Genomic DNA, 57,671 nt, shown 5'->3' on the forward strand with positions numbered 1-57,671 from the left:
TAGGGCGGCCGGCCCGACGGAGAGTGGTCGTCCTGGGGGGGGGGGTGGGGGGGGCGCCGCGTCTACCATCCGCCGCTCGTTCCTCGCGGCTCCCGCCAGGCCCACCACGACGCGGCGCCCCACCCACCACTCCCGGCGTCGTCTCGCCCTGGTCCTCGCTCGACCCGCGCGATCAGGCGGCGGACGGGCGGCGGGACGGTCAGTCGGCGTCGACCCAGGCGCTCGGGTTCTCCACGACGCCGCGCAGCACCTCGCGCGCGCCGCCCGTGAGGGCCGCGTGGTCGCCCACGGGCGCGGCCGCGACGTGCAGGTCTGCCGACGGCGCGGCCAGGACGCGCGTCTGCAGCTCCGCCTCGACGGGCGCGCGCAGGTGCGGCAGGAGCGCCGGGTAGATCCCGCCGAGCAGCACGGTGTCGATGTCGACGAGGTTCACGTAGTCCGCGAGCGCGCTGCCCAGCGCCGTGCCGGCCCGCGCGACGGACTCGCGGGCGCCGGGCGCGCCCGCGTCGAGCGCGGCGACGAGCTCGTCGGTGGTGGCGCCCGGGTCGAGCCCCGCGCCGCGCAGGAGTGCGTCCTTGCCCGCGTACTGCTCGAGACAGCCCGTCGCGCCGCACCGGCAGCGCGGGCCGCGCGGGTCGACGACGACGTGCCCGATCTCTCCCGCCCAGCCGTGCCGGCCGTGGAACAGCCTGCGGTCGACGACGATCGCGGAGCCGATCCCGACGTCGCCCGAGACGTAGAGGTACGTGGTCGGGACCGGCTGGGGCGTGCCGTCCTGATCGCGGGGACCCGCGCCGTCGGGCACGACGCCGCGGCTCGACTGGGCGAGCGCGGCGAGCTTCGCCTCGTTGCCGATCTCGACGGGCAGGTCCGGGTCGAGGTCGAGGAGCGGCGCCGGGTCGAGGCGGGACCAGCCGAGGTTCGGGGCGACCTCGAGGCGGCCGGCACGGGAGTCGACGAGTCCGGGCAGTGCGAGGCGCGCCCCGGCGACCGTCATGCCGTCGGCGCGCACGCTCTCCACGAGGTCGCGCGCGATACGGCCCAGGCGGGCCAGCACCTCGGTCGGGTCGCTGTCGTGGAGGTCGTCGGGGTCCACGTGCTCGGCGACGACGGCGCCCGTGAGGTCCAGCACCCGCCCGCCCAGGTAGTCGACGTTGACCTCGAGGCCGAGCCCGACGATCGTGCGTGGCGCGGGGGCGAGGGGCACGGCGGGCCGCCCGGCGCGCTGCGGGGTCGCGGGCGGGAGCTCCGCGACGATGCGCGAGGCGACCAGGCGGTCGACGAGCGTCGAGACGGTCGCGCGGGTGAGCCCGCTGGCCGCGGCGATGTCCGCGCGAGAGCATGGCACGGGCGCCTCGAAGACGGCGCGGGCGACGAGGGCGAGGTTGTGCTCGCGCAGCGTGGCCTGCCGGGCTGCTGGGGGACCCGGGCGGGTCGCGGCGCTGCGGTTCACGGTCTTGACCTTACCGACTCCGGCGCATAAGTTCAGCCATACGACAAAAATGCGTCGTCGGCGTGCCGAGCATGCCGGCGGCTCTCTCGACGAGGAGACCATCGTGGCCGACCAGCGCGCCCATCAGGACAACGACATCAACTTCTCCTTCGGTCTGTGGACCGTGGGCTGGACCGCGCAGGACCAGTTCGGGAGCGCGAGCCGCCCCGAGCTCGACCCCGCCGACTCGGTCCGCAAGCTGGCCGAGCTCGGCGCGTGGGGCTTCACGTTCCACGACGACGACGTCGTGCCGTTCGGGTCCGACGACGCCGAGCGCACGCGGCGCCTCGACTCCGTGCGGAAGGCGGCCGACGAGACCGGCCTCGTCATCGAGATGGTGACGACCAACCTCTTCAGCCACCCCGTCTTCAAGGACGGCGGCGTCACGTCGAACGACCGCGGCGTGCGTCGCTACGCGCTGCGCAAGGTGCTGCGCAACGTCGACCTGACCGCCGAGCTCGGCGCGAAGACGTTCGTCATGTGGGGCGGCCGCGAGGGCACCGAGTACGACGGCGCCAAGGACCTGCACTCGGCCCACGAGCGCTACGCCGAGGGCATCGACACCGTCGCCGGCTACATCAAGGACCAGGGCTACGACCTCAAGATCGCGCTCGAGCCCAAGCCCAACGAGCCCCGCGGCGACATCTTCCTGCCGACGATCGGCCACGCGCTCGCGCTCATCGCGAGGCTCGAGCACGGCGACATCGTCGGGCTCAACCCCGAGACGGGCCACGAGCAGATGGCGGGCCTCAACTACACGCACGGGATCGCGCAGGCCCTGTGGGCGGGCAAGCTCTTCCACATCGACCTCAACGGCCAGCGGTCGATCAAGTTCGACCAGGACCTCGTGTTCGGCCACGGCGACCTGCTGTCCGCGTTCTTCACGGTCGACCTGCTCGAGAACGGCTTCCCGAACGGCGGCCCGACGTACACCGGTCCGCGCCACTTCGACTACAAGCCGTCACGCACCGAGAACGAGGTCGGCGTGTGGGACTCCGCGCGCGCCAACATGGACACCTACCGCCTGCTCGCGCGCAAGGCCGCGGCGTACCGCGCCGACAGCCGCGTCCAGGAGGCGTTCGCGCACTCCGGCGTCTTCGAGCTGGGCGAGCCCACCCTCGCCGAGGGCGAGACCGTGGCGGACATCCTCGCGGACCGCAGCGCGTACGAGGACTTCGACGTCGACGCCGCGGCGAACCGCGACTTCGGCTTCGTGCGCCTCAACCAGCTCGCGCTCGAGCACCTCATCGGCTGACGTGGCGAGCAGCTCTCAGACGTCCGGCACCGGCGGCGGGCGCACGCTGGTCGCCGGCGTCGACACGTCGACGCAGTCCTGCAAGGTCGTCGTCCGCGACGCCGAGACCGGGGCGCTCCGGCGCTTCGGCGCGGCGAAGCACCCCGACGGCACCGAGGTCGACCCCGCCGCGTGGTGGGACGCCCTCGGTGCCGCGGTGGCGGCCGCAGGCGGTCTGGACGACGTCGCGGCGCTCGCCGTCGGTGGCCAGCAGCACGGCATGGTCGTGCTCGACGCGGAGGGCCGGGTGATCCGCCCGGCGCTGCTGTGGAACGACACGCGGTCCGCACCCGCGGCGCGGGACCTGATCCGCGAGCTCGGGGAGGCGCGTCTCGCCGAGGGGGTCCCGGACGCGCGCGTCCGGGTCGAGTCGGCCGAGGAGGCCGGGGCCCAGGCCTGGGCGGACGCGATCGGGTCCGTCCCGGTCGCGTCGCTCACCGTCACGAAGCTCCGCTGGCTGCGCGACGCGGAGCCGGAGAACGCGGCCCGCGTGGCGGCCGTCGCGCTGCCGCACGACTGGCTCACGTGGCGCATCGCCGGGTACGGGCCTGCGGGCGACCCGACGGCGCCGCTCGGCCCGGACCTGGACGCGCTCGTGACCGACGCGTCCGACGCGTCGGGGACGGGCTACTGGGATGCGACCCGGGCCGGCTCGTCCGCGGGCGAGACCGGTCCGGGCGACGGCCGGGAGGGCTACCGCCTCGACCTGCTCGAGCTCGCGCTCGGCCGGACCGACGTCGTGCTGCCGCGCGTGCTCGCGCCGTCCGCGGCCGCGGGGGTCGCGCACCCGTCCGTGGCCGGGGCAGGAGTCGAGGGTGGTGCGCTGCTCGGCCCGGGCGCCGGCGACAACGCCGGTGCCGCACTGGGCCTCGGCATGACGGCGGGCGATGTCGCGGTGTCGATCGGGACGTCGGGCGTCGTGTCCGCCGTCGCGGACGACCGCACCGCCGACGGCTCGGGGCTCGTCAACGGGTTCTCGGACGCGACGGGGCGGTACCTCCTGCTCGCCGTGACGCTCAACGCGAGCCGGGTGCTCGACGCGGCGCGCGAGGTGCTCGGGGTCGACCACACGGAGCTGTCCCGGCTCGCGCTCGAGGCGCCGCCCGGCGTGGACGGGCTCGTCCTCGTGCCCTACCTCGAGGGCGAGCGCATGCCGAACCGGCCGGACGCGTCGGGCACGCTGCACGGGATCCGGCTCGGCACCGCGACGCGGCAGCACCTCGCGCGCGCGTTCGTCGAGGGCATGCTGTGCGGCCTCGCCGACGGGCTCGACGCGCTGCGCGCGCTCGGGGTCCCGGTCGAGCGGGTCCAGCTCATCGGGGGTGGCGCGCAGTCGGAGGCCGTGCGGCGCATCGCCCCGCAGGTGCTCGGCCTGCCCGTCGCGGTCCCGGAGCCGGGCGAGTACGTGGCCGACGGCGCGGCGCGCCAGGCCGCGTGGGTGCTCGCCGCGCACCGGGCCGCCCAGGGTGCTGCCGAGGGTTCCGCCGGACCGGGCGACGTCGACCCGCCGACCTGGGCGGCGTCGTCGGGCACGGTGTTCGAGGCGGACCCGGAGCCCGCGATCCGTGAGCGCTACGCGGAGGTCCGCGACCTCACCTGACCCGGCCGGCCGTGGGCATGAGACGGGCTCGGTCCTGACCCCAGGACCGGGCCCTTCTCGTGCCCGCAGCGGGGACGACGGGTCAGGCGCCGCCCGCGAAGCCGGTCTGGCGCCATGTCTCGTAGACCGCGATCGACGCCGCGTTCGTGAGGTTGAGCGAGCGCCGACCCGGCTGCATCGGGATCTTCAGCTGGTCGGTCATCCGCGGGTGCGTGAGCACGTCGTCGGGCAGGCCGGTGGGCTCCGGGCCGAACAGCAGCACGTCGTCGGACCGATAGGTCACGTCGGTGTACGAGGTCGTCGCTCGCGTCGTGAACGCGAAGACCCGCCCCGGGAGGGTGGCGAGGGCGGCGTCGAGGTCCGCGTGCACCTCGACGGCGGCGAGGTCGTGGTAGTCGAGCCCCGCGCGGCGCAGCTTCGGCTCGTCGAGGTCGAACCCGAGCGGCTCGACGAGGTGGAGCCGCGCGCCCGTGACCGCCGCGAGCCGGATCGCGTTGCCCGTGTTCCCGGGGATGCGCGGCTCGAAGAACACGACGTGCGGGAGGGTCGACGGCGGTCGCGCCGCCGGGTCGGCGACGTGCGGTCGCCAGTCGCTGCCGGGGTCGGGGGAGGGGCTCACGGGCTCGATTCTCCCTTACCACCCGGGCCGTGCGTCAGTAGGGTCGACGCATGTCAGGCAGCACGCCGGAAGCCCGTGAGCACTGGGTCACCACGACGCACGACTGGACGCTCGGGGTCGACGAGGAGCACCTCGCGCAGGTGCGAGCAGACCCGAGACACGCCGTCGGTGGCGTCGAGCACCTCGTGCTCGAGGTCCTCGCGTACGCGGACGAGGAGGCCGAGAGCCAGGGGCGGGTGGGCCACGTCGTCGTCACGCGGCACGACGACGGCTCGGTGTCCGTCGCGGACGACGGCAGGGGGACCGACACGAGGTTCGACGACGCCGGGCGCCCGGTCCGCAAGCCCGTCATGGCGACGAAGGACGTGCGGTTCTTCGACGCGACCGAGCCGCCGGTCCTGCCCGACGGCCTCGCCCGGCACGGCATGTCGACCGTCGCGGCCCTCAGCACCTGGCTGGAGCACACCAACCGTCGCCGCGACGGGTCGTGGACGCAGCGGTACGAGCACGGTGTGCCGGCGACGGAGCTGGTCGAGCTCCCGCCGTCCTCGGGGACCGGCACGACCGTCCGCTTCCGCGCCGACCCGGACCTCGTGGGGCGGTCCGAGGTCGACGGCGGCGCGCTGCACGGGTTCGAGAGGCTCGACGTGGAGCTGCGCGACGAGCGCTGACCGCGCGGGCGGGCGGTCACGCGGGGAGCGCGGCCGCCTTGCGCTCGAGCAGGTCGCGCTCGCGCACGTTGGGGCACAGACGGACCGCGAGCGCGTACTCGGCCCGGGCCTCGTCGACACGACCGAGTCGTCCGAGCAGCTCGGCGCGCACGCTCGGCACCAGGTGGAACCGGGGCAGCCGGTCCGTCGCGACGAGCTCGTCGACGATCCGCAGCCCTGCCGCCGGGCCGTGCGCCATCGCGACGGCCGCGGCCCGGTTGAGCTCGACGACGGGCGACGGGGCGACCCGACCGAGCGCCTCGTAGAGGAGCACGACGCGGTCCCAGTCGGTCTCCTCGACGGACGGCGCGACGGCGTGGCACTCCGCGATCGCGGCCTGCAGCCCGTACGGACCGCGGCCGTGGCCCGTCGGCCCCACCGCGTCGGCGCGCGCGAGCGCGGCCCGACCGCGCCGGATCGCGGACCGGTCCCACCGCCGCCGGTCCTGGTCGGCGAGGAGGACGGGGTCGCCGTCGGGTGTGGTCCGGGCGGGGAAGCGTGCCGCGGTGAGCTCGAGCAGGGCGAGGAGGGCGTGGACCTCGTGCTCGTCGGGCACCAGCCCGGCGAGCACCCGCGCGAGCCGGACCGCCTCGTGCGCGAGGTCCGGTCGGAGCCACTCGTCGCCCGACGTCGCGGTGGACCCCTCGGTGAAGATCACGTACAGCACGCCCAGGACGGAGCCGAGGCGTTCGCGACGCTCGACGGCAGGGGGCACCCCGAACGGCACGGCGGCCGCCGCGAGGGTCTTCTTCGCGCGCGTGATCCGGGCCTGGACGGTCGCCGTCGGCACGAGGAACGCGCGCGCGACCTCCTCGCTCGACAGCCCGCCGACGACCCGCAGGGTGAGCGCGACGCGGGCCTCGGGCGACAGCACGGGGTGGCACGCGACGAACATCAGGGCCAGCACGTCGTCGTGCACCCGGTCGGGGTCCCACAGGACGCCGTCCTCGTCGCCGGGGCCGGCGTCGCCCGACGGCGGCCCGCCCGACGTCGCGCCGCCCTCGCCCAGGTGGTGGGCGAGGGCGGCGTACCGCTCGTCGAGGGCCGAGCGGCGGCGGAAGGTGTCGATCGCGCGACGCCGGCCGACCGTGAGCAGCCAGCCCGACGGGTTGCGCGGCACACCCTCGCGCGGCCAGGAGACGAGCGCCTCGGCGAGCGCCTCCTGCGCGAGGTCCTCGGCGAGGGCGAAGTCGCCCGTGTACCGCGCGAGGGCGCCCACGATCCGCGCCGACTCGATGCGCCACACGGCCTCGACGGCACGGCGGCCGTCGGACGAGGTCACAGCTGACCGGTCGCCTCGCGCCACGCGCGCTCCTTGCGGATCCACTCGTTGTCCTGCGGGAACTCGTCGATCGTCGGGACCCGGCGGATCTCGACCTTCGTCCCGGGGCCCGAGTAGGGCAGCCGCTTGGCCCACTCGACGGCCTCCTCCTTCGAGGCGACGTCGAGGACGTAGTAGCCGCCGAACAGCTCCTTGGTCTCCCCGTACGGGCCGTCCGTCACGACGGGCACGTCGGACGAGAGGTCGACGACGACGCCCTGCGCCGGGTCGTCGAGCCCCTCGGCCGCGAGCAGCACGCCCGCGCGGATGAGCTCGTCGTTGAACCGGCCCATGGTCTCGAGCATCTCGTCGAACGAGACGCTCTCGAACGCGGCCTGGCCCTCGTCGGTGCTGCGCATGATGAGCATGTACTTCATCGGTGACTCCCGGTGTCGGTGGGCCGGACCTTCCGACCCTCTCACCCACAGGTCGAACGGGACAGTGCGAGATCGACACGACGATCGACACGACGATCGATACGACGATCGATACGACGATCGATGCGGAGACCGAGCTCGTGGGCCGCACGGTCCGGCGGGCGAGGCCGCGCCGGCTCGGGCAGGCTGGTCGAGGGTCGGCGGGCCGTGAGGGGTCGCCGAGGCCCGGGAGCGCTGGGGGACACATGGACCGCGACGCGGTGATGACGTGGGTGGACGAGTACGAGCAGGCGTGGCGGGCGAGCGACGCCCGGGCCGTCGAGCGGCTGTTCACCGAGGACGCGACCTACCTGAGGTCGCCGTACGACGACGAGCCGCTCCACGGGCACGACGCGATCCGCGGCTTCTGGACCGTCGACGAGGGCGCGACGTTCACCGTCGCCGCGGAGCCGGTCGCCGTCGAGGGGGACTCCGCCGTCGTGCGGCTCGAGGTGCGGTACACGGGGTCGGAGGAGCAGGAGTACCGCGACCTGTGGCTCCTGCGCTTCGCCGCGGACGGGCGCGTCGCGCACTTCGAGGAGTGGGCGTACTGGCCCGGGAAGCCCTACAGCGCCGCGGCGGAGTAGACGCGCGACGGCGCCGGGTGGGCAGGCGCGGCCGTCCGCTCGTCGGGCGTGGACGCCGTCCGGCGCAGCTCGTCGAGCACGGTCCGTGCCGGCGGGGTGAGGGCCACGGCGTCGCGCAGCACGGCGTGGATCGACCGGACCGGCGTGGGCCGGACGACGGCGACGGCGGCCAGCCCGTCGGGCAGGTGCGCCGCGCCCAGAGCGGGCAGGACGGTGACGCCGATACCGGCCGCGACGAACGCGAGCGCCGTCGGGTAGTCGTGCGCCTCGACGTGGAACGTCGGGCTGAACCCTGCGGCCGTGCACGCCTCGAGCAGGTTGCGCCGGCACCAGCCCCGCGCGAAGTCGTTGTCCACCCAGCGCTCGTCGGCGAGCTCGGCGAGCTCGATCTCGCTGCTGCCGGCGCGGTCGTGGTCCTGCGGGAGCACGACGACGTACGGGTCGTCGAGCAGGTGGTACGCCCGGAACCCGGGGCCGGGGTCGAAGCCCCGCGGCGCGACGACGAGCTGGACGTCCGCGCGGGAGTCCGGGTCGTCAGGGATCGTCTCGCTCAGCGCGAGGTCGATGCGGACCCCGGGGAACTCGGTGGTGAGACGCCGGACCACGTGCGGCAGCCACGCGGAGCCGACGGACGCGAAGTAGGCGACCGAGAGCGACCCGGTGCGGCCGGCGCGCAGGTCGGACACCACGGCCTCGACCTCGCCGAGGCGCGCGAGCACGCCGTCGGCCTGGGCGGCGAGCGTCAGCCCGGCGGCCGTCGGCCGGACGCCGCGTCCCGCGCGCTCCAGCAGGACCAGGCCGGTCTCGCGCTGGAGCGCGGCGACGTGCTGGCTCACGGCGGAGGGCGTGTAGCCGAGGTTCGTGGCGGCGGCCTGGACGGAGCCGCTCGCGACGACGGAGCGGAAGATGCGGAGCCGGTGCACGTCGAGCATGGTCCGACCGTACAGCGAGACTGAAACGAACGGAAGTAATCCGTGCTGGTGCTTCATGATGTCGTCGCCGACGATCGTCGTATGGCGGTCACTGAGGAGATCTCGTCGGGTGTCGCGCGACGCACGGGCGGACTCGTCCTGCTCGCGGCCGCCGTGACGGTGGTGCTGTGGGCGTCGGCGTTCGTCGCCGTCCGCGCCGCGGGTCACGACTACTCGCCCGGCGCTCTCGCGCTCGGCCGCCAGCTCGCGGGGTCGGTCGGTCTCACGGCGATCGTGCTCGTCCGGGCCGTCCGCGTGGCGGGCCGCGCACCGGCCGAGGGGACCGGCGGCGTCGCGCGGGTCGTGACCGCGCTTCCCGCCCTGCCGCGCGGACGCACGCTCGCGGGCGTCGTCGCCTGGGGTGTCGCCTGGTTCGCGCTCTACAACGTCGCGCTCAACGGGGCCGAGCAGCATCTCGACGCCGGGACGACGGCGCTCCTCGTCAACGTCGCTCCCGTGCTCGTCGCGGTGCTCGCCGGGCTGCTCCTCGGGGAGGGGTTCCCGCGCCGGCTGCTCGCCGGGATGTCCGTCGCGTTCGCCGGCGTCGCCGTCATCGCCGTGACCACGTCGACGGGCGACGCCGACGTGCTCGGGGTCGCGCTCGGCCTCGCCGCCGCGGCGCTCTACGCCGGTTCCGCTACGGCGCAGAAGCGGCTCCTGGCCCGCGTCGACGCCCTCACCATGACCTGGCTGGGGTGCCTCGCGGGCACCGTCGCGTGCCTGCCGTTCGCCCCCGCGCTGGTGCGCGAGGCGTCGGTCGCGGCAGGGTCGTCCACGCTCGCGGTCGTCTACCTCGGGCTCTTCCCGACGGCGGTCGCCTTCACCACGTGGGGCTACGCCCTCTCGCGGACGAGCGCGGGCCGGCTCGCGGCGTCGACGTACCTCGTGCCGCCGCTCGTCGTGGTCCTGTCGTGGGCGCTGCTCGCCGAGGTCCCCGCGGGACTGACGCTCGCGGGCGGCGTGCTGAGCCTCGCGGGCGTCGCGCTGGCGACGCTGCCGCGGCGCAGGGCGCGGGGCGTGGGCGGTGTGCGGCGCTAACCCGCGAAGGGCAGCACCGGCAGCCCCCGCACACCCGCGTCGACGCGGAACACCGACCCCGCCTCGCGCTCGCGCGGGTCGTCGGCGTCGAGGTCCTGCCGCGACGTCGTGACGAACAGCGCGTCGAGGTCGTCGCCGCCGAACGTGCACGCGCTCACCTGGCTCGCGGGGAACCGGACCTCCGCGTCGAGCACCCCGGCGGGGGAGTAGCGCCGCACCGCCGACCCGCCCCAGAGCGCGACCCACACGCCGCCGTCGGCGTCGACGGTCAGCCCGTCGGGCGTCCCGTCCTCGGGATCGACCGCGACGAACGGCCGACGTCGAACCAGCCCGCGGGGGTCCTCGTCCGCCGGGACGACGTCGAGCACGTCGACGCGCTGCGTCGCCGAGTCCACGTAGTAGGCGAGCGAGCCGTCGGGGGAGAAGCCGAGCCCGTTCGACGTGCGGATCCCGTCGAGCACGACGCGCGAGCTGCCGTCGGGCTCCACCCGGTACAGCGCACCCGGCCGCTCGCCCCGCGCCATGCCGCCGGCGTAGAACGCCCCGTCGGGCGCCGCGGCACCCTCGTTGAGCCGGACCGTCGGGTCGTCCCACAGCGTCGCGAGCGGGCGCACGGGGGCGTCGTCGGCGTCGGCGACCGCGACGGATCGTTCGAGCCCGACGACGAACCCTCCGCCCGCTCGCGGCCGCACCACGGCCGCGTGGTCGCCGACGTGCAGGCGGTCGACGCCGCCGTCGGGCCGCAGCGTCAGGAGGTCACCCGCGAGCATGTCCACGTACCGCAGCCCGCCCCAGCCGGGCCACCACACCGGACCCTCCGCGTGGTAGGCGACAGGACCGGTGACGTTCTGGGCTCTCAGCTCGGGCATGTGCTCGATCTTGCCCGAGGCGCTCAGGCGCCGCTCGTCTCCCAGTGGTCGAGCGTCGCCTCGCAAGCCCGACCCTCCGACGAGGCGTAGCCTGGGAGCATGTTCACGCGCGACTGGTGGTGGCTGCCTCCGCAGCCGTGACCTGTCCTGCCCACGTCCCGAGCTGCGCTCCGCAGCCGGGACGTCGTCGTGTGCGGCGCCCCCGCGTCCGACCGGCTGGTGCCGGACCAGCGGACCTGCGTCGCGCGGCTCCCCTGCACGCAAGGAGAGCTCCGATGACCGACACCCTCACCCCCACCGACGTCACGATCCCCGAGAGCGCACCCGCGCCGTCGTCCACCGCGTCCGTCGCGGCGGCGCGCGCCCGCAGCGCGGAGATCGAGGCGCAGATCGCCACCGATCCCTCGCGCTTCCGCGTCCTCACCGGAGAGCGCCCGACGGGCGCGCTGCACCTGGGCCACTACGTCGCGACCGTCGCGAACCGCGTCCGTCTCCAGCGCGCCGGCGTCGAGGTGTTCCTCGTCGTCGCGGACTACCAGGTCATCACCGACCGCGACGACGCCGGTGACCTGCGCGGCACGGTGCGCGAGATCGTACTCGACTACCTGGCTGCGGGGATCGACCCGGAGCGCACGACGATCTTCACGCACTCGTCCGTGCCCGCGCTGAACCAGCTCCTCCTGCCGTTCCTCAGCCTCGTCACGACGGCCGAGATCGAGCGCAACCCCACGGTCAAGGCGGAGGCGCTCGCGGCGGCCGCTCGGCAGGGCCGGCCCATGAGCGGGCTGCTCTTCACCTACCCTGTGCACCAGGCCGCGGACATCCTCTTCTGCCACGGCAACCTCGTCCCGGGCGGGCAGGACCAGCTCCCGCACGTCGAGATCACGCGCACGGTCGCGCGGCGCTTCAACCAGCGCTACGCCGCGACGAGCCCGTACTTCCCCGAGCCCGACGTGCTGCTCGCGCCCGCGCCGACGATCCTAGGCACCGACGGGCGCAAGATGAGCAAGTCCGCGGGCAACGCGCTCGAGCTGCGCGACGACGAGGACACGACCGCGCGCTTCGTGCGCCGCGCGAGGACGGACTCGGAGCGCCACATCACCTACGAGCCGGACCGTCGACCGGAGGTCGCGAACCTGCTCACGCTCGGCGCGTTCGCCGCCGGGACGACGCCCGAGGCGCTCGCGGACGAGATCGGCGCCGGGGGAGCGGGCCGCCTCAAGGAGGTGGTGACCGACGCGCTCGTCGAGCACCTCCGTCCGCTCCGTGCCCGACGTCGCGCGCTCGCCGCGGGCGACGGACCCGACCCCCTCGACGTGCTCGCCCGGGGGAACGCGCGGGCGAACGAGATCGCCGACCGCACGCTCGCCGACGTCCGCGAGCTGATGGGCATGCGGTACTGAGCGGGCCTCGTCGAGGGTGCGGCCCGCGCCGTCACTGCCGTCAGCTGCCGTCGGCTGCCGTCAGCGACCGCTCGTCGCGACGCTGACCGCGACGGCTGCGCTGGAGGCGGCGATCGCCGCCGCGGTGCGCGTGACCGCGGTGGCGACGGCCTCGGGACCCCACTGGCCCTGCTCGATCTCCTTGGCCCGCGTCGCCGTCCGCGTCGTCCAGGGCAGCGGCGGTCGCAGGGACGGGAGGGCGCCGCTGGCGGAGAGCAGCCCGATCACCGCGGCCGTGCGCGGGTCGGGGGCCTCGCCGTCCTCGAGCACGGCGCGGATCCGCTCGCGCAACCGTGCCTCGTGCTCCTGGTCGGCTGCCGGCCACCGCGTCGTGCGGAACAGGCCGAGCACGCGCGACTCCTGCCGCTCGACCAGCCCGCGTCGTGCGAGCCGGTCGATCACCTCGCGCCACAGGTCGGCGCCGAGCGCGACGAGCAGCGGCTGAACGCGCTGCGTCTTCTCCGCGACGGTGTCGTAGGCCTGCTGCAGCAAGGGGTCGGGCAGCGGCCCTGACCCCGCGGGGGTGACGCGCGGGCCGTTGAGCACCCCGGTGTCGTCGGTCTCCACGCGGCCGAGCAGCGCGAGCTCGGTGAGCACGGCGCCCCCGAGGGTGTAGTACAGGGTCCCGGCGCCCTGGATGGACGCGCCGTCGTCATCCAGCAGGAGGAGCATGAGGTCGTCGACCACGAGCAGGTCGTCATGGCGACCGGGGCCGTCCGCCGGGGCGTCCGCGGGGCCGGGTCCAGGGGTCAGGTCGCTCATCGTGGGTCCTCTCCGAGGTGATGGGTGGGGGTGGGTCCGGCGGTCATCGTCGAGGCTCCCAGCGGAACAGTCTCGCCGCGACCGCGACGGCCACGACGACCCACGCGAGGGTCGGGGCGAGCAGGAGGAGCGAGTCCGTGACGGCGACGCCGCCCTCCCACGCGGTCACGACGAGCTCGGTGGCCGCGCCCCCGGGCAGCAGCCGCTTGAGCAGCGGCAGGCTGTCGGTCCCGGTGATCCCGACCCAGCTGGCGACCACCACGACGCCCAGGCTCAGCGGCAGGCTGGTGACCTGGGCGTGCTCGGGGGAGGTGGTGACCCCGGCCGTCGCGATCCCGAACGCCAGCATCATGACGAACGTGGCGAGCACCGCGACGACGACGAGCACCGGGTCGGCCGGGCCGCCGCCCACCGCGGCGAACACGCCGAGGATCACGCCCACCTGCACGAGGGCGATCGCGGAGACGGGCAGCACGAGCCCGGTGAGGATGCTCGCGTCGCGCGCGGCGGTCGAGCGCAGCCGCTTGAGGAACAGGTCCTGACGACGGGCGGCCAGCGTGGTCACGGTCGTCGCGTAGAGGCTGAAGGCGGCGATCGTGAACACGAGCACGGCCGCGACGTAGCCGACGCTGCCGATCCGGGCGAAGACGTCGCGGAAGCCGATGAAGAACACGGCGGCGGCGACGGGCATGACGAGGCTGGTGACGAGCACGGCACGGTTCCGGAAGAGCTGGACCAGCTCGCTGTGCGCGATGGGGAGCATGACGGGTTCCTGTCCGGTGGGTCGGGTCTGCGGGAGGGGCGACGGGATCGGGGGCGGCTCTTCGCGCCCTGCCGGGTCTACGGGGCCGGTGCCGGGACGGGCGCGTCGTCGGCGCCGATGGCGCGGAAGACGTCGTCCAGGCGGGTCGGGGCCGCGGACAGCCCGTGGAGGTCGACGGCGTGCTCGGCGGCCCAGTCGAGGAGCTGCTTGAGGTCGCGCTGGAGCTCGAACGTCTCGATCGCCCAGGACCGGTCGTCGTGCGGGACGGCCTGGACGGGAGGCACGGGTGCACCCGGCGGGAGCGAGAAGCGGATCGAGGCCGGCAAGGTACGCGTCAGCTCGTCCACCGTGCCCTCGTGGCGGAGCGTGCCGCGGTGCATCAGGCCGATGCGGTCGGCGCGCTGCTGCGCCTCCTCCAGGTAGTGGGTGGTGAGGACGACGGTCGTGCCGTCGCCGCGCAGGTCCTCCACGGTCTCCCACAGCGCGTCGCGGGACGCGATGTCGAGACCGGTCGTCGGCTCGTCGAGGAAGACGAGCTCGGGCCTGCCGTACACCGCCGTCGCGAAGTCGAGCCGCCGCTTCTCGCCCCCCGAGAGCTGGCCGACCCGCGTGCTCTCCTTGTGCCGGAGGTCGACGAGACCGAGCACCCGGTCCCCGGAGTCCGTGCGCCCCGAGAGGCGGCCGAGGAGCCGGACCGTCTCGGCGACGGTGAGGTCGGGGGAGAAGCCGCTCTCCTGGAGCATGATCCCGGTCCGGGCGCGCACGGCGGCGCGGTCCTGCGGGCTCCCGCCGAAGACGCGCACGGTGCCGGAGGCAGCCGCACGGTGGCCCTCGACGACCTCCAGCGCCGACGTCTTGCCGGCGCCGTTGGTGCCGAGGAGGGCGTACAGCTCACCGCGTCCCACCTGGAACGAGAGGTTCTTCACGGCGTGGAAGTCGCCGTACGTGACGCCGAGGTCGTCGACGTCGATCACGGGGTTCGAGGTCATGCCCCCATCACAGCCCGGACCGTCGGGCGCTCCCAGTGCCGTGGCGTCAGGAACCGGGCATGACGTCCGCGGGTGCTCCCGTGTGACGTGGCGTCACTGGTCGGGCGTCGCCCGGCACCGGATACTGGCTCCGGAACCGTCTCCCACCCAGCGAGCTGCCCATGGACGCACGCCCCTCCGCGCCGGAGGTCCCGACGGCGTCCGGCGAGCGCGCGACGGCGTACCGGTCGCGCTACAGGTCTCCGTGGGGCTCCCCGGCGTCCCGCACGTCGGTGGCGTCGCGACGGCGGTTCCGGCGGATCAACCTCCTCACCATCCTGCCCCTGCTCGCGCTCGTCGGCGCGTACCTCGTCGCGGTGCAGGCCCAGGACGCGGTGCAGGCGGTCGTGCTGGGTCTCGGGACCGCCGCGGCCCTGCTGGCCTTCGAACGGTGGACGGCGGGCGACCTCGCGCGCGTCCAGGTGCCCTGCCTCGTCGTCGCTGCTGCCGTCTGGCCGTACGGCGTCCTCGTGGTGGACGGCGGCCCGGAGGCCTCGTACTACGGCCTGGCGCTCGTGGGGAGCCTGGCGGTCCCCGAGCTGCCCCGCCACCGCGCGGCGGCGGCCGTCGGCCTCGCCGGGTACGTCGCCGCGGTGGGCGTCTGGGGCCTGGTCGCCGTCGGCCCGGTCGACGCCGCCGCGGTCGTCGCGTACGTCCTCGTCCCCACGGGCATCACGGCCGTCCTGATCGGCCTGCGGTACCCCCACAAGGGCTTCTACGACGTCATGACCGAGCTCGAGGAGGCACGGGAGCGCGAGGCGGAGCTCGCGGTGGTGCGGGAGCGCATGCGGTTCGCGAGCGACCTGCACGACATCCAGGGCCACACGCTGCACGTGGTGAAGCTGAAGATCGCGCTCGCGCAGAGGCTGCTCCGGACCGACACGGATGCCGCCGAGCGGGAGCTGCGCGAGACGTACGCCCTGGTCGGCGACACGATCGCGCAGGCGAAGGAGCTCGCGTACGGGCAGCGTCGGCCGAACCTCTCGGCCGAGCTGGAGAACGCCCGCCGGCTCCTCGAGGCCGCGGGCATCCGCGTGCGCGTCGACCGCCCGGCCGACCTCGGCGTGCACTCCGGCGACCTCCTCGCGCAGGTGCTGCGGGAGACCACGACCAACGTCCTGCGCCACTCGCGCGCCACGCTCGTGCACGTCTCGCTCGCCGACGACGGCATCGCCGTCGTGAACGACGGCGTCACCGCGCCCGGGCGCCCGACCCTGCACGGCCTCGCCGTCCTCGCGCAACGGGTGTCCGAGGCCGGGGGGGTCCTCACGGCGGAGGTGGCCGACGGTCGCTTCCGCACCGCGGCCACGTTCCCCGGCCCGCGGCGGGTCGCCGGACCGACGAGCGAGGGAGACGCGTCGTGACCACCGTCGTGCTGGCCGACGACGAGGCCCTCCTCCGCAGCGCCCTGGCCGCTCTGCTCCCGCTCGAGGGGGACGTCACCGTCGTGGCGGAGGCGGCCGACGGGGCGCAGGCGGTCGAGGCCACGCTCGCGCACCGCCCCGACGTGCTCGTCATCGACCTCGAGATGCCGGGCGTCGACGGGCTCGAGGCCGTCGACCGGATCCGGCGGGTCGTGCCCGACCAGGTGGTGCTCATGCTCACGCGGCACGCCCGGCCGGGCGTCCTGCGCCACGCACTGCGGCTCGGCGTGCAGGGCTTCGTCAGCAAGTCCGCCGAGCCGAGCCACATCACCACCGTCATCGCGGCGCTGCACGAGGGTCGGCGGTGGATCGACCAGGACGTGTCCGCGGCCGCGCTCATGGACGACGTGCCGCTGACGGACCGCGAGCTCGACGTGCTCCGCGTGACGCGGGACGGCTTCTCCGTCGCCGAGATCGCGGCCCGCCTGCACCTCGCGCAGGGCACGGTCCGCAACTACCTCTCGAGCGCCATGCAGAAGACCCAGACGCGCACGCGGCACGAGGCGGCGCGCTACGCGAGGGAGCACGACTGGCTCTGAGGCGCCGTGGTCGTCAGGTGCCCAGACCGGCCATGTCGACCTTGCGGTGGAAACGCATGCCCGAGAGGCCACCGAGGATCGCGCCGACCAGGCTCACGACCGCGGCCGCGACGAGCGCGATGACACCCCCGGTCGTGAGGTCGCTCGCGCTCACCGGGATCTGCGGGAAGGCGTTGAGCTGCGACAGCACGTTGTACTGGCTGCCCGCCACGAGGCCGAGCAGCGCGAGCACGATCGCGATGACCACGGCCCACAGCCAGACGGCGAGGCCCTGCTTCGCGCCGTCGAACCGTGCCATGCGGCCTGCGACGTAGCCACCGCAGTAGTAGGCGACGAACAAGATCACGAGCAGGACGATGCCGCCGACGATGCCGATCGTCTCCGCGTTCTCCGTCGCCTGCTCGGCCGCGTCCTGGACGTCTGTCGTGGTGTTGAGCCCGAAGACGGTGCCGGCGGCCGCGGCCAGCGCGGTGAGCAGGACCGCGGTGCCGGTGGCGGTGAGCCACCCGAAGAACGCCGAGCCGATCTTGATGCCGCCGTACTCCTCCTTCTCGCGCGCCACGACGGACTCGCGGTCGCGCGCGACGGGATCGCCGTCGCGCCCGACCGGCGGCCGGGACTCGCCCGCCCCGCGGGCGGCCGGGTCGTTCTCTGGCGGGGTCGCCCCGTAGCTGGTGCTCATGGCCGGTTCTCCTCTCCGTCGGTCTCGACGATCTCCTCGCGGACACGTTCCCTGACCGTCCGCTCCTCGCCGACGCCCTCGCTCCCGGTGCCCGACTGCTCGCCCGGGACGGTCTGCGTGACGTACTCCGTGACGACGTACCGGCGCAGCCTCACGCGGCCCGCCGCGTCGTCGTCAGGACGCGTCGACGGGTCCTGCTCCGAGCGGGCCGCCGTGTCGTCGGTGGCAGGCCCGGCGGCGTGCCGCCCGACGACGCCCGCCTCGTCCGTGCGGTCGTCCTGGTCGGACGTTCCGGGGGCGCCCGGCTCGTCGGTCGTCTGCGCACGCCCGTAGTAGCGGTAGAGCTCTGCTTCCTCGTCCTCGGACAGGTGGCCCTCCGCGTCGTCCACGCGCGGCGCGTCCTTGACCTGGTCCTTGCCGAAGGGGACGCGGATCTCGTCGCCCTGGACGTCGGCGTCCGTGAGCGGGACGAAGGACTCGGCGGTGCCGAACAGGCCGGTCCTGACGGTCACCCACTCGGGGTTCCCGGTGCGGTCGTCGAGGAAGACCTGGCCGACCTTGCCGATCTTCTCCCCGGTGCTCGAGACGACGGTTCCCTCGCGGAGAAGCCTCTCGACCTGGTCCGTGCTGATCATGGTGGGTCCTCCCGCCTCGCCGCCGCAGCGGCGCTTCTCGGGGGCCCACCTGCTGGAGCCGATGCCACCAGGGTGCGAAGGGTCGCGTCCGCACGCACGTGGGCGGGCAGCACCGTGCGTGCTGACCGCCCACGTCCCGCCGGACGACGGGTGCGCCGCTCAGGCCCCGAGCCGGTCGCGCAGGCGCGCCAGCTGGGCCCACAGCTCGTCCGGCACGCGGTTGCCGAACGTGTCGAAGAACTCGGCGGTGAGCTCCGCCTCGGCGAGCCACGGCTCCGGGGAGACGTCGAACAGGGCGTCGAGGGCGCCGTCGGGCAGGTCGAGCCCGTCGGTGTCCAGCGCGCCGGGGGCGGGGAGCAGGCCGACCGGGCTCTTCACCGCGCCGCAGTCGGTCCGGACGCCGTGCGCGCGGTCGACCTGTGCGGCGATCCACGCGAGCACGCGCGAGTTCTCGCCGAACCCGGGCCACAGGAAGCGGCCGTCGGCGTCCTTGCGGAACCAGTTGACCTGGAAGATCTTGGGTCGCTTGTCGGCGTCGATCGACGCCCCGACACGGAGCCAGTGCGCCCAGTGGTCGGCCATGTTGTAGCCGCAGAACGGCAGCATCGCGAAGGGGTCGCGACGCAGCTCGCCGACGGTCCCCTCGGCGGCGGCGGTCTGCTCGGAGGAGATCGTCGCGCCCATGAAGACGCCGTGCTCCCACCCGTACGCCTGCGCGACGAGCGGGACGTTGCTCGCACGGCGGCCGCCGAAGACGATCGCGTCGATCGGGACGCCGGCGGGGTCCTCCCACGAGTCGGCGATCGTCGGGCACTGCGCCGCCGCGACCGTGAAGCGCGAGTTGGGGTGCGCGGCGGTGCGGCCGCCGTCGCCGTCGGAGGGCGTCCAGTCCTGGCCCGTCCAGTCGACGAGGTGGCTCGGCGGTTCCGGGGTGAGGCCCTCCCACCAGACGTCGCCGTCGTCGGTCAGGGCGACGTTGGTGAAGATCGTGTCCCGGTCGAACGTCTCGACGGCGGCCGGGTTCGTCTCGATCCCCGTGCCCGGTGCGACGCCGAAGAAGCCCGCCTCGGGGTTGATGGCGCGCAGCCGACCGTCGGGGCCCGTGCGCAGCCACGCGATGTCGTCGCCGATCGTCTCGACCGTCCAGCCCGGGATCGTCGGGCGCAGCATCGCGAGGTTGGTCTTGCCGCACGCCGAGGGGAACGCCGCGGCGAGGTGGTAGCGGCGACCTTCGGGCGACGTCGCGCGGATGACGAGCATGTGCTCGGCGAGCCAGCCCTCGTCGCGCGCCATCACCGACGCGATGCGCAGCGCGAAGCACTTCTTGCCGAGCAGCGCGTTGCCGCCGTAGCCCGACCCGTAGGACCAGATCTCCCGGGTCTCGGGGAAGTGGGCGATGTACTTCGTCTCGCTGCACGGCCACGCGACGTCGTCGGTCACCGCGCCGGTGTCGTCCACGAGAGGCGCCCCGACGGAGTGCACGGCCGGCACGAACGGCGCGCCGCCGTCGATCAGGTCCATGACGTCCTGGCCGACGCGCGTCATGACGCCCATGCTCACCACGACGTACGGCGAGTCGGTGACCTGGACCCCGACCTGCGAGATCGGCCCGCCGACGGGGCCCATCGAGAACGGGACGACGTACATCGTGCGGCCGCGCATCGACCCCTCGAAGACGCCGCGCAGCTCGGCCCGCATCGCCTCGGGCTCGCGCCAGTTGTTCGTCGGGCCTGCGTCGGCCTCGTCGCGCGAGCAGATGAAGGTGCGCGACTCGACGCGCGCGACGTCGCTCGGGTCGGACCGTGCGAGGTAGCTGCCCGGGCGGAGCTCGGGGTTCAGGGGCAGGAGGGTCCCGGCGTCGACCATGAGGTCGACCAGACGCTGCTTCTCCTCGGCGGAGCCGTCGCACCACACGATCGCGTCGGGTTCGGTGAGGGTCGCGATCTCCCGCACCCAGGCGCGGGCGTCGCGAGGGCGCGGGTCGGCGGTGTGCGCGGGAGAGCCGAAGGCGGACGACGCGAGGCCGGCGATCTCGGTCTCGACGTCGTCGAGCAGCGCGGCGAGGCGGGTGCGGCGGGGGTTCGCTGTCGCGGTCATGAAGGGCTCCCGTGGAGTGGGGGAAATTCCTGGCGTCGCCTCCACTCTCCCTCCCATGGGTGCCCGATTTCGTGCCGGACCACTGTGAAGATCGGCCGATCTTGACGTACGGTGAAGGTATGCCCTCTCCGATCGAGCCCGCCTCGGACGGTGCCGTGGGAACCGACGGGGCGCCACAGGCCGACCTCATCACCCTCGGGCGCCGCGTGCGCCACTTCCGCACCGCACGCGGGATGACGCTCGACGCCCTCGGTGCCGCCGTCGGCACGGCGCCGAGCCTGCTCTCCATGATCGAGAACGGGCGCCGCGAGCCGCGGCTGTCCCTCCTGCAGCAGATCGCCCACGCGCTCGAGGTGCCGGTGAGCGACCTGCTCACGGACGAGCCGCCGTCGCGCCGGGCCGCTCTGGAGATCGAGCTCGACCGGGCGCAGCGCGGCCCGCTGTTCGCGGCGCTCGGGCTGCCGTCCGTGAAGGCGAGCCAGAAGCTTCCCCAGCCGGTGCTGGAGAACCTCGTCGGCCTGCACGCCGAGCTGCAGCGTCGCGCGACCGAGGCCATCGCGACGCCCGAGGAGGCACGCCGGGCGAACACCGAGCTCCGGCTCGAGCGCCAGGCGCGCAACAACTACTACCCGGAGATCGAGGGGCTCGCGGAGGACATGGCCCGCCGGGCCGGGTACACGGTCGGCGCGCTGACCCACCGGACCGTGGCGCGGATGGCCGAGCAGCTCGGGTTCACGATCTGGCACGTCGACGACCTGCCCCACTCGACCCGTACCGTGACCGACCTGCGCCACGGCCGCATCTACCTCCCGCCGGCCTCGATCCCCGGCGGTCACGGCCTGCGCTCGCTCGCGCTGCAGGCCCTCGCGCACCGTGTGCTCGGGCACGAGCGGCCGCGGTCGTACGCGGAGTTCCTGCGCCAGCGCGTCGAGATCACGTACTTCGCGGCGTGCTGCCTCATCCCGCAGTCCGCGGCCGTCGACTTCCTGGAGCGCCGCAAGCGCGAGAAGGACCTGGCCGTCGAGGACTTCCGCGACGCGTTCGGGGTAACGCACGAGGCCGCTGCGCAGCGCTTCACCAACCTCGCGACCGAGCACCTGGGCATCCCGCTGCACTTCCTGCGCGTCGGCGACGACGGCGCCCTGTTCCGCGGCTACGAGAACGACGGGCTGCCGCTGCCGGCGGACGTCACGGGGGCGATCGAAGGACAGATGGTGTGCCGGCGCTGGGCCGTGCGCGAGGCGTTCACGCGCCGCGACCGCGCGCAGGAGTCGTACCAGTACACCGACACCCCCGCCGGGACGTTCTGGTGCTCCACCCAGACCGGGACGACGACGAGCGGCCAGTTCTCCCTGGCCGTCGGGGTCCCGTTCGCCTCGGCCAAGTGGTTCCGCGGCCGGGACACGGCCGTGCGCCGGCAGTCCACCTGCCCGGACGAGTCGTGCTGCCGCCGTCCGGCCGCCGGCTCCGCGGCGCAGTGGCAGGACGCGTCGTGGCCGAGCGCCCGCATGCACCAGCACGTGCTGTCCGCGCTGCCCACCGGAGCGTTCCCCGGCGTCGACGCGACGGAGGTCTACGCGTTCCTCGACAAGCACGCGCCGTCGGCCGACGAGTCCTGACCTGCCGAACCCCGGGTTGCGCGCCGATGAGGGGCCTGATCGGCGCATAACCCGGGGTTCGGCATGCCATCCTGACCGGCATGGACGTGGTGGCGGCCCTGGTGTCCGGGGAGTACGACGGCGAGGAGCTCGCGACCGCGGTCGAGGCGGCCGGGCCAGAGGTCGTCGTCGGCATGCTCGCGCTCGCGTCCCACGAGGACCCGGACGTCCGGGTCCGGGCAGTGGCCACGCTCCCGATCCTCTGCCACGGCGATCCGCCGACCCCGGAGATGGTCGCGGTGGCCGTCCGGCTCACCACGGACCCGGCGACGACGGTGCGCGACTGGGCGACCTTCGTGCTGGCACAGCAGTTCCGCGAGGTCGGTACGCCCGAGCTCCGGGACGCGCTCGCTGCTCGGTTCGACGACGTCGACCGCGAGACGCGGCAGGAGGCGCTCGTCGGCCTCGCGTACCGCCGTGACCCGCGCGCGCTGCCCCGCGTGCGCGCCGCTCTGACGCGACGCAGCGGCGACGTCTGGCAGCTCGAGATCGTCGCGGCCGGTGCGATCGGGGACCCGGAGCTCCACCCGCTGGTCATGACGCACCGCTCCGGCTGGGACGACCCTGCGGCAGCGCTGCAGGCCGACGCGGCGTGCCGGCTGACCGACTCGCGCGGACCGGGCGACGACCTGCTCGACGGCGTGGCCGACCTGTACCGCCGTCGCGCGTCCGGGATGCGGGACGGCGACGGCATCCGTGCCTGGTCGCTCATGGACGTGCTGCTCGACGTCGCCCCGCACCGCGCGCCGGAGCTCTACGACGCCGTCGCCGCACGGCTCGCGGGGGACGAGCCCGCGCTGGCGGAGCTGCGGCAGGCCTCGGCGCTCGCCCAGCTCGCCGACGAGGCCCGCTGACCGTGGCGGAGCTCAGCCGCTCAGCGCGGCGAGGACGAGCGCGCCGACGACGATGCTGACGACGTGGTACGACCCTGTGACCACGCTGAAGAGGACCGGCCGGGGCGTGCGCGGGTTGACGGCGTTCGTGAACGTGACGGCCGCGGCGTAGCAGGTCCCGACGAGGACGCCGAGCAGCGCTGCCCCGCCCAGGGCGCGCGTCCCGGTCACCTCCAGGAGCACCGCCGTGGCGAACGACGTGAGGATGCTCGAGACCAGGGGCGCGACGTAGTACAGCGGACCGAACGCCTGGCCACGCACACGCTCGTGGTCGATCGAGGCGTCCCAGGCGCGGCCGAACAGCGGCGTGAACCACAGCGCGCCGAGGACGTACGACGCCAGCGCGGCCAGGAGGACGCCGATCCAGCTCACGTCACCCAGCGTGTCGATCGTCATGCCGCGCACCTCCGTGTCGTCGTGCCTCGTCGTCCGATGCTCGCTCCGGCCCGTCCGCGCGTCTTGAAGAATCCCGACGGGCAGACTGGTCCCATGGCAGGCGGCGGGACGGACCCGATCACCGCGGACGAGCGCACCGGGGTCCTGCACCCCGACAACCTCGAGACGTTCCGTGCCGGCTGGGTGCGGCCGGGCCCCGGTCTCGAGCCCGTGGTGGAGAGCTACTGGCACGTCCGCTGGTCCCTCCCGCCAGGAGCGGGCCTCCGCCAGCGGGTCGTCGACCTTCCGGCGGTGACGCTGACGATCGAGGTGGGCGACGTCGTCGCGCCCCTCGTCGTGACGGGCGTGCACCGCCGGGCGTGGGAGCGCACGATCCGTGGCACCGGCGAGGTGTTCGGGGTGCGTCTGCGCCCAGCGGGCCTCGCCGTCGTGAGCGATCTCGACCCTGTCGCGCTCCTGGACGCGACCGTCCCCGTCACCGTCGGTCTCGACGCCGGTCTGCACCGGCTGCTCGCGACCGCCGCCGGCACGGGATCGCCCGTCGAGCGGGCGGCTGTGCTGGACGCGGCGTTCGCCGACAGGCTGGAGGAGAGGCCGCTCCGGCCGGACCAGGCTCTCGCCAACGCCGTCGTCGCGGACCTCGTCGAGCGGGTGCGGTCGCGCGCCGGGCCGACGCTCGCGGCGCGGTTCGGTGCGAGCGAGCGAGCGGTGCAGCGCGCGCTGCGGGCGACGCTCGGCCTCGGCCCGAAGGCGGTGAGCCGACGGATCCGGCTCCAGGAGGTCGCGCGACAGCTCGCGGCGGACGACAGCCCGGACCTCGCGGCGCTCGCGGCCGAGCTCGGGTACGCGGACCAGGCACACCTGGTCCGGGACTTCCGCGCCGTGTCCGGTGTCCCGCCGGGCGCCTATCGAGCCGAGGTCCGTGGGCGCCGCGCGCTCTCAGCCGGGTAGCGCGCCACCCCGCGCGGCGAGGCGCTCCGCGAGCCGCTGGAAGACGTCGCCGGTGCGCAGCCCGTCGTGCTCGAACTCGTTGGTCACCCAGGCGTCGAGGTTCCCGACGTGCGCGGCCGTCTCGAGCGACAGCCCGGCGTCGACGAACATGTCGTCGTGGTAGACCGCCGCCTCGACAGGGACGTCGTTGCGGGCGAGCGCGTCGAGGTCGTAGAGGTCGGTCCAGTCCTCCCACGCCGCCAGCGCCTCGGCCGCTGCGCGGAACGGTCGCAGCGCCGCCACCTCGTCGAGCATCCAGGGGTAGATCATCTCGCCGGTCAGCAGCAGCGGCCGCGCGTCAGGCGTGAAGGCGGGGTCGTCGTCGCGCACCGCCTGGGCCGCCCACGCGGTGGGTCCGGTGTGCGGCTGCGCGTAGATCGACTCGTGCAGCACCGCGTAGAGGGGGTTCGTGCGGAAGGACGTCGCGGCGGCGACCTCGGCGAGGAACGTGTCGGTGAGCTCGTCCGGTGCACCCGGGTCGAACGCCTCGTCGACGACCCAGTGGATGCGCTCGGCGCCGGGCTTCATGCCCAGGTCCGTCCCGAGCGTCTGGAAGCGGCGCACGGAGAGCGCGTCGCCGTCGGGCAGTCGGACGTCGCCGACGGCGACCCGGTCGGCGATGCGCGCGAGACGCGCCTCGTCGTCGGGGTAGCGGGCTCGGTAGTGCGCGTTCTTCCCGACGACGCGTGGCTGCGTCCTCCGGTAGACCTCGCGCGCGTCGGCGCGCAGCCCGGGCAGGCCGCCAGTGACGAGGCACGCGGCGAGACCCTCGGGCGCCCGCGACAGGTAGGTCATGGTGAGGAACCCGCCGTACGACTGGCCGAGCGACGTCCAGCGCCGCCCATCGTAGACGGTCCGGCGCACGTGCTCGGCGTCGGCGACGATCGCGTCCGCGCGGAAGTGCGTGAGGAAGTCCGCCTGGGCACCGGCCGTGCCGCGCGCCACGAGCGCGGCCCCGCGCACCGCGGACGACCGCCCGGTGCCGCGCTGGTCGAGCAGGACGACGCGGTACGTCGTCAACGCCTCGCCGAGCCAGCCGTCGGGGCCGGTGGGTCGAGGCCCCTTCCCGCCGGGCCCGCCCTGGAGGAACACGAGGAGCGGGAGGTCGTCGCGGCGTCGGGCCGGGTCCACGACCTCCCGCACGAAGACGGTGAGCCGCCGGGGGTCGCCGTCGTCCCACCAGTCGAGCGGCACCTCGACCTCGCGGTCGGTGACGTGCATCCCGGGCACGGTGTAGCTGGTCTCGCGCGTGGTGCTCACGCCCGCCACCCTAGCGACGGCATGGTCGTGGGCGAGGACACGCGTCACCTCAGAGCCGGACCGTCTCGTTCTCGCCGCCCTCGTACGGCTTGCCGGTCACCTTCGTGGTCACGAGGCGGAAGAGGGTGGCGACCCGGCCGCCGGGGGAGTCCCAGTACTCGGCGGACTCGGCGTGCAGGCGGATGAGCACGACGCCCGGGGAGTCCGGCCCGTCCGGGAACCACGCGTCCGCGACGGCGTTCCACAGCTCGCGGATCTTGTCCGGGTCGTGCACCAGGCTCGCGCGCCCCGAGAGCGACACCCACGAGCTCTTCCCGGAGAACGCGGCGTTCGCCGCCGAGTCGCGCGCGATCTCCGCCACCTTGTGGGAGTCCTCGGCGGCGAAGAACCAGAGGTCGCCGTCGAAGTCGACGGCCTGGACGCCCATCGGCCGGCTGACGAGGCTGCCGTCCTCGGCGACCGTCGTGAGCATCGCGATGTTCTCGTCCTCGATGAGCTGACGGACCTTGGCGACCTCGTCGGACCCCGCGTGCGGCAGCTCGTGGTGCGTGTCGGTCATGACGCCTCCCGTGGATGACGGGCCGCCGTCGTGCGGCCCGTCCTCGACGCTAGGCAGCCCTCGCCCCGCTCGCGCGCCGGGGTACGAGGCCAGGTCGGGCATGCGGTCAGACGTCGCGCACGACGACGACTACCTTGCCCCGGGCCCTCCCCGTGCCGTGGACCGTGAGTGCCGCGGGGACCTCCGCGAGGCGGAACGTGCGGTCCACGTGGATCGCGACCTCGCCGGCGGCGCACAGGTCGGCCAGCGGCCCGAAGCGGCGCGGACCCGACCGCACGAGGAGGACGCCGAGCCGCGCCCCGGTCAACGCCCCCACGACGGGCCCGACGGTCACCATGCGGAGCAGCGCCCGCAACGTGCCCCCGACCATCAGGCACCGACCACGGCGGGCGAGCGCGCGCCGGTAGGCGAACACGGAGCGGTACGCGACCAGGTCGACGACGAGGTCGTACGGGCCGGTGCGCGTGAAGTCGGTCCGCCGGTAGTCGATCACGTCCTGCGCACCCAGTCGACGGACGAAGTCGAGCTTGTCCTCGGCGTCGACGCCCGTGACGTGCATCCCCCGTGCCACCGCCAGCTGGACGAGGAAGCTCCCCGTGCCGCCGCCGGCGCCGTTGACGAGCAGCCGCTGCCCGGGTGCGCCGGACGCGACGGCCTGCAGGGCGATCGCGCCCGACTGCGGGATCGTGGACGCCTCGGCGAAGGTCAAGGTCGCCGGCTTGTGCGCGAGCGCCTTCTCCGGCATCACCACGTACTCCGCGAAACCGCCCCGGCGCGGAAGGTTGTCGCCGTAGACGTCGTCACCCGGGCGGAAGCGCGCGACGTCGTCGCCGACCGCGACGACCCGCCCGGCGACGTCGGACCCCAGGACCTTCGTGCGCGGAGCGAAGAGGCCGTCGAGGCGGGCGTAGCCCGGGCTGCCCCGCAGCGCCTCCCAGTCCGACAGGTTCACCGACGTCGCGACGACCTCGACGAGCACCTCGCCCCGCGCCGGCGCAGGCGTCGGCACCTCTCGGAGCCGCAGCTCGTCGACCGACCCGTACCGCTCGTACACCCACGCGCGCACCCGACCACCGTAGGCACTCCCGAGCCCCGGGGCGAGCGCGCAGAGGTGACACGAAAAGGAGGGGTGGGACGGGGTCGCCGGTCGTGGCGGGTCTGGCGGGAGCGCGCGAGGAACGAGCGCGCGGATGGTAGACCGGCGACCCCGTCCCACCCCTCCGGACGAGAAGGCGGGACCTACGTCGTGAGCGGGACTACTGCTCCACGTCCTCGTCCACCCACTCGAACGTCTTCGTCACGGCCTTCTTCCAGTTGCGGTACAGCCGCTCGCGCTCGCCCTCCTCGACGGCGGGCGTCCAGCGCTTGTCCTCGGCCCAGTTGTCGATGACGTCCTGCTCGCCCTTCCAGAACCCGACCGCGATGCCCGCCGCGTAGGCGGCGCCGAGCGCCGTGGTCTCGGCGACCCTGGGCCGTACGACGTCGACGCCGAGCTGGTCGGCCTGGAACTGCATGAGCAGCTCGTTGGCGACCATGCCGCCGTCGACGCGCAGCTCGGTGAGGTCGACGCCGGAGTCGGCGTTCATGGCGTCGAGCACCTCGCGCGTCTGGAAGGCGGTGGCCTCGAGCGCGGCGCGCGCGATGTGGTTGCGGTTGACGTAGCGCGTGAGGCCGACGAGCGCGCCGCGCGCGTCGGGACGCCAGTAGGGCGCGAAGAGACCGGAGAACGCGGGCACGAAGTAGGCGCCACCGTTGTCCTCGACCTTGCCGGCGAGCCACTCGACGTCGGGCGAGTCCTCGAACATGCCGAGGTTGTCGCGCAGCCACTGGATGAGCGACCCGGTGACGGCGATCGACCCCTCGAGCGCGTAGCGCTGCGGCTGGTCGCCGATCTTGTAGCAGACGGTCGTGAGGAGGCCGTTCTCGCTCATGACCTTCTCGGTGCCCGTGTTGAGCAGCATGAAGTTGCCGGTGCCGTACGTGTTCTTGGCCTGCCCGACCTCGAAGCACGCCTGGCCGAACGTCGCGGCCTGCTGGTCGCCGAGGATGCCGGCGATCGGGACGCCGGGCAGGAGGCCCTGCTGGCGGCCCTCGCCGTAGACCTCGGACGACGACCGGATCTCGGGGAGCATCGACATCGGGATGCCCATGTCGGCGGCGATGTCCTCGCGCCACGACAGGGTGTCGAGGTCCATGAGCATGGTGCGCGACGCGTTGGTCACGTCGGTGACGTGCACGCCGCCGTTGACGCCGCCCGTGAGGTTCCACAGGGTCCACGTGTCGGTGTTGCCGAAGACCAGGTCGCCGGCCTCGGCCTTCTCGCGCGCGCCCTCGACGTTGTCGAGGATCCACTTGACCTTCGGGCCGGAGAAGTAGGTGGCGAGCGGCAGTCCCACGATCGACTTGTACTTCTCGGGGCCGTCCGAGCCGCCGAGCTCGTCGACGATCTTCTGCGTGCGGGTGTCCTGCCAGACGATCGCGTTGTACACGGGCTTGCCGGTCGTCTTGTCCCACACGACGGCGGTCTCGCGCTGGTTGGTGATGCCGACGGCTGCGATGTCCTTGTGGGTGACGTTCGCGCGGGTGAGCGCCAGGCCGACGGCCTCGCGCACGTTGTTCCAGATCTGCTCCGGGTTGTGCTCCACCCACCCGGCGCGGGGGAAGATCTGGTCGTGCTCGAGCTGGCCCGTGGAGACGATCTCCCCGGAGTGGTTGAAGACGATGGCCCGGGAGCTGGTGGTTCCCTGGTCGATGGCGAGAACGTAGTCGGCCATGGTGTGCTCAGTCCTTCACGTCGGTGTGTACGGGTGGTCGTTCGCTCGGATGGTCCGGACGGTCGCGTGGCCGGGGCGGGGCCCCCGACGCCCCGGTCACGCGGTGGTGCTCGGGATCAGACCCACGCCGCCCCGAGCAGGCCGGCGAGGACGCCGCCGACCAGCGGGCCGGCGACGGGCACCCAGGAGTACGCCCAGTCGCTCGACCCCTTGCCCCGGATGGGCAGGAGGGCGTGCGCGATGCGCGGGCCGAGGTCACGGGCAGGGTTGATGGCGTACCCGGTGGGGCCACCGATGCTCGCGCCGATCCCGACGACGACGAGCGCGACGGCGAGCGGGCCGAGACCCGACGGCGTCTGGCCGGACGCGACGACGAAGAAGACCAGCACGAACGTCGCGATGGCCTCGGTGACGAAGTTCCACGCGTAGGAGCGGATCTCCGGACCGGTGGAGAAGACCGCGAGCTTCGTCGCGCCGGGTGCGTCCTCGTCGAAGTGCTTCTTGTAGGCGAGGAACGCGAGCACGGCACCGATGAACGCGCCGATCATCTGGGCGCCCCAGTACATGAGCATGTTGCCCACGGTCGGCTCGATGGTCGCCGTGACCATCCCCTCCGGTCCGGTGACCGAGTAGAACGGCTCCTGGGCCGTGAAGAGGCCGATCGTCACCGCCGGGTTGAGGTGCGCGCCCGACTTGTACGCGACGTACACACCCGTGAAGACGGCGAGACCCCATCCGAAGTTGATGAGGAGCCAACCGCCGTTGAAGCCCTTGGTCCTCGGCAGGACGACGTTGGCGACCACCCCGGCACCGAGGAGGATGAGGGTCGCCGTACCGAGGATCTCGGACCAGAAGGCGTTCATGAGGAGTTGATCCATGGTGCGCTCTCTTTCGTGGTGGACTGCTCTGTCTCAACCGGCCCGGCCGCGGTGCGCCCGGGATGCTTCGCTCGCCGTGCTCAGCTGTCCCGCAGCGGCTGCAGCGGGGAGACGTCCTGGGCGGCGAGGCGCGTGCGCTCTGCCGCGTCGTCGTCCGGCTCCTGCTCGGCGGCCGCCTCGGCGTTCGCGCGATCGGTGTAGCTGCGCACCTCGGCGTCCCGGGTTGCGTCGTCCCAGCCGAGGAGACCTGCGGCGATCCCGGCGATCTCCGGCAGGGCGGCGAGACCGCGGTCGGCGATCTCGTAGTTGAGGCGTGTGCGGTGCAGGAGCAGGTCCTCGAGGTGCAGGGCGCCCTCGTGCGACACGCCGTACGCGATCTCCGCGCGCAGGTAGGCGGGTGCGTGCTCGAGCGGCTTCGCGAGGTCCGGCTGCTCCTCGCAGAGCTCGACGATCTCGCGCAGGTTCGAGCCGTACCGGTGCAGCAGGTGGTCGACCATCGCGGGCGTCCAGCGGTAGCGGGACGCCCAGGGCCGCGCCTGGCGGCGCACGGCGTCGAGACCGACGGCCCCGAGGAGGGGGATCTTGTGCGTGATGGACCCGAGGGCGCTCGCGCGCTGCCCGATCGCGAAGTCCACGGCGTCCTTGGCCATGACGCGGTAGGTCGTGAGTTTGCCGCCCGCGATGACGGTGAGGCCCGGCGTCGGGGAGGCGACGGTGTGCTCGCGCGACACCTTGGCGGAGCTCGTGCCCTCCTTGGTGCCGGGCTGCAGGAGCGGGCGCAGGCCGGCCCAGGTGCCGATGATGTCGTCGCGCGTGAGCGGGTGCGCGAGCACGGCGTTCGCGTGCTCGAGCACGTAGTCGATGTCGGCGGAGGTCGCGACGGGGTGCTGCAGCTCCTGCTCCCACGGGGTGTCGGTGGTGCCGACGACCCAGTAGCGCGACCACGGGATGACGAACAGCACCGACTTCTCGGTCTGGAGGATCAGCCCGACCTGCCCCTTGATGCGCTCGCGCGGGACGACGATGTGGATGCCCTTGGACGCGAGCACGCGCAGCCCGCCCTCGGAGCCGGCGAGCGCCTCGGTGTCCTCGGTCCAGACGCCGGTGGCGTTGATGACCGAGCGTGCGCGGACGGTGAGCTCGTGGCCCGTCTCGAGGTCGACGAGGACCGCGCCGTTGACCGCGCCGGTCGCCCCCTTGGTCAGGGAGACCACCTGGGTGCGCGACGCCGCGTGGGCGCCGTACGAGGCCGCGGTGCGCACGAGCGTGCTCACGAGGCGGGCGTCGTCGACGGACGCGTCCCAGTACTGCACGGCGCCGACGGCGGCGTCGTGCGCGAGGTCGGGGAACTTCTTCTCCATCCGGCTCCGGCTGAGGTGCCGGTGGAACGGCAGGGCACGCTTGCCGGGCGCGACGCTCGCGAGCGTGTCGTAGAGCGCGATGCCGGCGCCGACGTAGGCGCGCTCCCACACGCGGTGCTCGAGGGGGTAGAGGAACGGGACGGGCCGGACGAGATGGGGCGCGATCTCCTTGAGGAGCAGGTCGCGCTCGGTGAGCGCCTCGTGCACGAGGTGGAAGTCGAGCATCTGGAGGTACCGCAGGCCGCCGTGGACGAGCTTGCTCGACCGGCTCGACGTCCCGGCGGACCAGTCCTGGGCCTCGACGATCGCGGTCGACAGTCCGCGGGTCACCGCGTCGAGCGCGATGCCGGCACCGGTCACTCCTCCGCCGATGACGAGGACGTCGAGCTCGGCGTCGGCGCTCGTGCTCGCCTCCAGGGCGGTGAGCGCCTGTCGACGTGACTCCGCGGTCAGTCGCGTGGATGCCATCCGTGTCCCTCTCTCGTCCGGCACCGCGGCACGGTCGCGCCCACGGTGCGCTCACAGCGACGGTCCCACGGCGCACCAGGGAGCGCTACCGCAAGACCGTCGTGCGCGCACCGGGTCTCGGCGCGCACGCACCTCCTCACATCACCACGGAGCGAACGGGCGCGCAACCGGTGTGCACGAACGTGCAGAATGGAGGTTCCCGACGGACGGAGCCCCTGATGGTCGACCGAGAGCAGGACGTGCTGCGCGCGGCGTCGATGTACTACCTGCAGGACATGAAGATGGAGGCGATCGCGAAGCACCTGCGCACGTCGCGGTCGACGGTGTCGCGCCTCGTCAAGCGGGCCCGGGAGACGGGCCTGGTCGAGATCTCGCTGCGGCCGACGCACAGCCGCGCGCCCGGTCTCGGCCAGCACGTCGCGAGCACGTGGGGCGTCGACGCGTACGTCGTCCCTGTTCCGGACCAGGCGCCGCAGGTCGACCGGCTCGAGCAGGTCGCGATGACGACGGCGCGCCTGCTGTCGACGTGGTTCGACTCCGACATGGTCCTCGGCATCGCGTGGGGGACGACGCTGTCGGCGATCTCCCGGCACCTGCCGCGCAAGCCGACGCGGGGGAGCGCCGTCGTGCAGCTCAACGGTGCGGCGAACACCCGCACGTCGGGCGTCCACTACGCGGGCGATCTCATCGCCGGGTTCGGGACGGCGTTCGACGCGCACGTGCACCATTTCCCGGTGCCGGCGTTCTTCGACTACGCGGAGACGAAGCAGGCGATGTGGCGCGAGCGGTCGGTGCGGCGCGTGCTGGACGTCCAGCGGCGCGCGGACATCGCGCTGTTCTCCGTGGGCGCCGTCGCCGGAGGCGTCCCGTCGCACGTCTACTCCGCGGGCTACCTCGAGCGGGAGGACATCGCGGTGCTGGAGGGCGAGGGCGTGGTCGGGGACGTGTGCACCGTCTTCCTGCGGCCGGACGGGACCTATCGCGACATCGCGCTCAACGCGCGCGCCACCGGTCCGGCTCCGGACGAGCTGCGCCGCGTCCCGCGGCGTGTCTGCGCCGTCGCGGGGGACAACAAGGTCGCGCCGCTGCGGGCCGCGCTGCGTGCCGGGGTGGTGACGGACCTGGTGATCGACGAGGTCACGGCGTCGCGGCTCGTCGCCAGCGCGTGAGCAACTATGCACTCGCCTGCGTGAGTATGCATCCGAGGCTGGATCGTCGTACAGTGTCGTGGTGCTGACGCCCCCCGCCGACGACGCGCGCCCCGACCCCACGGGGGTCCGCGTGCGCCCGGCGCTCCCCGCGGACGTCCGGGCGATCCGGTCGCTCGTCCAGCCCTACGCCGAGGCCCGGATCCTCCTCGCGAAGGAGATGGTCGGCTACTACGAGGCCGTGCAGGAGTTCGTCGTGGCCGACGCCGTCCGCCCGGCCTCGCAGCCGGGCGCGGCCCCCGAGGTGGTCGGCTGCGGGGCGCTCCACGTCATGTGGGACGACCTCGCCGAGATCCGCACCCTCGCCGTGGACCCGGGCTGGCGCGGGCACCGGGTGGGGCACGCGCTCGTCGTGGAGCTCCTCGCCCGCGCCCGGGCGCTCGGCCTGCGCCGCGTCTTCTGCCTGACCTTCGAGGTCGACTTCTTCGTGCGGCACGGGTTCCGGCCGATCGACGGGACGCCTGTCACGCACGACGTCTACGCCGAGCTGCTGCGCTCCCACGACGACGGCGTCGCGGAGTTCCTCGACCTCGCGCGCGTGAAGCCCAACACGCTCGGCAACACGCGCATGCTCCTCGAGCTCGACTGATCAGGCGATGGGCGCGGTCGACGCCCGGGTCACCACGCGGCACGGGAGCTCCTCGATGCCCGGCCGCACCGTGCCGTCGATCGCGGCGAAGAGCCGCTGGGCGGCCACGCGTCCGAGCCGCTCGAGGTTCATGTCGACGCTCGTCAGCTGCGGGCGCGCATTGGTCGTCAGCACCTCCCAGTTGTCGAAACCGATGACGGACACCTCGCCGGGGACGTCGCGCCCGAGCTCTCGCAGCGCGTCGAGGACACCGCGCGCGATCTGGTCGCTGCCGCAGAAGAACCCGTCGACGTCGGGGTGCTGCTCGACGACCATGCGCGCGGCGCCGCGACCCCAGCCCTCGCTCCACGACCCGAAGTAGGTGTGGCCGCCGACGAGCTCCAGCCCGGCGGTGGTGAGCGCCGCCTGCGCGCCGGCGGCGCGGTCCTGGGCGGCCTGGTACCCCGGGTCGCCCGACACGTGCGCGACGCGGCGCCGTCCGCACGCGAGGAGGTGCTCGACGGCGAGCCGCCCGGCGCCCACGTTGTCTGCGGTGATCGACACGTCCCCGGGCTCCTCCGACGGCGCGTACGCGTAGACCACCGGGACCGGGATGTCGGCGCTCAGCGGGGGGCGCGGGTCGGTGCGCGAGCCCACGACGATGAGGCCGTCCACGCGCCGCGACAGCAGGGCGCGGACGTGGTGCTGCTCGCGGATGGCGTCGCCGCGCGCGTCGCAGAGGAAGACCGAGACGCGGCCGGCGCCGAACGCGTCCTCGGCTCCCATGAGGACGGGGATCGAGAAGCGTCCCTCGAGGTCGCTCGTGAGCAGCCCGACGGTGCCCGTGCGGCCCTTGAGGAGCCCGCGGGCGAGCGCGTTCGGCGCGAACGAGAGGCGTTCCGCTGCCTCGAGGACGCGCAGGCGCGTCTCCGCCTTCACCTGGTCGCGACCGTTGATCGCCTTGGACGCCGTGGCGATCGAGACGCCCGCGAGGCGTGCCACGTCGGTCAGGGTCGCGGCACGCGGTGTCGCGCTGCCGTTCTGGGTGGTCATGAGGCCGTGCCCCCTCCTGGTCCGGCGGCGCCGTCGCCGTCGACCGAGTCGCCGTGTGCTGCCGTGTCCCGTCGTGTGCCGCCGTGATCGAACTGTAACCCTGCGCACCGCTTGACGGCTCCGTGCGCCTGTCCTAGATTCAGAAAACCTTTTCGGGTTCTTTCGGTCAAGTGGTGATCGTGAAGAAGCGGCCCGGTGGGCCCCTGGAGCATCGAAGACTAGCCGTCAGCAGGGCGGGACGGCCAGGCGGCGGCGACGGGCGGTGACACCCGGACCGAAAAGGCGTTCGGACGTCCGGCGGTCCTGCCGGGCGAGCGCATCGGGCTCGACGACGAGTACAGGAGACGCGAGATGACGAACCACCGCAGGACGTCGGCGACGAAGGCCGTGGCCTCGACGCTGGTGATCGGCCTGACCGCTCTCGGCCTCGCCGCGTGCGGCGGCTCCGACGGGGACGACGACGCCCCCGCGACCGCCGGCGCGGGGGGTGCCGAGGGCGTCGACGACGGCAGCACGCTCACGCTGTGGACGCGAGCGCCCCTCGAGAAGCAGGCGAACCTGCTCGTGGACGCGTACAACGAGAGCCACGAGAACCAGGTCGAGCTGACCATCGTCCCCAACGACGACTACGTCGCGAAGGTCGGCGCGGCCGCCGGCAGCGACGGTCTGCCGGACCTGTTCGCCGCGGACATCGTGTACGTGCCGAACTGGGTCGAGCAGGGGCTCTTCCAGGACGTCACGAGCCGCATCGACCAGCTCGACTTCGCGGACGAGATCAACCCGGGCCACCTCGAGGCGGGCACGTACGAGGACGCCGAGCACGTGCTGCCGTTCGTCCTCGACGTGTCCGTGATGTTCTACAACAAGGACCTCTACGAGCAGGCCGGCCTCGACCCCGAGGCCGGGCCGACGTCGCTCGAGGAGTTCGCCGAGCAGGCCAAGGCGGTCGACGAGCTCGGCGGCGGGGTCGACGGCACGTTCTTCGGCGGCAACTGCGGCGGGTGCCTCGTCTTCACGTGGTTCCCGATGATCTGGGCCGCCGACGAGGACGTCATGAACGCCGAGGGCACGGAGTCGCTCCTCGCGAGCGACACCGCGCAGGAGGTGTACGCCACCTACAAGGACCTCGTCGACTCGGACGCGGTCGGCGCCGGCTCGCGCGACGAGACCGGTGCGACGTGGGTCGCCCCGTTCCAGGAGGGCAAGATCGGCGTCATGCCGTACCCGGCGACGCTCCTGTCGACGGCGGACGAGACCGTGGACGTCGGCGTCGCGCCGATCCCCGGCCCCGACGGCGGCGGCTCGACCTTCGTCGGCGGCGACGGCGTCGGCATCTCCAAGGACAGCGAGAAGGCCGACCAGGCCTGGAACTTCCTGTCCTGGCTGATGTCCGAGGAGGCGCAGGTCGAGGTCCTCGCGCAGAACGGCGACGTCGTCTCGCGCGCCGACCTGGTCGACAACGAGTACTCCTCGGCCGACCCCCGCGTCGTGACGATCAACGAGGTCGCCGCCGCCGGTCGCACGCCGGTCGCGCGCAACTTCCAGCAGGCGTTCAACGCGCCGAACAGCCCGTGGATGACCCTGGTCCGCAACGCCGTGTTCGAGGACGCCTCGAGCATCGAGGAGGACAACGAGGAGATCACCGCGGTGCTCTCCCAGTAGCAGGACCGCGCCGCCGCCGACCGGCCCTCCGCCGTCCGGCGGCGGCGCGACCCTCGAGCGTCCCTCCGCCCGAACCTGGAGACCGTCATGTCCGTGCAGTCCGCCCCGTCGTCCTCGCGACGCCAGGGCCAGCAGCTCCCGCCGACCGGAGACACCGGGTCGCGCACCCGGTCCGGCGCGCCGCCGAGACGCCGGCGGCCCGGCCGCTCGCAGTCCGCGCGCGGCTGGGCCTACGCCGCCCCGACCGCGATCTTCGTCCTCGTCTTCTTCGTCCTGCCGGTGCTCCTCGTCGGCCAGATGTCCGCCTCCGACTGGCCTCTCCTGTCCGGGAACCAGGGGCCGAACTTCCCGGAGAACTTCCAGGACGCGGTCGACAACCGCTTCTTCTGGGACTCGGTCGTCTTCACGCTGAAGTACACCGTCATCGCGACCGTCCTCCTCATCGGCCTCGGCCTCGGGCTCGCCCTGCTGGTCCAGGAGTCGACGCACTGGAAGAGCTTCCTGCGCACCGCGGTCCTCGTGCCGAGCGCGCTCGGCCTCGCGTCGGCGTCCCTGCTCTTCTACGCGCTGTACTCGCCGCAGGTCGGGCCGATCTCGCCCCTGCTGGAGTCGCTCGGCATCGTCGACGAGCCCGTGTCGTTCCTCGGCACGCCCGACGGCGCGCTGTGGTCGACGGTGTTCCTCGTCGTCTGGCGCTTCGCGGGCTTCTACATGCTCCTGCTCATGGTGGGGCTCCAGGGCATCCCGCACGAGGTGTACGAGGCCGCCCGCATGGACGGCGCGAGCCGCTGGCAGACCTTCTCCCGCGTGACGCTCCCGCTGCTGCGCCCGTCGCTCGCGCTGTGCACGATCCTGTGCGTCACCGGGTCCCTGCTGGCCTTCGACCAGTTCTACATCCTCACGAAGGGCGGGCCGGACAACAGCACGATCACCGTGGTCCAGCTCATCTACAACGTGGCCTTCCAGGGGCAGAACGACCTGGGCGTCGCGGCCGCGCTGTCGATCATCGTGCTCGCCGCCCTCGTGCTCATCAACCTCGCGCAGATCCGTGCGATGCGCGCCCCCCAGGAGAAGTGACATGACCGGAACCGCCACCGCACCGGCCCCCGCGCGGCCCACGCCGCGCGGGCAGGCACCGCGCGCCCGCATCGCCGGGATCGTCACGCGCACCCCCTACTGGGTGCTCACCGGCGGGCTCGCGCTCGTCTTCCTCTTCCCGCTCGTGTGGGCGGGCGTCGCCTCGGTCTCGCCGCAGCCCGGCTCCAACCAGGTCGACGGGTGGGGCTTCGGGAACTACGTGACGCTCGCGGGCTACCAGGCCGGGATCGTCCAGTACCTGTGGAACTCGGTCGTCGTGTCGGGGCTCACCGTGCTCTTCACGCTCGGCGTCTCCCTGCTCGGCGGCTATGCGTTCGCGCGCTTCCGCTTCCCCGGGCGCGACGTGCTGTTCCTCGTGACGCTCGCGATCCTCATGGTCCCGTACGCGACGCTGCTCATCCCGCTGTACGTGCTGCTCAACGAGATCGGCCTGCAGAACTCGCTGGTCGGGCTGTCGCTCGTGCTCGCGATGTTCCAGCTGCCGTTCGCGACGTTCATGATGCGCATCTCGTTCGAGTCGGTGCCGCGCGAGCTCGACGAGGCCGCGCTCGTGGACGGCTGCTCGTCGTTCGGCGCCTTGTGGCGCGTGCTGCTGCCCGCGGTCAAGCCGGGGCTCATCACGGTCGGGCTGTTCGCGTTCCTCGCCGCGTGGAACGACTTCGTCGCACCCCTCATCCTCATCACCGACTCCACGAAGGCCCCCTTGCCGCTCGCCGTCGCGAACATGCGCCAGCAGGTCATGGGCATCGTCGACTACGGCGCGACCCAGGCGGGCGTCGTCGTGCTCGCGGTCCCGTGCATCGTCCTGTTCCTGCTGCTCCAGCGCCACTACGTGCGGGGCTTCATGTCCGGCGCGCTCAAGGGATGACCGACGACCGGGCGTCCACGACGCCGTCCCCGAACCCGCCGCCCCCGGGCGGCCTCCCCGACGACCCGGGCGGTCGCGCCGCCCCCGGAGGTTCTCCCATGACCATGACCCCGTCGCGCCCGGCCGCGACCCCGACCACCGGCGACGCTCCCGCGGGCGACGGCGGGCGTCCGGTCGTCCCCGCCTCCGGGCGCCTGCAGCCGCTCGGCCTCGCCGAGGTGCGCATCACCGACGGCTTCTGGGCGCGGCGCCAGGACGTGAACCGCACCGCGACGCTCGGCCACATCGAGCACTGGCTCGAGCGAGAGGGCTGGCTGCCGAACTTCGACCTGGCGGTCCAGGGCGGGCTGCCGGATGGGCGCCGAGGCCGCGAGTTCAGCGACTCCGAGGTGTACAAGCTGCTCGAGGCGATGGCGTGGGAGCTCGGTCGGCGCCACGACCCGGCGCTCGAGGAGCGGTTCGACGCGATCGTGCGCCGCGTCGCGGCCGCGCAGGAGCCGGACGGGTACGTCAGCACGATGTTCGGCCGGCCCGGCCAGGGCGCCCGGTACTCCGACCTCGAGTGGGGGCACGAGCTGTACTGCCAGGGCCACCTCCTGCAGGCTGCCGTGGCGCGGGTCCGCACGGGTCACCCGGACGACCTCCTGGTGCAGGTCGCGCGCCGGTCCGCGGACCACGTGTGCGAGACGTTCGGTCCCGGGGGGAACCCGGGCGTCTGCGGCCACGCAGAGGTCGAGGTCGCGCTCGCCGAGCTCGGGCGCGCCCTGGACGAGCCGCGCTACCTCCGCCAGGCCGCGCTCTTCGTCGAGCGTCGCGGTCACGGGACGCTCGCCGACATCGAGTGGGGCCGCTCCTACTACCAGGACGACGTGCCCGTGCGCGACGCCGAGGTCTTCCGCGGGCACGCGGTGCGCGCGAACTACCTCGCGGCGGGCGCGCTCGACGTCGGGGTCGACTCGCGCGACGACGCCCTCGTCGACGCGGTCGCCCGGCAGTGGGACCGGACGACCGCCGCCCGGACGTACATCACCGGCGGGCAGGGCTCGCACCACCAGGACGAGGCGTTCGGCGAGGACTTCGTCCTCCCGCCCGACCGCGCCTACTCCGAGACGTGCGCCGCCGTGGGGTCGGTCATGGTCGCCTGGCGGCTGCTGCTCGCGCGGGGCGACGCGCGGTACGCGGACGCGGTCGAGCGCGCGCTCTTCAACGTCGTCGCGACGTCGCCCGCCGACGACGGGCGGGCGTTCTACTACGCGAACACGCTCCACCAGCGCGTCCCCGGGGAGCCCGCCGCGACCGACGTCGCGAGCGCGCGCGCCGAGTCGTCGCTGCGCGCTCCGTGGTTCCACGTCTCGTGCTGCCCGCCGAACGTCGCGCGCACGTTCGCGAGCCTCGCCGCGTACGTCGCGACCGTCGACCACGGAGGCCTGCAGATCCACCAGTACGCGACGGGCGAGGTCCGCGCGTCGCTCCCCTCCGGGGCGCCGGTCGCCGTGGACGTCGAGACCGCCTACCCCGCGGACGGGCGCGTGCGCGTGCGGGTCGTCGAGGCGCCCGCGGGCCGCTGGGCCCTGACGCTGCGCGTCCCCGCCTGGTCGCCGACCGCGACCCTCACGGTGGACGACGGGACGCCGCGCACGGTGCCCGCGGGGTCGGTGGCCGTCCCGGACCTGCGGGCGGGCAGCGTCGTCGTGCTCGACCTCGACACGTCGCCGAGGTTCCTGCGGCCGGACGACCGGATCGACGCGGTCCGGGGCTGCGTCGCGGTGCAGCGCGGCCCCGAGGTCCTGTGCGTCGAGTCGGTCGACCTGCCCGGCGGTCGTGACGTCGCCGACCTGCGCGTCGACCCCTCGGTCCCGCCGCGCGAGGTCGACGGGCGCGTCGTCGTGCGGGGCGTCGTCGTGGACCACGGTCGTGCCGCCCCGTGGCCGTACGCGCCGGGCGCCGCGTCCCGCGGCGCTCGCGGTGCCGCCGAGGACGAGGCGGGGGTCGACGTCCCGCTCGTCGCCTACCACGACTGGGCGAGCCGGGGGCCGTCGACGATGCGGGTCTGGCTCCCGACGACCTGAGCCGGTCGGGGCGCGCTCAGGCAGGGAGCCGGTACGCCTCGCCGTCCTGCTCGACCAGGCCGTCCTCGACGAGGCTCGCGACGCACCGGTCGAGCTGGGCTGCGTCGGGCCACGACCCCGCGACGACGTCCCGGAGGACCGGCCCCGGAGCCTCGCGCAGCAGGCCCATGACCCGGCCCCGCACCTGGCGGTCGGTGCCTGCCCAGGCCTGGGTCCGGCGTCGGCCCGCGTGCGCGTCGACCGGGCGTCCCGCGCGGCGCCACGCGCACAGGTCCGCGACGGGGCACGCTCCGCACCGCGGCGCGCGGGCGGTGCACACCAGTGCGCCGAGCTCCATCGACGCGGCGGCCCACAGCGTCGCCGCGTCGTCGTCGGCAGGCGCGGTCGCGTGGGCGAGGCGCCGCTCCGCCGCCGTGTACGACGGCGCGGGGAGCGCGACGCCCTCGACGGCGCGCGCGAGCACGCGCCGGACGTTGGTGTCGACGACGACGGCGCGACGACCGTGCGCGAACGCGGTGACGGCGGCGGCCGTGTACTCGCCGACACCCGGCAGCGCGCGCAGGGCCTCCTCGCCCGTGGGCACCTCACCACCGTGGCGCTCGACGACGGCCCGCGCGCAGTCCTGGAGCCGCAGCGCCCGGCGGGGGTAGCCGAGGCGCCCCCACGCGCGCAGGACGTCCGCCGTCGGTGCGGCCGCGAGATCGGCCGGGGCGGGCCAGCGACCCATCCACTCCCGCCACACCGGCTCGACCCGGACGACGGGTGTCTGCTGGAGCATGACCTCGCTCACGAGCACGCCCCATGCGGTCCGGTCGTCGGCGCGCCACGGCAGGTCGCGGGCGGTGCGCCGGAACCACCGGCCGACGGCGGTGCGCAGCGCGGCGTGAGCGTCGACGGTCGGCGTGCCGCGGTGCTCGTCGGGCACCTGGTCGGTGGGGGTCCCGGTCACGGGCCCATTCTGCCCCGAGGACAGGGCGCCTCGGCGCGGCTCGGTCGGCATCGGCGCGCACGGAACTAGCGTGGGCCCGAGCGGGACGAGCGGCAGCGCCGACCCCTGACGACCATCGACAGCCGGTGACCTGGAGGACCCGTTGAGCACGTCGCGGACGAGCAGCGCCCCGCGAGGCACGGACCTGCGTCCTCGGCGCGGCGTCCTCTGGCGCCGACGCCTCGTCGCGCTCGTCCTCCTCGCGGCGCTCGTGGTGGCCCTGGTCCTGCTCGGGCAGGTCGTCGTCCGGGCCGTGCAGCCGATGCTCGCGGGCGACGGCGCGCCGCAGGAGGGCCGCTCGGCGCCGCCCACCCCCGAGGCGGCGGGACCGCCGCAGGACTGCGACGCCGCGTCGCTCGAGCTCTCCGTCGCTCCGGCGAAGGCGGAGTTCACCGAGAACGAGGCGGTCGTCCTCGCGGTGACGATGCGCCACGTCGGGGCGCGCCCGTGCCTCGTCGACGGTTCCGACGCGGTGCGCCAGGTGCTCGTCCGGTCCGGCGACGAGCTCGTGTGGTCGTCGGCGCACTGCGCGCCGGGCGACAACCTCCTGCTCATGAGCCGCGGCGACGAGGTCTCCACGACCGTGCGGTGGGACATGCACCGCTCCGTCGAGGGCTGCGCGCCCGACCAGCCTGTCGTCTCCCCGGGGACGTTCACGGCCCTCGTGAGCGTCGCGGACGTCGAGGGTGCGACGAGCGACCCCGCCACGTTCACGATCCGGGGCCCGGCTCCCGCGGAGCCGGAGCAGCCCGGCGACGACCCGACCGGGCAGCCCACCGACCCGGCGGCCGAGCAGCCGGCGACCGAGGGCGAGGCCCCTGCCGAGCCGCCGGCCGAGCAGCCGGCCGCCGACGGGGCGGCCGAGCCGCCCGTCGACGCTCCCTCGGCGGACGTCCCGCCGACGCCGTGACCACCCGCGGTCGTCGCGCGCGCCCTGGGCGAGCGACGCACCGAAAAGTTCTCCTGACCGTTTCGAGGAGGGGTGACGAGTTTCGTCGACCGCGCGCCGCCCGTCGTCTGGTCTGAGTGGCGGAATGGCGCGGATCCGCGAGAAGTCGCCGATCTGCGGGGCGGAGCGGGCGGGAAGGTGATCTGCTCGACTCACCGAAAACCATTGCGGTCCTGTAGTCAGGCTGGTTGACTGGCCAGCGGCTGGCGATCTCGTCGTCGAGACGGCCCAGGTGCTCACGGGGCGGTGGCACGGGGTGGCGCGCTGATGCGCTCACCCCCGCTGCGCCGTCGTCCCTGGCGGGGACGTCTGGACGACGGGACGCGAGCGGGGTGCGTGGTCGTCGCGGGTGCGACGGGGCGCGGCACGGGACGTCGTCGTCCCGCGCCGGCGCGTCGGCGACGGTGCCCTGTCCCGTTCCGGTTCCCGATGGAGAGGACACAGTGATGTCGGGAAGAACGTTGAGAAGGGTCGTCGCCTCGGCGATGACGGGCGCGCTCGCCGTCACGGGCGTCGCGCTGGTTCCGGCGAGCGCGCACGCAGACGTGCTGCCGGGCAACGAGAGCGACGTGGGGGTGTACACGAACGGCGAGACCGACTCGATGGACATCGGCGACCCGACGTACACCGGGGTCGACGCGGTCAGCGCGGCGCTCGCTCCGGGGGTCCCGTGGACCGCGGGCTCCATGCACGGGTCGATCTTCGAGAAGGACCTGGCCGCCGGCGGCACGGACTACTACCTGGACCGCGTCCTGGGCGTGACGGGGACGTCGGGGAACGGCGTGCTCCAGACGCGCGGGCGCTCGCTGTACCTGCGCGGTGGCAGCAACTGGAACGTCATGGGCTTCGCCGGGTCCGCCTTCGCCGGTGGGCCGAACAACCTCGGCAACCTCTACACCGTGACGGTCCCGGGGCAGACGGTGACCGAGGTCGGGGCGCAGCGGTTCAACGCGCCGAGCCACGCCAAGGCGCGGTACACGGTCGGCACCACGGGCGTCACGGCCGACCTCAGGAAGCTCATCACGTACGACAACGTGGCGCTCACGACGATCACGTTCTCCAACCCGGGTGCGGCCGACGCGTCGTTCACGGTCCGCGCGGCGTCGCCGCTCGCGACGACGTCGACCGACGCGGCCGACGAGCTCACGGGGACGCGCACCCTGACGAGCGGTGCGAACAACGGCCTCGTCGACACGCCGTGGTCGACGGTGACCGTCGGCCTCAAGGCCGAGGGCTTCGAGCGGTCGGGCACGAACCTGGACCGCGCCGTGACGGTGCCGGCGGGCGGCTCGGTCGAGCTGTCGGTCGTGGGCGTCCTCGGCTCCGACGCGCTGCCGCAGTCGTTCGAGCAGTTCGAACAGTACGCGGCGATGGCGCCGGCCGAGGCGTTCCGTGACGGCGTCACGGCGTTCAACCGGCAGTGGGCGCAGGACATCCCGTACATCGACGTGCCGAGCGACGCCATCGAGAAGGCGATCGTCTACCGCTGGTGGGGAGAGCGCTACAACAGCCTCGACACCAACGAGCCCGGCTACGTCTACCAGTACCCGACGACGATCGAGGGCGTGAACCTGTACCAGAACTCGGTCGCCCTCACGCAGCCGATGCACCTGCAGGACACGAAGTGGATCCGCAACCCGTACCTCGGGTACGGGCAGATCCTCAACATCGGCGAGCTCTCCGGCTCGTCGGCGTTCCTCGACAGCCCGGGGCACACGAGCTGGAACAACCACTACTCGCAGTACCTCGGCACCGCGGGCCTCGAGGCGTACAACGTGCACGGCGGCGGTCCGGCGGTCGCCGAGCGCTTCGCGACGTACTTCGAGGGCGACGGCGAGGGCCAGCTCGAGCACTACGACGGCAACGACGACAACCTCATCGCCTACGACACGAACTACATGCCCGGCAACGACTCGGACGCCATCTCGTTCGGGTTCCCCAAGGTGAACGCGGGCGCACCGGGCGCGCGGACGATCGAGCGGCCCGAGTCGGCCTATGTCTGGGGCGACTTCGACGCGGCCGGCCAGCTGTACGAGATGGCCGGTGCCGACGACGCCAAGGTCGCCGAGATGCAGGCACAGGCGGACGAGATCCGCACGGCGGTCCTCGACCGGCTGTGGAGCGAGTCGGCGCGCATGTTCCTCGCGGGCACGTCGCACGGCGCCCAGTCGGCCCCGACCTCGAACAACGGCGCGGTGAACCCGCTCCCGGAGTCCGAGCGCGACCTCATCCCGGCGCGCGAGTCCAACCTCTACGACGTCTACGCCCAGGACCTCATCCCGGTCGAGGACGCCGACCAGTACGTCGACGGGTTCCGCTTCCTGCGGTACGGGGACAACTTCCCGATCTTCCCGTTCTACACGGCGAACCAGTACGACAAGACGAAGTACAACATCGGCGGGTCGAACAACTTCTCCAACATCAACTTCACCGTCCAGTACCGGGCCGTGCGGTCCGCGCTGCGGCACTACGACCCCGAGCAGAAGTACGTCACGCCCGAGTACGCCGCGCGGCTGCTCGACTGGATGGCGTGGAGCGTCTACCCGGGCGGCGACCTGCGTGCCCCGAACCAGGCCGAGTACTACTCGAACTGGAACCCGGCCACGCAGACGTACAACCGCAACAACCCGAACCACGTGATGCTCGGCAACATGAACTACATCTACGTCGAGGACATGGGCGGCATCCAGCCGCGGTCCGACGACAAGATCGAGCTCTGGCCGATCGACCTCGGGTACGACCACTTCATGGTCAACAACCTGCGGTACCACGGCCAGGACGTCACGATCGTGTGGGACGAGGACGGCTCGCACTACGGTCTGGGCGAGGGCTACTCGCTGTTCGTCGACGGCGAGCGCAAGGCGACCGCCGACGCGCTCGGCCGGTTCGTGTACGACCCGGCGGCCAACGCGGTCGTCGAGTCCGACGAAGGGCTCGCGGTGGAGGTCGTCGACGACACGGGCGCGGACGTGCCCACCGCGGTCGACACGCCGATCGACGACGAGCGCGTCGTGTCCTACCTGAAGACGGCCGGCATCGACCTCACCGAGGACGCGGAGAACCTCGCGCTCGGCGCCGAGCTCTCGTCGTCCGCGACGCAGGAGGGCCCGCGGCCGACGCCGTGGCGCCAGTTCCACACGCCGGGCTGGAGCACGGGGTCGATGAACTACACCCCGGGTGCCATCAGCACGACCGAGCAGCCCGTGTCGCTGGCCGCCGTCACCGACGGCACGACCGTCAACGAGCCCTACTGGGGCAACTACGGCACCGAGGGCGACACCGGGTACGTCGAGCTCGACCTCGGCGAGCCGACGTCGTTCGACAACGTCAAGGTGTGGTTCGTCAGCGACCGGCAGGCGGGCGGCTACCGCGAGCCGTCGCGGTACTCGATCCAGGTGCCCGACGGCTCCGGCGGCTGGACCACGGTCCCCGACGCGTTCAAGGCGCCGAAGATCCCCGGTCCGAAGCTCAACGAGGCGCTCTTCGAGACGGTCACGACCGACCGCGTGCGGGTGGCCTTCACGAACACGCCGTCGTTCTGGACGGCGATCTCGGAGATCCAGGTCTTCGACTCCGGCCGTGACGTCCCCGAGGTGGTCAACGACGCGCCGACCGTCTCGGTGAACGTCGACCGCTCCACGGACGGCAACCTCTCCACGAGCCTCGTCGCCACGGTGACGGACGACGGCATCCCCGACGACGGAGAGCTCACCTACGGGTGGTCGACCGTCTCCGCGCCGGAGGGCGCGGGCGTCATCTACGGCGACGCAGGAGCGCTGCGCACGACGGTCACCGGCACCGAGCCGGGGACGTACGTCTTCCGGCTCACCGCGAGCGACGGCGAGCTGACGACCGAGCGCGACGTCGAGGTCGAGCTCACCGAGAAGGCCACGTCGGCCGAGTTCGGTGCGCTCGCGACGATCACGACGAGCGGCTCGGCGTCGTGGGAGAACCCGCTGCGCGTCAACGAGGCGACCACCCCGGCGAGCTCGAACCCCGGCGCAGGAAACGGCTGGGGGACGTGGGGACAGCCCGCGAACGGGACGAGCCCGGCGACCGCCGCGTGGATCCGGTACGCGTGGGAGTCCCCGGTGCTCCTCGCGTCGACCGACATCTACTGGTACGACGACAACGGCGGCACGCGTATGCCGCGCGCCGACACCTACGTCGTGGAGCACTCGCAGAACGGCACCGACTGGACGCCCGTCACGCTGACCGGTGGCTCGACGTACGCGGGCGCGCTCCAGCGCAACGCGTACAACCACCTCGAGTTCGAGGCGGTCGAGGCGCAGTTCCTGCGGGTCCGCATCACGGGCGTGCAGACCGGCGGCGCGGGGACGGGTGTGCTGCGCTGGCGCGTCAACGGCGACACCGTGGACACCGTGGCCAGCCCGGTCGTCGTGCGCACGGTCACCGGCGAGGTGCCGACGCTCCCGACGGCGCTCGACGTCGTCTTCTCGAGCGGTCGGCGCGGCACGGTCGACTTCACGTGGCAGCCGATCACGCCGGCCATGGTGGCGGAGACCAACGTCGAGCCGTTCACGGTCTACGGGACGAACACGACGTACGGCCTGATCGCGGAGGCGCAGGTCTACGTCCGTCCGGAGGACTCGCAGGGCGGGATCTCGATCCAGGGCGCCGAGCAGTTCGAGCAGAGCGTCGACGTCGGCGAGCAGCCCTGGCTGCCCACGAAGGTCGCGGTGTCGTACAACGACGGGTCGCGCGACAACCAGGCGATCGGCGTCGAGTGGGACTACGACGAGTCGGTCGTCGAGCAGCCGGGCGTCTATGTCATCCAGGGCGACCTGATCCTGCCCGACTACGTGAGCACCGCCGGCACGACGACGACGACGCTCACCCTCACGGTGGGTGACGGCGTGCCGGTCGGGCCCGAGGTCTCGGTCACGGTCGAGACGCGGTGCCTCGCGCGCAAGGCCTACGTGGCGGTCCGCGCGACGAACGACGACGACGTGCCGCTCACGGTGCGCCTCGACACGGCGTTCGGTACCCGGACGGTGAACGACGTGGCGGCGGGCAAGAACGCGGGGAGGGAGAACGGGGGGGAGGAAAGCAAGCACAACGGGGCGCAAGAGACGAGGGGGGCAGGGGCCGCCCCCGCCCCCGCGGCGACGACCGCCGAGGGGGACGGCGCCGGGGGCGGGGGCGGGGTGGCCGGCGAGGGGGGGGGGGCGGGGGCTCCCCCCCCCCCCCCGCCGTGGCGCGCGCGGCCGAGGTGGCTCGCGCGTAGGGTTGCTCGCGACGCAGGGCGTCCCGACGCGGGATGGGGTGGCGTGATGGTGGCGGAGCCGTGAGCATCCTGGTCGGCGCGGTCGTCACGGCGGCCGTGACGACCCTGGCGGTCGTCGCGATGCTGCTCGCGCGTCGTCGCGCGCCGGCCGGCAGCCGGTTCGCCGACGGCGACCGGGCGGCCGGGGTCTTCGGGGTCGTGGCCACCGGCTTCTCCGTCCTCCTCGGCTTCATCGTCTTCCTCGCCTTCGAGGCGTACGACGAGGCGCGCACCGGCGCCCAGGACGAGGCGCGGGTCGTGGTGCAGCAGCTCGAGACGGCGCAGTTCTTCGCGGACGCCGACGCGGCGGAGCTCTCCGGCGAGCTCGTGTGCTACGCGCGGTCGGTGGTCTCGGTCGAGTGGGAGCAGATGGCCGACGGCGACCTCGGGGACGCCGTGAACCCGTGGGGCGTCGAGCTCTTCGAGACGATCCGTGGCGTCGTGCCGTCGTCCGACACGGAGCAGTCGGCGTACGACCGGTGGATGGCTCAGGCGGCGGACCGCGAGGAGGCGCGCCAGTCGCGGGTGCACGGCGCCGAGGGACTCATCCCGCTGCCGCTCTGGCTCGTGCTCTACGTGGTCTCCGGCACGATCTTCGTCTTCCTGCTGTTCTTCGCCGACTCGACGGAGAGCGCGGCGACCCAGGGCGTCCTCATGGGCAGCGTCACCCTGGTCATCACCCTCCTGCTGTGCCTCCTCGCCTTCTTCGACCATCCGCACGGGCACGAGGTCGGCAAGCTCAGACCGACGGCGATGGAGCGCACGCTGGTCCTGCTCCAGAACGAGGCGGACGCGGCCGGAGTCGTCGTCGAGCCGCCGTGCGACGAGCGGGGCGGGCCTCGCACCGCCGCGCGGGGCGAGCCCTGACAGCTCCGACGCGGGGGCCGTCCTCCGGGTCCCGTCCCTGTGCGCACCGGCCCGCGTCGAGCCGGAAAGCGCTCCCTACTTCAGACATCGCAACTACGCAACTTGGGGAATACCTACCGGCTTTGGTATTGGCATCGGCAAAAGTGCCGGGTAGGGTCGGTCGCGTGGCGCGGGAGAACTCTCTCCCGTCCGTCGCGCAGGGAGCACCCGAGGCAGAGAGCTCCCAGCCTGTCTGGAGGTCCACCGATCCGTGCGGGGCGGCACGACGAACGGTCACGACGCCTTGCTGACGATCCGGGCCACCGGCTCCTCGATCCACGTCAAGGAGGACGTTGTGCACAGACCAACCAAGGGCCGCCGCTGGCTGTCCCGAACCATCGCGGCGGCGCTGTCCGCCGCGGTGGTCGTCCCACTCTCGATCAGCGCCGCGAGCGCGCACCCCGGCCATGAGGAACAACCGTCTGCCGAAGACCCGGCGACGGACTGGAACCAGTACGAGAAGACCCTGATCTCGAAGAACACCGGCGAGCCGATCGACCTGGCCGTCCTGCCCGACTCGCGGATCCTGCACACCGCACGCGACGGCGTCGTGCGGCTCTCCGACCCGGCGACCGGGCAGACCACCCAGGTCGCGGACCTCGACGTCTACGCGAACTCCGAGGACGGGCTCCAGGGCATCTCCCTCGACCCGAACTTCGAGGAGAACAACTGGGTCTACATGGTCTACGCGCCCCGCGTGATGGAGGGCACGTCGCCGACGGGGGTGGAGTACCCCGAGACGACACCGCAGGGCAGCGCGCCGAACTCGCTGCCCGCAGGCGCGGACGCGAGCTACTGGGACCAGTGGCTCGGCTACAACCAGCTCTCCCGGTTCACGTGGGACCCGGAGACCAGCACGCTCGACCTGTCCACCGAGCGCGAGATCATCAAGGTCGACGCCCAGCGCGGCCAGTGCTGCCACGTGGGTGCGGACATGGCGTGGGACGCCGAGGGCAACCTCTTCCTGTCCACCGGTGACAACACCCCCGCCGGCACCCCGGGCGCGAACGGCTACACGCCGATCAACAACGCACCCGGCATGAACCCCGGCTTCGACGCCCGGCGCGGGGCCGGCAACACCAACGACCTCCGCGGGAAGATCCTGCGGATCAACCCGATCGAGGACCTCGCGGCCGACACCGAGGTCGGCCCGGACAGCACGTACACGATCCCCGAGGGCAACCTCTTCGACGGTGCCGAGCAGGCCGAACTGGTGCGCGACGAGATCTACGTGATGGGCGTGCGCAACCCCTTCCGGATCGACTACGACCTCGAGTCCGGCTCGCTCTTCTGGGGCGACTACGGGCCGGACGCCGGCGCCGCGCAGCCCGACCGCGGCCCGATGGGCTACGTCGAGTGGCAGCTCACGACCGAGCCCATGAACGGCGGATGGCCGTACTGCCACGGCCCGAACGCCGCGTACAACGAGTGGGACTACGCGACCGGTACGCCGGGTGCGCAGTTCTTCGACTGCGAGGCCGGACCCGAGAACAACTCGACGTGGAACACCGGCCTGGACCAGGTCCCGCCGGTCGTCGCGCCGCAGGTGTACTACGGCGACAACCCGGGCGACCAGCCCGAGCTGCTCGACCCGCTGGTCGAGCTGGGCGGTGGCGGCCAGGCCCCCATGGGCGGTCCGATCTACCGCTTCGACGAGACCCTCGAGTCGGACGTCAAGTTCCCGGAGTACTGGGACGGGCACCCGCTCATGGCCGAGTTCTCGCAGGACTACGTGGTCGCGTTCACGATGGACGAGCTCTCGTCCGCCGGCGTGGTCACGCAGGTGGAGGACTTCCTGCCGAACAGCCACCTCGAGACCGTGAACCAGCCCATCTGGGACAACGTCATGGACATGGAGTTCGGCCCTGACGGCGCCCTCTACGTCCTCGAGTACGGCGACGGCTTCTTCCGCCAGAACCCCGACGCGGGCCTGTACAAGATCACGTACGGCTCGGAGAACCGCACTCCGCGCGCGTCCATCTCGGCGGACCCGGTCTCCGGAAGCACCGCGCCGCTCGAGGTGACGTTCGACGCGTCGGCGACCACGGACGCGGAGACCCCCAACTCGGAGCTCACGTTCGAGTGGGACTTCGACGCCGACGGTGAGTACGACGCCGAGGGCGAGACGGTGACGCACACGTTCACCGAGCTCGGTCAGTACAACGTGCAGCTGCGCGTCACCGACCCGGGCGGCAACTTCGGTCTGGCGATCCAGCGGATCACGGTCGGCAACACGGCCCCCGAGATCACGCTCGACCAGCCGGACGGCGCCATCTTCACCTGGGGTGACGCGGTCCCGTACACGGTCTCGGTGAACGACGCCGAGGACGGCGACCAGCCGACGTGCCGCAACATCCAGTACACGTTCGGCCTCGGTCACAACACGCACGCCCACCCGGAGGTGAGCGGTCGGGCCGCGGACACGGAGGCTGGCTGCGGCTTCACGATCCAGACGAGCCCGGACGCCGTCGAGCACGGTGAGGGTGAGAAGATCTTCGGCACCCTCGTCGTGACGTACGCGGACCAGGCGCAGGGTGAGGTGCCCGCCATCACCGGCGAGGCCACCCACATCCTCAAGCCCGACGTGCAGCAGGCCGAGTGGTACGACGCGGCCGAGGGCATCGAGGTCGTGGACGACGCCGCGGCCGGTGCGGGGAGCTACGTGACCTCGCTCGACGAGGGCGACTCGTTCTCCTACGCGCCGATCGCCCTGCACCACGCCCCGACCGGTGAGGCGATCAACGAGATCACCGTCCGCGGCAGCGGCGAGGGCACCGTCTCGCTCGGCTGGACCGGCGAGGGTTCCGAGGACACCGCGGCGCTCGCCGAGTTCGAGTTCACGGGCGAGGGCTGGCAGGACGTCACGCAGTCGCTGAGCGACGTGCCCGAGGGCTCGGGCTCGATCGTCGTGACGGGCACCGGCGGCGTCGACGTCGACCAGCTCACCTTCGCCGTCGGCGAGGGCCCGGTCGAGCCGGTCACGATCCCTGTGGACCAGGTGTCGATCCAGATGTTCTCGCTCATCCCCTGGGTGAACGAGGTCGGTCTGGAGGCGGTGCTCGAGCGTCTGGGTGAGATCGGCTTCGAGAACATCGAGCCGTTCGGTGGGAACTTCGAGGGCTACACGGCCGAGGAGTTCCGGGCGCTGGCCGACTCGTACGGGCTGAGCGTGAAGTCGTCGCACTACAACGTGAACGAGGACACGTTCGACGAGACCCTGGAGTACGTCACGACGCTGGGCCAGGAGTACGTGGGCTCTGGCGGGTTCCCCCAGCCGGGGATCGGTACGTACGAGAACACGCTGGCCACGGCCGAGGCGATGAACCGTCTCGGTGAGCGGACCGTGGACGCGGGGCTGGAGAAGTTCTTCGGCCACAACCACGACCAGGAGTTCCGCACGACGTACGAGCACGAGGGCGAGACCCTCTCCGCGTGGGAGATCCTGGTCCGCGAGACGAACCCCGAGTACGTGACGTTCCAGCTGGACGTGGCGTGGGCGGCTCACGCGGGTGTCGACGTGCCGGCGCTGATCGAGGAGTACGGCGACCGGATCGAGCTCCTGCACGTCAAGGACGCCGTCAACCTGAACGGTGAGGGTCGTCCGACGTTCACCAACCTCGGTGAGGGCGACGTCCCGCTGCAGGAGATCCTGGCCGCCGGTCAGGAGGCCGGTGTCGCGTACTACGTCATGGAGTACGACGTGGCCCCCGAGGGCGAGGACTTCGCCACGACCGGGTACGAGTACCTCACCGGCCTGGATGCCGGCGAGCCCTCCGACCCGATCACGGTCCCCGTCGACCAGGTCTCGGTCCAGATGTTCTCGCTGACCCCGTGGGTCAGCGAGGTCGGCCTTCCGGCTGTGCTCGAGCGTCTGGGCGAGATCGGCTTCGTCAACATCGAGCCGTTCGGTGGGAACTTCGCGGGCTACACGGCCGAGGAGTTCCGGGCGCTGGCCGACTCGTACGGGCTGAGCGTGAAGTCGTCGCACTACAACGTGAACGAGGACACGTTCGACGAGACCCTGGAGTACGTCACGACGCTGGGCCAGGAGTACGTGGGCTCTGGCGGGTTCCCCCAGCCGGGGATCGGTACGTACGAGAACACGCTGGCCACGGCCGAGGCGATGAACCGTCTCGGTGAGCGGACCGTGGACGCGGGGCTGGAGAAGTTCTTCGGCCACAACCACGACCAGGAGTTCCGCACGACGTACGAGCACGAGGGCGAGACCCTCTCCGCGTGGGAGATCCTGGTCCGCGAGACGAACCCCGAGTACGTGACGTTCCAGCTGGACGTGGCGTGGGCGGCTCACGCGGGTGTCGACGTGCCGGCGCTGATCGAGGAGTACGGCGACCGGATCGAGCTCCTGCACGTCAAGGACGCCGTCAACCTGAACGGTGAGGGTCGTCCGACGTTCACCAACCTCGGTGAGGGCGACGTCCCGCTGCAGGAGATCCTGGCCGCCGGTCAGGAGGCCGGTGTCGCGTACTACGTCATGGAGTACGACCGGGCTCCCGACGGCGAGGACTTCGTCACGACCGGGTTCGAGTACCTCACCGGCCTGGAGGCCGGCGATAACGAGCGCACGGTCGCGGTGACGGCGCAGGCGCGGTGCCTCGCCGGCAACGCCTACCTCGCGGTCCGCGCGCTCAACGACGAGGACGTCCCGCTCACGATCACGATCGAGACGCCCTACGGCAGCAAGACGTTCGAGAACGTGGCGCCGGGCAAGAACGCCTACCAGTCGTTCAACACCCGGGGTGAGGCGCTCGACGGCGGGACGACCACCGTCGTCGCGACGGATGCCGAAGGGGGGACGGCCACGGTCGAGACCGAGTACGCCGCGCACAGCTGCGGCTGACGCACCCTGACGACGGGTGAGGCGGGGTCCGACTCCGCCTCACCCGTCCGGGACGACGTGCCCGCCGCGGTCCGACCGCGGCGGGCACGCCGCTGTCACGGCCCGGGCGCCAGCGGCTCGGGTCAGACGTAGCGCTCGAGGATGCTCGACTCGGCGAGGCGTGAGAGGCCCTCGCGCACGGCCCGTGCACGCTGCTCGCCGACGCCGTCGACGGCCATGAGGTCGTCGATGCTCGCGGCGAGGAGCTTCTGCAGGCCGCCGAAGTGGGCGACGAGCCGGTCGATGATCGTGCCGGGCAGGCGCGGCACCTTGGACAGGAGCCGGAAGCCGTGGGGTGCGACCGCGGCGTCGAGCGCGTCGCCACCGCCCGGGAGGTCGAGCACGCGGCCGATCTGCCCGAGGTCGAGCAGCTGGGTCGAGTCGAGGCCGCCGAGCGACTTCTGCACGTCGGCGAGGGAACGGTCCTTGCGGCCCAGGTCGACGTAGTCGCGGATGACGAACTCGCGGTCGGAGCCGATGCCGCCCATGAGCTCGTCGAGCTGGAGGGCGAGGAGGCGGCCGTCGGTGCCGAGCTCGATGACGTAGCCGGCGATCTCCTCCGAGATCCGTGCCACCATCTCGAGGCGCTGCACGACGGCGCACACGTCGCGGACCGTGACGAGGTCCTCGATCTCGAGCGCCGAGAGCGTGCCCGAGACCTCGTCGAGGCGGGCGCGGTAGCGCTCGAGGGTCGCGAGGGCCTGGTTCGCGCGCGACAGGATCGTGTCGGAGTCCTCGAGCACGTGCCGCTGACCGCCGACGTAGAGCGCGACGATCCGCATCGACTGGCTCACGGAGATGACGGGGAACCCGCTCTGCTTCGCGACGCGCTCCGCCGTGCGGTGCCGCGTCCCGGACTCGGTGGTCTCGATGGTCGGGTCGGGGAGGAGCTGGACCGCGGCGCGCAGGATGCGGTTCGCCTCCCGGTCCAGGACCACGGAGCCGTCCATCTTCGACAGCTCGCGCAGCCGGGTCGCGGAGAACCCGACGTCGAGCACGAACCCGCCCGAGCACATCTCCTCGACGACGCGGTCGAGACCGAGGACGATCAGTGCTCCCGTGCGGCCCCGCAGGATGCGTTCGAGGCCGTCGCGCAGCTCCGTGCCGGGTGCCACGGCGGCAAGGGTTTCCCGGAGCAGCTCGTCGGGGTGCGCGGGGGAGTTGGCCACGACGAAATCCTACGCTGCGGCGTCCTGCGAGGCCCCGGATGGCGCGGCGGCGAGCGGGAAACCGGTCACGATCCGGTCACGGCCGCGGGGGTGCGGCCGCGCCGGAGCGGGCGAGCTCGAACGCCTCGCTGACGTGCCGGGCGGCGTGCACGGTCAACCCGTCGATCGGCCGGGGGAACGACCCGCGCGGTACGACGGCGCGCGTGAAGCCGAGCCGAGCCGCCTCCGCGAGCCGCCGGTCGAGACCCGTGACGGGGCGGATGTCGCCCGCGAGGCCGACCTCGCCGAACGCGACCGTCCCGGGCGGCAGGGCCTCGTCCTCGCGCGCCGACAGCACGGAGAGCGCGATCGCGAGGTCGGCCGCCGGCTCCGAGACCTTGGCACCACCGACGGTCGAGACGTAGACGTCCTGGTCGACGAGCCGCACCCCGGCGTGCCGGTGCATGACGGCGAGGATCATCGCGAGGCGGCTCGAGTCGACCCCGCTCGTGGTGCGCCGCGGGTTGTTGAGCGAGCTCGGCACGGCGAGCGCCTGGATCTCCAGCGCGAGGGGCCGGCGCCCCTCGACGGTCACGGAGATGCACGTACCGGGCACGCCCGCGCCCGTGTGGGAGAGGAACAGGCCGCTCGGGTCGGCCAGCCCGACGATGCCGTCCTCGGTGAGGTCGAAGCACCCGACCTCGTCCGTCGGGCCGTAGCGGTTCTTCACCGCACGCACGAGGCGCAGGCGTGAGTGCCGGTCGCCCTCGAACTGGCACACGACGTCGACGAGGTGCTCGAGCGTTCGAGGACCCGCGACCGAGCCGTCCTTCGTCACGTGCCCGACGAGGATGACGGGGAGGTCCCGTGCCTTCGCGACACCGATGAGGGCCGCGGCGACCTCGCGCACCTGGCTCACGCCGCCCGGCGACCCGTCGACCTCCGCCGATGCGATCGTCTGCACCGAGTCGACGACGAGCAGGTCCGGATCGGTGGCCTCGATGTGCCCGAGGACCGTCGCGAGGTCCGTCTCGGCCGCGAGCAGCAGACCGGGCGCGAGCGCGCCGACGCGTTCGGCGCGCAGACGCACCTGCCCCGCCGACTCCTCGCCCGTGACGTACAGGACCCGGCGCGGCGGCGTCGTCGGCCCGGGGGACGCCCCGCGCGTGGCGGTGGGCAGGTCGGAGCCACCGGACGCGACGTTGCTCGCGACGGAGAGCAGGAGCGTGGACTTGCCGACGCCGGGCTCTCCCGCGAGCAGCACGACCGCGCCCGGGACGATGCCGCCGCCCAGCACGCGGTCGAACTCGGCGACGCCGGTCGGCGTCGCGCGCGCGGCCTCGACGTCGATCTCGCCGATCGGCCGGGCGGGCGACCGCGTGGGGTTCACCGCCGTGGTGCGCGGACCGGACGCCGCGGGGGAGTCCTCCGTGACCGTGCCCCACTCCTGGCACTCCCCGCAGCGCCCCACCCACTTCGCGGTCGTCCACCCGCACTCGGCGCAGCGGTAGGCGGGGCGGGTGCGCTTGGCGGAGCCGCGCGCGGGGGCGCTCGTCGGTGACGTCACGCGCCCAACCTAGCCATGACCGCCGACACGAACCCTTCGCTACCCGTCGTCGCGCGTCGTCGCGCGACGCGGGGCCGTGGACGCGGGATGCTGGGCGCATGCGCAGGCTCCCGCACGACAGCCCGTGGTGGACGCTGATCCTCACGCTCGTCTCGACCACGGCCTGTCTCGTCGTGTTCTACGGCGTGCCGCTGCCGCGCGACGAGGAGTCGCCCGCCGCGCTCCAGGTCGTCGTCTTCGCCGGGGGGCTCGTTCTGCTGTGCGGGGTGCTCGCCGTGCAGGTACGGCGCCAGCTGCGCGCCGGCGAGGAGGCCAGCGTGCGCGTCCAGTCGGTCGTCGGGCTGCTGCTGCCCGTCATCGTCTTCTTCGCGCTCGCCTACTACGAGATGGCCGACCAGTTCGTGGGGATCGAGAACCGCACCGACGCTCTGTACTTCGCCGTCGTCACGCTCGGCACCGTCGGGTACGGCGACGTGCACCCCGTCGGCGAGGGCGCACGGATGGTGACCATGGTGCAGATCGTGCTCGACCTCGTCGTGGTCGGGCTGCTCGTCTCCGTCGCGACGAGCCGCGCCCGAGCGCGGGCGGCGCGCCGCGAGCACGCGTCCCGCACCGAAAACAAGCAGGGCTGATTTCGGGAGAGGTTCTCCGGCGGTACGTCGACCGACCACGCTGGATCGGTGCTGTCCCAACGATTCTCAGCATTCCAACGACTGTGCGCGACACGGCTCCTGAGACCCTTGTCGACCCGTCGGCCGAAACCCATTGCGGGCACGTTTCTGTGTGTGGCATGTTTGCCCTGCAAGCCCATCTCGACGAGGAGAGGTGCACGCCCGTGACGACGCGAGCGCGACGCAGCACCGCACCACACGTCCCGCCGAGCACCACGACGGTGCCGCTCCGGCGGCGGTGACGTGTCCGACCCCCGCGCCGCGGCGCGGGGACGTCACCGCCACGAGCCGGTCGAGCACCGGACAGCGCCCGCCGGCACGGGCGACCCAGACCGTGCGTCCCGGGGGCCGAGGGAACTCCCGGGGCGCACGACCCTCTCCGCGCGAGCAGACGACGACGTCTCGCGCCGACCGTCAGGAGACCAGATGACCATCCATCACCGGGAAGGCCGCTCGCGGACGCGAGGACGGGCGCGCGGCGTGGCCGCACCCCTCGCCGTTCCTCTCGCACTGACCCTCGCCCTCGGTGCCGTCGCGGTGTCGGCGGGCCCGGCGTCGGCGGCCGACCCGTACACGTTCACGAGCACCGAGAACCCGATCCTCGACGACGGGAGCTACTACTCGGCCGACCCGGCCCCGCTCGTGGTCCCGGCCGGTGCGCCCGGCAACGACACGGCCGAGGACCAGCTGTACGTCTACACCGGTCACGACGAGGCCGGGCCCCGCCAGAACGACTTCATCATGAACGAGTGGGGCGCGTTCGTCACGAGCGACGTCGACGCGGGGGAGTGGACCCACCACCCGTCGCTCATGCGCCCCGAGGAGGTCTTCGACTGGGCCACGCCGGGCCGCGCCTACGCGGGCCAGGTCGTGGCGGGCGTCGACGGCCGCTACTACTGGTACGTCCCGGTCAACGAGGAGGCGAGCACGGCGTCCGACAGGTTCGGCATCGGTGTCGCTGTCTCCGACAGCCCGACGGGTCCCTGGACGGACCACGTCGGCGCGCCGATCATCTCCCAGCGCGTCCCGACGGCGAACACGATCCACAACATCGACCCGACGGTGCTCGTGGACGGTGAGGGGGACGACGCGCGCGTCTACGTGTGGTGGGGCAGCTTCGGCAACCTCCGCATGCTCGAGCTCGGCCAGGACATGAAGACGCCGGTCGGCAGCGTCCGGACCGTCACCGGTCTCACGGGCTTCTTC

At 73.0% G+C, this 57,671-nt stretch carries 46 protein-coding genes (1 of these 46 running past the window's edge); 23 read left to right on the top strand and 23 right to left on the bottom strand.

Features of this window, described 5'->3' with window-relative positions:
- Positions 1-199 precede the first annotated feature (199 nt).
- Entirely contained in the window at positions 200-1,453 is a 1,254-nt protein-coding gene (locus NFS20_RS18965; protein ID WP_251153374.1) for an ROK family transcriptional regulator, read from the bottom strand.
- A gap of 136 nt (positions 1,454-1,589) precedes the next feature.
- Between NFS20_RS18965 and xylA the strand changes: the two genes are divergently transcribed.
- Positions 1,590-2,747, top strand: coding sequence for a xylose isomerase (gene xylA, locus NFS20_RS18970; RefSeq protein WP_251153583.1), 1,158 nt, complete (start codon positions 1,590-1,592; stop codon positions 2,745-2,747).
- 1 nt (position 2,748) lies between these two features.
- Positions 2,749-4,386 carry a xylulokinase gene (locus NFS20_RS18975; RefSeq protein WP_251153375.1) on the top strand — a complete coding sequence of 546 codons (1,638 nt, stop codon included), beginning with the start codon at positions 2,749-2,751 and terminating at the stop codon, positions 4,384-4,386.
- Positions 4,387-4,468: 82 nt separating this feature from the next.
- Here the strand turns inward: NFS20_RS18975 and NFS20_RS18980 are convergent, their stop codons facing one another.
- A complete protein-coding gene (locus NFS20_RS18980; RefSeq protein ID WP_251153584.1) occupies positions 4,469-4,918 on the bottom strand; it encodes a tRNA (cytidine(34)-2'-O)-methyltransferase in 450 nt (149 codons plus the stop codon).
- Between the two features lie 137 nt (positions 4,919-5,055).
- Between NFS20_RS18980 and NFS20_RS18985 the strand changes: the two genes are divergently transcribed.
- Complete coding sequence (locus NFS20_RS18985; protein ID WP_251153376.1) at positions 5,056-5,676, top strand: ATP-binding protein; 621 nt, start codon at positions 5,056-5,058, stop codon at positions 5,674-5,676.
- A gap of 16 nt (positions 5,677-5,692) precedes the next feature.
- Here the strand turns inward: NFS20_RS18985 and NFS20_RS18990 are convergent, their stop codons facing one another.
- Together NFS20_RS18990 and NFS20_RS18995 are read right to left on the bottom strand one after the other, a co-directional pair.
- Positions 5,693-6,997: an RNA polymerase sigma factor gene (locus tag NFS20_RS18990; protein ID WP_251153377.1), complete on the bottom strand. Its 1,305-nt coding sequence runs from the start codon at positions 6,995-6,997 to the stop codon at positions 5,693-5,695.
- Positions 6,994-7,413, bottom strand: a complete 420-nt coding sequence (locus tag NFS20_RS18995; protein WP_251153378.1) for a YciI family protein — start codon at positions 7,411-7,413, stop codon at positions 6,994-6,996. Before NFS20_RS18995 ends, NFS20_RS18990 begins: the two co-directional genes overlap by 4 nt.
- A 245-nt stretch (positions 7,414-7,658) precedes the next feature.
- Here NFS20_RS18995 and NFS20_RS19000 point away from each other — a divergent pair, with 245 nt between their 5' ends.
- Positions 7,659-8,039, top strand: coding sequence for a YybH family protein (locus NFS20_RS19000; RefSeq protein ID WP_251153379.1), 381 nt, complete (start codon positions 7,659-7,661; stop codon positions 8,037-8,039).
- On the opposite strand, the gene NFS20_RS19005 is transcribed toward NFS20_RS19000, so the two are convergent.
- Positions 8,018-8,971: a LysR family transcriptional regulator gene (locus NFS20_RS19005; protein ID WP_251153380.1), complete on the bottom strand. Its 954-nt coding sequence runs from the start codon at positions 8,969-8,971 to the stop codon at positions 8,018-8,020. The genes NFS20_RS19000 and NFS20_RS19005 overlap by 22 nt on opposite strands.
- A gap of 81 nt (positions 8,972-9,052) precedes the next feature.
- Between NFS20_RS19005 and NFS20_RS19010 the strand changes: the two genes are divergently transcribed.
- Entirely contained in the window at positions 9,053-10,048 is a 996-nt protein-coding gene (locus NFS20_RS19010) for a DMT family transporter (protein WP_251153381.1), read from the top strand.
- Here the strand turns inward: NFS20_RS19010 and NFS20_RS19015 are convergent.
- Positions 10,045-10,917, bottom strand: a complete 873-nt coding sequence (locus NFS20_RS19015) for an SMP-30/gluconolactonase/LRE family protein (RefSeq protein WP_353050488.1) — start codon at positions 10,915-10,917, stop codon at positions 10,045-10,047. The genes NFS20_RS19010 and NFS20_RS19015 overlap by 4 nt on opposite strands.
- Positions 10,918-11,192: 275 nt before the next feature.
- On the opposite strand from NFS20_RS19015, the gene trpS reads away from it, so the two are divergent.
- Positions 11,193-12,320 carry a tryptophan--tRNA ligase gene (gene trpS, locus NFS20_RS19020; RefSeq protein ID WP_251153382.1) on the top strand — a complete coding sequence of 376 codons (1,128 nt, stop codon included), beginning with the start codon at positions 11,193-11,195 and terminating at the stop codon, positions 12,318-12,320.
- Between the two features lie 60 nt (positions 12,321-12,380).
- On the opposite strand, the gene NFS20_RS19025 is transcribed toward trpS, so the two are convergent.
- The 3 genes from NFS20_RS19025 to NFS20_RS19035 all read right to left on the bottom strand — a co-directional run bounded on the left by NFS20_RS19025 (position 12,381) and on the right by NFS20_RS19035 (position 14,873).
- A complete protein-coding gene (locus NFS20_RS19025) occupies positions 12,381-13,121 on the bottom strand; it encodes a GOLPH3/VPS74 family protein (RefSeq protein WP_251153383.1) in 741 nt (246 codons plus the stop codon).
- Positions 13,122-13,164: 43 nt separating this feature from the next.
- Positions 13,165-13,884 carry an ABC transporter permease gene (locus NFS20_RS19030; protein WP_251153384.1) on the bottom strand — a complete coding sequence of 240 codons (720 nt, stop codon included), beginning with the start codon at positions 13,882-13,884 and terminating at the stop codon, positions 13,165-13,167.
- 77 nt (positions 13,885-13,961) lie between these two features.
- Positions 13,962-14,873 carry an ABC transporter ATP-binding protein gene (locus NFS20_RS19035; protein WP_251153385.1) on the bottom strand — a complete coding sequence of 304 codons (912 nt, stop codon included), beginning with the start codon at positions 14,871-14,873 and terminating at the stop codon, positions 13,962-13,964.
- Positions 14,874-15,034: 161 nt separating this feature from the next.
- On the opposite strand from NFS20_RS19035, the gene NFS20_RS19040 reads away from it, so the two are divergent.
- Both NFS20_RS19040 and NFS20_RS19045 read left to right on the top strand, forming a co-directional pair.
- The gene (locus NFS20_RS19040; protein WP_251153386.1) at positions 15,035-16,276 is read left to right on the top strand and encodes a sensor histidine kinase; all 1,242 of its coding nucleotides are present in this window, start codon (positions 15,035-15,037) and stop codon (positions 16,274-16,276) included.
- Entirely contained in the window at positions 16,273-16,875 is a 603-nt protein-coding gene (locus tag NFS20_RS19045) for a response regulator transcription factor (RefSeq protein WP_251153387.1), read from the top strand. Before NFS20_RS19040 ends, NFS20_RS19045 begins: the two co-directional genes overlap by 4 nt.
- Positions 16,876-16,888: 13 nt before the next feature.
- Here NFS20_RS19045 and NFS20_RS19050 read toward each other — a convergent pair whose 3' ends face one another.
- The 3 genes from NFS20_RS19050 to NFS20_RS19060 form a co-directional block, all read right to left on the bottom strand.
- Positions 16,889-17,557, bottom strand: a complete 669-nt coding sequence (locus NFS20_RS19050) for a hypothetical protein (protein ID WP_251153388.1) — start codon at positions 17,555-17,557, stop codon at positions 16,889-16,891.
- Positions 17,554-18,192 carry a PRC-barrel domain-containing protein gene (locus NFS20_RS19055; RefSeq protein WP_251153389.1) on the bottom strand — a complete coding sequence of 213 codons (639 nt, stop codon included), beginning with the start codon at positions 18,190-18,192 and terminating at the stop codon, positions 17,554-17,556. Before NFS20_RS19055 ends, NFS20_RS19050 begins: the two co-directional genes overlap by 4 nt.
- A 159-nt stretch (positions 18,193-18,351) precedes the next feature.
- Positions 18,352-20,289: a phosphoenolpyruvate carboxykinase (GTP) gene (locus NFS20_RS19060; protein WP_251153390.1), complete on the bottom strand. Its 1,938-nt coding sequence runs from the start codon at positions 20,287-20,289 to the stop codon at positions 18,352-18,354.
- A 119-nt stretch (positions 20,290-20,408) separates the two neighbouring features.
- On the opposite strand from NFS20_RS19060, the gene NFS20_RS19065 reads away from it, so the two are divergent.
- The gene (locus NFS20_RS19065; protein WP_251153391.1) at positions 20,409-21,908 is read left to right on the top strand and encodes an XRE family transcriptional regulator; all 1,500 of its coding nucleotides are present in this window, start codon (positions 20,409-20,411) and stop codon (positions 21,906-21,908) included.
- A gap of 80 nt (positions 21,909-21,988) precedes the next feature.
- Complete coding sequence (locus tag NFS20_RS19070) at positions 21,989-22,801, top strand: HEAT repeat domain-containing protein (RefSeq protein WP_251153392.1); 813 nt, start codon at positions 21,989-21,991, stop codon at positions 22,799-22,801.
- A 12-nt stretch (positions 22,802-22,813) separates the two neighbouring features.
- Here NFS20_RS19070 and NFS20_RS19075 read toward each other — a convergent pair whose 3' ends face one another.
- Complete coding sequence (locus NFS20_RS19075) at positions 22,814-23,236, bottom strand: DUF1761 domain-containing protein (RefSeq protein ID WP_251153393.1); 423 nt, start codon at positions 23,234-23,236, stop codon at positions 22,814-22,816.
- Positions 23,237-23,329: 93 nt separating this feature from the next.
- Between NFS20_RS19075 and NFS20_RS19080 the strand changes: the two genes are divergently transcribed.
- Complete coding sequence (locus NFS20_RS19080) at positions 23,330-24,187, top strand: AraC family transcriptional regulator (protein ID WP_251153394.1); 858 nt, start codon at positions 23,330-23,332, stop codon at positions 24,185-24,187.
- On the opposite strand, the gene NFS20_RS19085 is transcribed toward NFS20_RS19080, so the two are convergent.
- The 6 genes from NFS20_RS19085 to NFS20_RS19110 form a co-directional block, all read right to left on the bottom strand.
- Positions 24,176-25,447, bottom strand: a complete 1,272-nt coding sequence (locus NFS20_RS19085) for an alpha/beta fold hydrolase (protein WP_251153586.1) — start codon at positions 25,445-25,447, stop codon at positions 24,176-24,178. The two genes, NFS20_RS19080 and NFS20_RS19085, sit on opposite strands and share 12 nt — an antisense overlap.
- An 88-nt stretch (positions 25,448-25,535) precedes the next feature.
- Positions 25,536-26,045 carry a pyridoxamine 5'-phosphate oxidase family protein gene (locus NFS20_RS19090; protein ID WP_251153395.1) on the bottom strand — a complete coding sequence of 170 codons (510 nt, stop codon included), beginning with the start codon at positions 26,043-26,045 and terminating at the stop codon, positions 25,536-25,538.
- Between the two features lie 106 nt (positions 26,046-26,151).
- Positions 26,152-27,111: an NAD(P)-dependent alcohol dehydrogenase gene (locus NFS20_RS19095; protein ID WP_251153396.1), complete on the bottom strand. Its 960-nt coding sequence runs from the start codon at positions 27,109-27,111 to the stop codon at positions 26,152-26,154.
- A gap of 190 nt (positions 27,112-27,301) precedes the next feature.
- A complete protein-coding gene (glpK, locus tag NFS20_RS19100; protein ID WP_251153397.1) occupies positions 27,302-28,819 on the bottom strand; it encodes a glycerol kinase GlpK in 1,518 nt (505 codons plus the stop codon).
- Positions 28,820-28,935: 116 nt separating this feature from the next.
- A complete protein-coding gene (locus NFS20_RS19105) occupies positions 28,936-29,697 on the bottom strand; it encodes an MIP/aquaporin family protein (RefSeq protein WP_251153398.1) in 762 nt (253 codons plus the stop codon).
- 80 nt (positions 29,698-29,777) lie between these two features.
- Positions 29,778-31,526: a glycerol-3-phosphate dehydrogenase/oxidase gene (locus tag NFS20_RS19110; RefSeq protein WP_251153399.1), complete on the bottom strand. Its 1,749-nt coding sequence runs from the start codon at positions 31,524-31,526 to the stop codon at positions 29,778-29,780.
- Between the two features lie 215 nt (positions 31,527-31,741).
- Here NFS20_RS19110 and NFS20_RS19115 point away from each other — a divergent pair, with 215 nt between their 5' ends.
- Both NFS20_RS19115 and NFS20_RS19120 read left to right on the top strand, forming a co-directional pair.
- The gene (locus NFS20_RS19115) at positions 31,742-32,695 is read left to right on the top strand and encodes a sugar-binding transcriptional regulator (RefSeq protein WP_251153587.1); all 954 of its coding nucleotides are present in this window, start codon (positions 31,742-31,744) and stop codon (positions 32,693-32,695) included.
- A 64-nt stretch (positions 32,696-32,759) separates the two neighbouring features.
- On the top strand, positions 32,760-33,323 hold the full coding sequence (locus NFS20_RS19120) for an amino-acid N-acetyltransferase (protein ID WP_251153588.1): 564 nt from the start codon (positions 32,760-32,762) through the stop codon (positions 33,321-33,323).
- Here the strand turns inward: NFS20_RS19120 and NFS20_RS19125 are convergent, their stop codons facing one another.
- Entirely contained in the window at positions 33,324-34,355 is a 1,032-nt protein-coding gene (locus NFS20_RS19125; RefSeq protein WP_251153400.1) for a LacI family DNA-binding transcriptional regulator, read from the bottom strand. It abuts the gene before it with no gap.
- 351 nt (positions 34,356-34,706) lie between these two features.
- On the opposite strand from NFS20_RS19125, the gene NFS20_RS19130 reads away from it, so the two are divergent.
- From NFS20_RS19130 to NFS20_RS19145, 4 genes are all read left to right on the top strand, one after another.
- A complete protein-coding gene (locus NFS20_RS19130) occupies positions 34,707-36,017 on the top strand; it encodes an ABC transporter substrate-binding protein (RefSeq protein WP_251153401.1) in 1,311 nt (436 codons plus the stop codon).
- Between the two features lie 87 nt (positions 36,018-36,104).
- Positions 36,105-37,094 carry a carbohydrate ABC transporter permease gene (locus tag NFS20_RS19135; protein WP_251153402.1) on the top strand — a complete coding sequence of 330 codons (990 nt, stop codon included), beginning with the start codon at positions 36,105-36,107 and terminating at the stop codon, positions 37,092-37,094.
- 1 nt (position 37,095) lies between these two features.
- Positions 37,096-37,983, top strand: a complete 888-nt coding sequence (locus tag NFS20_RS19140; protein WP_251153403.1) for a carbohydrate ABC transporter permease — start codon at positions 37,096-37,098, stop codon at positions 37,981-37,983.
- Between the two features lie 98 nt (positions 37,984-38,081).
- Complete coding sequence (locus NFS20_RS19145) at positions 38,082-40,052, top strand: glycoside hydrolase family 127 protein (RefSeq protein WP_502800842.1); 1,971 nt, start codon at positions 38,082-38,084, stop codon at positions 40,050-40,052.
- A 16-nt stretch (positions 40,053-40,068) separates the two neighbouring features.
- On the opposite strand, the gene NFS20_RS19150 is transcribed toward NFS20_RS19145, so the two are convergent.
- Positions 40,069-41,001 (bottom strand): iron-sulfur binding domain-containing protein, encoded by a 933-nt coding sequence (locus NFS20_RS19150; RefSeq protein WP_251153404.1) that lies wholly within the window; start codon positions 40,999-41,001, stop codon positions 40,069-40,071.
- 142 nt (positions 41,002-41,143) lie between these two features.
- On the opposite strand from NFS20_RS19150, the gene NFS20_RS19155 reads away from it, so the two are divergent.
- From NFS20_RS19155 to NFS20_RS19175, 4 genes are all read left to right on the top strand, one after another.
- Positions 41,144-41,950, top strand: coding sequence for a hypothetical protein (locus NFS20_RS19155; protein WP_251153405.1), 807 nt, complete (start codon positions 41,144-41,146; stop codon positions 41,948-41,950).
- Positions 41,951-42,435: 485 nt separating this feature from the next.
- Positions 42,436-47,301, top strand: a complete 4,866-nt coding sequence (locus NFS20_RS22185) for a galactose-binding domain-containing protein (RefSeq protein ID WP_285821158.1) — start codon at positions 42,436-42,438, stop codon at positions 47,299-47,301.
- Positions 47,298-48,143, top strand: coding sequence for a bestrophin-like domain (locus tag NFS20_RS19170; RefSeq protein WP_251153406.1), 846 nt, complete (start codon positions 47,298-47,300; stop codon positions 48,141-48,143). The genes NFS20_RS22185 and NFS20_RS19170 overlap by 4 nt, the downstream gene beginning before the upstream one ends.
- Positions 48,144-48,477: 334 nt before the next feature.
- The gene (locus NFS20_RS19175; RefSeq protein WP_251153407.1) at positions 48,478-53,040 is read left to right on the top strand and encodes a TIM barrel protein; all 4,563 of its coding nucleotides are present in this window, start codon (positions 48,478-48,480) and stop codon (positions 53,038-53,040) included.
- Between the two features lie 122 nt (positions 53,041-53,162).
- On the opposite strand, the gene disA is transcribed toward NFS20_RS19175, so the two are convergent.
- Positions 53,163-54,248: a DNA integrity scanning diadenylate cyclase DisA gene (gene disA, locus NFS20_RS19180; RefSeq protein ID WP_251153408.1), complete on the bottom strand. Its 1,086-nt coding sequence runs from the start codon at positions 54,246-54,248 to the stop codon at positions 53,163-53,165.
- Positions 54,249-54,324: 76 nt separating this feature from the next.
- Positions 54,325-55,794, bottom strand: a complete 1,470-nt coding sequence (radA, locus tag NFS20_RS19185; RefSeq protein ID WP_251153409.1) for a DNA repair protein RadA — start codon at positions 55,792-55,794, stop codon at positions 54,325-54,327.
- A gap of 98 nt (positions 55,795-55,892) precedes the next feature.
- Here radA and NFS20_RS19190 point away from each other — a divergent pair, with 98 nt between their 5' ends.
- Both NFS20_RS19190 and NFS20_RS19195 read left to right on the top strand, forming a co-directional pair.
- Positions 55,893-56,426 (top strand): potassium channel family protein, encoded by a 534-nt coding sequence (locus tag NFS20_RS19190; protein WP_251153410.1) that lies wholly within the window; start codon positions 55,893-55,895, stop codon positions 56,424-56,426.
- A gap of 465 nt (positions 56,427-56,891) precedes the next feature.
- Positions 56,892-57,671, top strand: partial view of a family 43 glycosylhydrolase gene (locus NFS20_RS19195; RefSeq protein ID WP_251153411.1) — the start only. 2,397 nt of this gene lie beyond the right edge of the window; only the first 780 of its 3,177 coding nucleotides appear in the window; the start codon lies at positions 56,892-56,894; its stop codon lies beyond the right edge, outside the window.

Origin of the sequence: Cellulosimicrobium sp. Marseille-Q4280, assembly GCF_943181405.1 — a bacterium.
Lineage (GTDB): Bacteria > Actinomycetota > Actinomycetes > Actinomycetales > Cellulomonadaceae > Cellulosimicrobium.

Excerpts from the sequence above, each read along its gene's own strand:
- NFS20_RS19025 (WP_251153383.1), bottom strand. The coding sequence starts at position 13,121 with ATGAGCGACCTGACCCCTGGACCCGGCCCCGCGGACGCCCCGGCGGAC.
- NFS20_RS19090 (WP_251153395.1), bottom strand. The coding sequence starts at position 26,045 with ATGACCGACACGCACCACGAGCTGCCGCACGCGGGGTCCGACGAGGTC.
- NFS20_RS19015 (WP_353050488.1), bottom strand. The coding sequence starts at position 10,917 with ATGCCCGAGCTGAGAGCCCAGAACGTCACCGGTCCTGTCGCCTACCAC.
- NFS20_RS19130 (WP_251153401.1), top strand. The coding sequence starts at position 34,707 with ATGACGAACCACCGCAGGACGTCGGCGACGAAGGCCGTGGCCTCGACG.
- NFS20_RS19105 (WP_251153398.1), bottom strand. The coding sequence starts at position 29,697 with ATGGATCAACTCCTCATGAACGCCTTCTGGTCCGAGATCCTCGGTACG.
- glpK (WP_251153397.1), bottom strand. The coding sequence starts at position 28,819 with ATGGCCGACTACGTTCTCGCCATCGACCAGGGAACCACCAGCTCCCGG.
- NFS20_RS19060 (WP_251153390.1), bottom strand. The coding sequence starts at position 20,289 with ATGACCGCGACAGCGAACCCCCGCCGCACCCGCCTCGCCGCGCTGCTC.
- NFS20_RS19065 (WP_251153391.1), top strand. The coding sequence starts at position 20,409 with ATGCCCTCTCCGATCGAGCCCGCCTCGGACGGTGCCGTGGGAACCGAC.
- NFS20_RS19055 (WP_251153389.1), bottom strand. The coding sequence starts at position 18,192 with ATGATCAGCACGGACCAGGTCGAGAGGCTTCTCCGCGAGGGAACCGTC.
- NFS20_RS19190 (WP_251153410.1), top strand. The coding sequence starts at position 55,893 with ATGCGCAGGCTCCCGCACGACAGCCCGTGGTGGACGCTGATCCTCACG.
- NFS20_RS19070 (WP_251153392.1), top strand. The coding sequence starts at position 21,989 with ATGGACGTGGTGGCGGCCCTGGTGTCCGGGGAGTACGACGGCGAGGAG.
- NFS20_RS19125 (WP_251153400.1), bottom strand. The coding sequence starts at position 34,355 with ATGACCACCCAGAACGGCAGCGCGACACCGCGTGCCGCGACCCTGACC.
- NFS20_RS19005 (WP_251153380.1), bottom strand. The coding sequence starts at position 8,971 with ATGCTCGACGTGCACCGGCTCCGCATCTTCCGCTCCGTCGTCGCGAGC.
- NFS20_RS19030 (WP_251153384.1), bottom strand. The coding sequence starts at position 13,884 with ATGCTCCCCATCGCGCACAGCGAGCTGGTCCAGCTCTTCCGGAACCGT.
- NFS20_RS19135 (WP_251153402.1), top strand. The coding sequence starts at position 36,105 with ATGTCCGTGCAGTCCGCCCCGTCGTCCTCGCGACGCCAGGGCCAGCAG.
- NFS20_RS18995 (WP_251153378.1), bottom strand. The coding sequence starts at position 7,413 with ATGAAGTACATGCTCATCATGCGCAGCACCGACGAGGGCCAGGCCGCG.
- NFS20_RS19000 (WP_251153379.1), top strand. The coding sequence starts at position 7,659 with ATGGACCGCGACGCGGTGATGACGTGGGTGGACGAGTACGAGCAGGCG.
- NFS20_RS19075 (WP_251153393.1), bottom strand. The coding sequence starts at position 23,236 with ATGACGATCGACACGCTGGGTGACGTGAGCTGGATCGGCGTCCTCCTG.
- NFS20_RS19040 (WP_251153386.1), top strand. The coding sequence starts at position 15,035 with ATGGACGCACGCCCCTCCGCGCCGGAGGTCCCGACGGCGTCCGGCGAG.
- NFS20_RS19050 (WP_251153388.1), bottom strand. The coding sequence starts at position 17,557 with ATGAGCACCAGCTACGGGGCGACCCCGCCAGAGAACGACCCGGCCGCC.
- NFS20_RS19085 (WP_251153586.1), bottom strand. The coding sequence starts at position 25,447 with ATGCACGTCACCGACCGCGAGGTCGAGGTGCCGCTCGACTGGTGGGAC.
- NFS20_RS19110 (WP_251153399.1), bottom strand. The coding sequence starts at position 31,526 with ATGGCATCCACGCGACTGACCGCGGAGTCACGTCGACAGGCGCTCACC.
- NFS20_RS19035 (WP_251153385.1), bottom strand. The coding sequence starts at position 14,873 with ATGACCTCGAACCCCGTGATCGACGTCGACGACCTCGGCGTCACGTAC.
- trpS (WP_251153382.1), top strand. The coding sequence starts at position 11,193 with ATGACCGACACCCTCACCCCCACCGACGTCACGATCCCCGAGAGCGCA.
- NFS20_RS19080 (WP_251153394.1), top strand. The coding sequence starts at position 23,330 with ATGGCAGGCGGCGGGACGGACCCGATCACCGCGGACGAGCGCACCGGG.
- NFS20_RS19140 (WP_251153403.1), top strand. The coding sequence starts at position 37,096 with ATGACCGGAACCGCCACCGCACCGGCCCCCGCGCGGCCCACGCCGCGC.
- NFS20_RS22185 (WP_285821158.1), top strand. The coding sequence starts at position 42,436 with ATGTCGGGAAGAACGTTGAGAAGGGTCGTCGCCTCGGCGATGACGGGC.
- NFS20_RS19145 (WP_502800842.1), top strand. The coding sequence starts at position 38,082 with ATGACCATGACCCCGTCGCGCCCGGCCGCGACCCCGACCACCGGCGAC.
- NFS20_RS18985 (WP_251153376.1), top strand. The coding sequence starts at position 5,056 with ATGTCAGGCAGCACGCCGGAAGCCCGTGAGCACTGGGTCACCACGACG.
- NFS20_RS19010 (WP_251153381.1), top strand. The coding sequence starts at position 9,053 with ATGGCGGTCACTGAGGAGATCTCGTCGGGTGTCGCGCGACGCACGGGC.